Here is a 55,926-nt window from a genome sequence, read left to right on the forward strand (position 1 = left end):
TGTGTCGGACCGCACCGTCGCCCGGCGGTATGCCCGGCTGCGGTCGGCCGGGGCGGTACGGGTGCTGGGCGGGGTCGACTCCACCGTGCTGGGGGCCGTCATGTGGTTCCTGCGGGTGCGATGTGCGCCGACCGCGTCGCTGCCGGTCGCCGAGGCGCTGGCCAGACGCCCCGACACGTCCTGGGTGAGCCTCCACTCGGGCGGCACCGAGATCACCTGCGTGGTCCGTACGGAGAGCGAGGCGGACAGCGAGGCGCTGCTGCTGGCCAAACTCCCGCGCACCCCGCGGGTGGAGGGCGTGACCGCGCACTCCGTGCTGCACGCCTTTTTCGGCGGCCCGGACAACCTGGCCGGAAAATTCGGGGCGCTGGACGCGGAGGAGGCCGAGCGGCTGCGCCCGCCTCCACTGCCGCACCGACCCGGACCGGTGCGGCTCGACGACGGCGACCGCAAGCTCCTCGCCCTGCTCGCCACCGACGGCCGGGCCGGGTTCGAGCAGCTGGCCGCGGCGACCGGCTGGTCGGCGACGACGGTCCGGCGCCGGATGACGGAGCTGCGCGCACACGGCCTGCTCTACCTGGACGTCGACGTCGACCTGCGCATGTTCGGCGTGCACGCCCGAACCCTGCTCTGGCTGTCGGTCGCCCCCGCACACCTGGAGGAGACCGGCCGGGCGCTGGCCGGCCACCCCGAGATCGCGTTCGCCGCCGCCACGACCGGCCCGACCAACCTGTACGCGAGCGTGGTCTGCGCGAACCAGCGGGCGCTGTACCGCTACCTGACCACCCGCATCGCCGCCCTCCCGGCCATCACCCACCTGGAAACGGCCCCAGTGATCAGGACCGTCAAGCAGGCGGGGAACGGGGCGTAGCGACCGGCACCCGCCACTCGGGGGCGAGACGGGCGGCGAACTCGGCGTACGACAGGCCGTCGGACATGTGCCCCTTACGCATCGCCCCCTGGTCGCTCGACCCGCCGACTTCCGCACGGGTCCGCCGGCCGAAGCGCTCGGCCGCGCCGTGGCACAGCACACTTTTGCAAGCGTCCGCTTGCAATAGTTAGCAGGGCTGGTGCACCATCGGGGTATGGCATCGCTCAACGTCGGCAATCTCGGGGAGTACCTGCGCGAGCAGCGGCGCAATGCGCAGCTCTCGTTGCGGCAGCTCGCCGATGCCGCCGGGGTGTCCAATCCGTATCTGAGTCAGATCGAGCGCGGGCTGCGCAAGCCGAGCGCGGACATTCTGCAGCAGCTCGCGAAGGCGCTGCGGATCTCCGCCGAGACGCTGTACGTGCAGGCCGGGATTCTCGACGAGCGGTCTCCAGAGGCCGCTGGGACGCGCAGCGTCATTCTCGCCGACCCCTCGCTCAGCGAGCGTCAGAAGCAGGTTCTGCTCCAGATCTACGAGTCCTTCCGCAAGGAGAACGGGCTCGACGCCGACCCGGACACCGACAGCGCCGCCGACCATCCTCACACCCCTCAAGACCCTCAAGCGAGCAACTGAGCACTGATCCGGGAGGACAGTCATGGCCATCACCGATGACCTGCGCAAGACCCTCACCGACCCCACCCCCCTCTACTTCCTCGCCGGCACGGCGGACATCGCAGGGCAGCAGGCCAAGAAGGTCCCGGCGCTGATCGAGAAGATCCAGGCCGAGGCGCCCGAGCGCATCGAGGCCGTGCGCCGCACCGACCCGAAGGCCGTGCAGGAGAAGGCCGCCACCCGGGTCAAGGAGGTCCAGGCCGCCGTCACCACCCGCGCCAACGAGTTCCTCGGCGCCCTCGACGGCGACCTCAAGAAGCTGGGCGAGAACGCCCAGGATCTCGCCCTGCGCGGCGTCGGTGTCCTCGCCGAGTACGCCGTCAAGGCGCGCGAGGGCTACGACTCGGTCGCCGAGCACGGCCAGGAGGTCGTCAAGCAGTGGCGCGGCGAGGCCGCCGACGAGATCGTCGAGATCGCCACCGCCGTCGAGCCCAAGGACGAGGCCCCGGCTCAGGGGGAGGCCCCGGCTCAGGACGAGGCCGCCTCGGCCGACTCCGACTCCGGCTCCGCCGACAAGCCCGTCGCCAAGAAGGCCGCCCCGCGCAAGGCCGCGGCCAAGAAGACCGCCGCCAAGTCCGCCGAGTAGTCGGCCCACGCGGTTCGCGGGGCGGGCACCTTCGGGGAGCCCGCCCCGTTGTCCTAGTACCTTGGCCGCGAGGCGCTCTCCACCCTCATCGGGGCGCAGCGCGTATCAGGACGCAGTACTCATCAGGACTCATTAGGCGGTGCACCGCATGTTGCTCACGGGATTCAGCCTTCTCACATCGCTGCTCTATCTCGCGATGCTCGTCATCGCCGTGGTGGCGCTGGTCTTCGCCGTCGTGGCCCGCGAGGACGCGTACCGCGCGGCGGACAAGCAGACCAAGCCGTTCTGGCTGATCATCCTCGGCATCACGGTCGTGGTGAACCTGGTCGTGCCGGTGCTGTTCCTGCAGCTCGCCGGGCTCGTCGCCTCGATCGTGTTCATGGTGGACGTACGGCCCGCGATCCGGCAGGTCTCCGGCGGTGGCCGGGGCGGCCGACGCGGCGGCGGCTCCAGCAGCGACGGTCCGTACGGGCCCTACAACGGCGGCCGGTAGCCCCGGAGGGCCCCCGCCGTCAGTCCTCCGTGCGCTTGCGTTCCAGGAGGACCACCGCCACGTCGTCCGTCAGCTCGCCGCCGTTGAGCTCGCGGGCCCGGGTCACCGCCGCTTCGAGCAGTGACTCGCCGCGCAGCCCGGACGCCAGCTGGCTGTTGATCATTTCCAGCATGCCGTCCTGGCCGAGCCGCTGGCTGCCCTCGCCCGTGCGGCCTTCGATCAGGCCGTCGGTGTACATCAACAGGCCCCATTCCCGGCCGAGTTGGACCTGCCGGCGCGGCCAGCGGGCGCGCGGCAGCAGGCCGAGCGCCGGGCCGCCGTTCTCGTACGGGAGCAGCTGGGCCCGGCCGCGGAGTGCGATCAGCGGTGAGGGGTGGCCGGCCAGGCAGAGGCCCGCGCTGCGGCCGTCCGGCGCGATGTCGACGGTGCACAGCGTCGCGAAGATCTCCTCGCTGTCGCGCTCGTGCTCCAGGACCTCCTGAAGCGTGGAGAGCAGCTCGTCCCCGCACAGGCCCGCCAGCGTCAACGCCCGCCAGGCGATGCGGAGTTCGACCCCGAGGGCCGCCGCGTCGGGGCCGTGGCCGCAGACGTCGCCGATCATCGCGTGGACGGTTCCGTCCGGCGTACGCACCGTGTCGTAGAAGTCGCCGCCCAGCAGCGCCCGGGAGCGGCCGGGGCGGTAGCGGGCCGCGAAGCGCAGGTCGGAGCCGTCGAGCAGCGGGGTCGGGAGCAGCCCGCGCTCCAGGCGGGCGTTCTCCTGGGCGTGCAGCCGCGACTTGGCCAGCTTGTACTGCGCCGTGTCCGCGCGCTTGCGCTCCACCGCGTACCGGATGGCGCGGCTGAGCAGCCTGCCGTCCAGCTCGTCCCGGAACAGGTAGTCCTGTGCGCCGACCCGGACCGCCTCCGCCGCCCGCTCCGCGTGGGTGGACGGGGTGAGGGCCAGTACGGCGTGGCGCGGGGCCAGGCGGAGCAGATGCCGCAGGGCCGCGAGCTCGTCGTCCGGGTCGCGGCCCGGCAGCGCCAGGTCCAGGAGTATGCAGTGGATGTCGTCGGTGAGCAGCCGCTCGGCCTCGGTGAGATTGCGGGCGGTGCGGATCCGGACCCGGGTGCCCGCCGCGTCGAGGAGTTCGTGCACGGTGAAGGTGCCCGCCGGGTCGTCCTCGATGACCAGCAGGTTGAGCGGGCCGTCGACGGCGCTGCCCGTCTGGGGCTCCGGGGCGGCTCGCTGGTGCGGTACGGGTACGTGCTGGGATGCGGGCATCGTCGGTTCCGGAATCCTTCCCTCCCCCCGAGGGCGCGGGGGTGCGCCGGTCGGCGCCCCACCAGCCGGGACCCTAGCGTCATCCACGGGCGTGGCGGAATGGCGTTCGGCGGTTGATCGCCCCGGGCCGGTTGGCATATGCCGCATGCCTTATTTGTCCGGGCCTCAGGAAGTTGCGGACTGCCCGTACCGCCGGTAAGCGATTGCCCGCCGGGTCCCCCCGGAACTGCCCGGCCGGACGGGCCGGGGGTGTCCGGGGGGTGCCCTGCCGGAAGAGCCGGAAGAGAAGGGCGGGCCGTACGGTGCCCCTACTTGTCGGGGCGCACGACGCCCAGGATCGGCATGGAGCCGGCCCCCGTGATCGTCACGGTCCGGCCGGGCCGGGGGGCGTGCACGATCGCGCCGTCGCCGATGTACATCCCGACATGGGTGGCGTCGGCGAAGTAGATGATGAGGTCGCCGGGGCGCATGTCCTTGATGGCGACGTGCGGCAGCTGGGCCCACTGCTCCTGCGAGGTGCGCGGTATCCCGCGCCCGGCCGCGATCCAGGCCTGTGAGGTGAGACCCGAGCAGTCGAAGGTGTCGGGGCCGGCGGCGCCCCAGACGTACCGCTTGCCGATCTGGTCGGTCGCGAACTTCACGGCCTTCTTGCCCTGCTCGCTCGCGCTGCTGTTGATCTCCTTCAGTATGCCGGTGCTCAGCCAGGCCGTCTGGGAGTCGAACTCCTTCTTCCGCTCCAGCTCGGCCAGGCGCTGCTTCTCCTGCTCCTTGAGCTGGTCCTGGAGCTTCTCGGCCGCCGCGATCTTCTCGGTGATGTCCTTCTTCGCGGCTTCCTTCTTGACCCGGTTGGCCTCCAGGTTCTTCCACTGGGCGGTGGCGTCCTTGCTGTACGCCGCCAAGTCGGCCTGCGTACGGTTCAGTTCGCCGAGCACGCCCTGGGCGGCCTGCTGGCCCTGGCGCAGCGCGTCGGCGCCGTTCAGGAACGTCTCCGGGTCACCGCTGAGCATCATCTGTGCGCCGGGCGGCAGGCCGCCGTTGCGGTACTGCATCCGCGCGGTGGCGCCCGCCTGGTCCTTCAGGCGCTTGATCTTCTCCTGGCCCTTCACGATCTCCTGGGCCAGCTGCACGATCTGCGCGGACTGCTGCTTGGTCTGCTCCTCGGCGAGGTTGTACGCGTCGGTGGCCGCGGCCGCCTGCCGGTACAGGTCGTCGATCTGCTTGCCCACTTCTTCGAGCGTCCTGGGCGGGGCGGGCGCGGTGGCCGACGGCGGCGGCACCGGGTCGGCGAACGCCGTGCCCGGCACCGCCAACGCGGTCAAGGCGCACACCAAGGCGATCGCGGCCGCCAGACGGCGTTGCTTCGGCACTATGAACTCCCCCTCCAGCCGGCCCCGGCCCCACACCGGAACACCGGACACTCCATATGTGATTTACCGTCAGTAACATCACACTGCCGCGATGCTGCCACGGCCTCCGCCAAAACGACAGAGGCGCAAGGGCACCGAACGAGGCACATCCCCCTGCGCGTTCTTCCGCGCGTTCCGCCGCGCAGTGCTCTGTGCAGTGCCCTGCGCGGTCCTCTCCGCATTCCGTCCCGTCTGACGAACAGCGGGCTCCACGCGTTCCGCCGGCCCCAGGGTTCACCCGTACGACGACGCGAACAACGCCCCGAATTGGCCCGGGCGTCACCTCGGCCGGATCGGCCGGACCGGAACGGCCGGGCTCAACTGGGCGCGAGCGCCGCCCAGTCGACCGTCACCTCGCCCTGCCGCCAGCGCCGTACGCCGTCCACGACCGGCCAGTCGGCCGACAGATCCCGTACGGACTTGATCCACCGCTGCCGCGCGCCGAGCGAGGCGTACGGGGCGGCCGCCGCCCACGCCCGGTCGAAGTCGCGCAGGAAGGCGTGCACCGGCTCACCCGGCACATTGCGGTGGATCAGCGCCTTCGGCAGCCGTTCGGCCAGGTCGGAGGGGCGCTCCAGGGAGCCGAGCCGGGTCGCGAAGGTCACCGTGCGGGGGCCCGAGCGGTCGAGCGCGACCCAGACATGGCGGCGGCCGATCTCGTCGCAGGTGCCCTCGACGAGCAGTCCCTCCGGCGCGAGCCGCGCGCACAGCCGGGCCCAGACGGCGGCCACCTCGCCCTCGTCGTACTGGCGCAGCACGTTCGCCGCGCGGATCAGCAGCGGAGGCTCGGCCAGCGGCACCTCGAAGCCGCCGTGGCGGAAGGTGAGGCCCTTGCGCTCGTACGGCTTGGCCGCGGCGACCCGGGCCGGCTCGATCTCGATGCCGACCACCGAGACGGCGGGAGCCGCGGTGCGCAGGCGCTGGAGCAGTTCCACCGCGGTCCAGGGGGCGGCCCCGTACCCGAGGTCGACGGCGACCGGAGCGGTCGCGCGGCGCAGCGCGGCACCGTGCGCGTCGGCGATCCAGCGGTCCATGCGGCGCAGCCGGTTCGGGTTGGTGGTGCCGCGCGTGACGGTGCCGACGGGGCGCTTCGCGGACGGGGGTGGAGCCATAGGACGAGGGTAGGCGGCGGTTCGGCCCGGCTGGTCCGACGGTTCGGCGCGGGCGGCACGACGGTTCCGCCCGGCTGGACCCACGGTTCCGTCCGGACGTTTCCGCAGGCCCGTGCCGATGCCGAAGGCTCCCCTCGCCGGGGCCGCCCGGCGTATCCGGCAACATTTTGGCAAAGTGGAAATGAAAGGGCGGATTCCGGTGTTCGGGGCTTTGGAGGGGCGTGTCCGCATGCCCGCTCCGCGTCCGAAGGCAGTGCCCCGAGCCGAGGAGGGCCTCGACGTGAGCCAGTACGTGTCCCGGTTCGCCGGCACCCTGGCGGGCCCGCCCAGGCTCCGGCTGCCGGGCGGCCACCGCAAGCCGCGCCGGGTCGCCATGCTCAGCGTCCACACCTCCCCGCTGCACCAGCCGGGGACGGGCGACGCGGGCGGCATGAACGTGTACATCGTCGAGCTCGCCAAGCGCCTGGCCGCGATCAACATCGAGGTCGAGATCTTCACCCGGGCCACCACGGGCGGCCTCGCGCCGACCGTCGAGATGTCGCCCGGGGTGCTGGTGCGGCACATCGACGCGGGGCCGTACGAGGGCCTCGCCAAGGAGGAGCTGCCGGCCCAGCTCTGTGCCTTCACGCACGGGGTCATGCAGGCCTGGGCGCACCACCGGCCCGGCTACTACGACCTCGTCCACTCCCACTACTGGCTCTCCGGGCACGTCGGCTGGCTCGCCGCCGAACGCTGGGGGGTGCCCCTCGTCCATGCCATGCACACCATGGCCAAGGTCAAGAACGCGGCGCTCGCCGAGGGCGACACCCCCGAGCCGGCCGCGCGCGTCATCGGCGAGACCCAGATCGTGAACGCGGCGGACCGGCTGATCGCCAACACCGCCGAGGAGGCCGACGAGCTCGTCCGCTTCTACGACGCCGACCCCGGCAAGGTCGCCGTCGTCCACCCCGGCGTGAACCTCGACCGCTTCCGCCCGGCGGACGGCAGGACCGCGGCGCGGGACCGGCTCGGGCTGCCCCGGGACGCGTTCATCCCGGTGTTCGCGGGCCGCATCCAGCCGCTGAAGGCGCCGGACATCCTGCTGCGGGCGACGGCGGAGCTCCTGGAGCGCGACCCCTCCCTGCGCTCGCGGATGATCGTGCCGATCGTGGGCGGTCCTTCGGGCAGCGGCCTGGCCAAGCCGGAAGGCCTGCAGAAGCTGGCGGCCAAGCTCGGCATCGGTGACGTCGTACGGTTCAGACCACCGGTCGGCCAGGACCGGCTCGCGGACTGGTTCCGGGCGGCGTCCGTCCTTGTCATGCCCTCGTACAGCGAATCGTTCGGACTGGTCGCCATAGAGGCGCAGGCGGCCGGCACGCCGGTGGTCGCGGCGTCCGTCGGCGGGCTTCCGGTGGCGGTACGGGACGGGGTGACGGGGTTCCTGGTCCAGGGCCACGACCCCAAGGACTACGCGACCGCCCTGCGCCGCTTCGTCCAGGACCCCGCCCTTGTGCAGCGCATGGGCAGCGCGGCCGCCCGGCACGCGCAGTCCTTCGGCTGGGGGACGGCGGCGTCGGCGACGGCGGACGTCTACACGGCGGCGATGGCCGAACACCGGCGGCGGATCCGGTCCCATCACGGGTGACGCGTCCACCCCGGGTCGGGCGTGGGGGCCGGTGGCGTACGTTCGCGTCGGCGCCGGGTTCGTGAGCGACCCGGGTCGCGTCCGGGGCTTCGCGTAGGCTCGCGGCATGGCTGACGTGCGGCAGGTCATCGAAACGGCCCTCAAGGACGCGGAGCTCTCGTGGGAGTCCCCGGAGCCCGGCACGTATGTCGTGACCCTGCCGGGCACGCGCAAGCTCTCCACGACCTGCTCGCTGCGGGTCGGCGCGCACGCCCTCTCCGTGAACGCGTTCGTCGTGCGGCACCCCGACGAGAACGAGCCGGCCGTCCATCGCTGGCTCCTGGAGCGCAACCTCCGCCTGTACGGGGTGAGTTACGCGGTCGACCGGCTGGGCGACGTCTACCTGGCGGGCAAGCTCCCGCTCTCCTCGGTCACCCCGGACGAGCTCGACCGGCTGCTCGGGGTCGTCCTGGAGGAAGCGGACGGCGCTTTCAACACGCTCCTTGAGCTGGGCTTCGCGTCGGCCATCCGGCGGGAGTACGCGTGGAGGGTGTCGCGGGGCGAGTCCACGCGCAACCTCGACGCGTTCACGCATCTGACGGGTGGGGCGAGTTGACCTCGCCGGTGCGGCGAGGCCGAACCGGGGGGTTTGCCCACCCACTCGCCCGCCCGTGACGGGGGTGGGATGGTCCAGCTCGGCTGACCTTTCGGGATCACACCGCGGAGTCCGCCTGAAGCTCAGTTCGGGGCGCATCCCCGGCCCCCGCCGACGGAGCCCCAGCAGACGCCCCCGGCACCTCGTCCGCCGCCAGCCCCCGCATCAGCACCCAGTACCCCGGCGCCGCGACGCTTCCCAGCACCGCGCACGCCGCCCACAGCCACGTCGCGCCGAAGTGGTCGATCACGTAGCCCGACATCAGCGGGGCCACCAGCGCCGCCACCGACCAGGACATCGTGTAGATGCCCTGGTAGCGACCCCGGCCGTGGACGGGGGAGAGGCGGACCACCAGGCCCGTCTGCGTCGGCGCGTTCACGATCTCGGCCAGGGTCCAGACGCAGATCGTCAGGGCGTACACCGCCACCGAACCCGCGAACGCCGTCAGGCCGAAGCCGTAACCCGCGAGCAGCGCCGAGATGATCAGGAGGCGGCGCGGGTCGCGGTGCTGGATGTAGCGGGTGACGGGGATCTGGACCGCCACGATGAGGATGCCGTTCACCGCGATCGCCAGGCCGAAGTCGGCGCTGGAGAAGCCGTCCGTGCCCATCGCCACCGGCAGGCCCACGTAACCCTGTTGGAAGATCAGGGAGATGAGGAAGGAGAGGCCCACCACTCCCATGAAGCGGCCGTCCTTCAGGACCGTGCCCATGCCTACCTGGGGTTCGGATTCCTTTTCCACCGCCGTCTGCTCCGGGCGGGACTCCGGCAGCTTGAGGAAGACCACCACCGCGCACACCAGCGTCAGGCTCGCCTCGCCCAGGAAGCCCGCGAGGTAGCTGTACTGCGCGATGAAGCCCGCCGTCATCGACGAGATCGCGAAACCCAGGTTGATCGCCCAGTAGTTGAGGGAGAACGCGCGGACACGGTCCTCCGGCTTCACGATGTCCGCCATCATCGCCTGCACCGCCGGCCGCGAGGCGTTGCTCGCCATGCCGACGAGGAACGCGACCCCCGCGATCGCCACCGGATCCGTCATGAAGCCGAGCAGCGCGACCGACAGGGCCGTCGACGTCTGGGCGATCATCAGGGTGGGGCGCCGCCCGAGCCGGTCGGTCATGATGCCCGCGCCGATCGACGAGACGACTCCGCCGAGCCCGTGCAGCGAGGCCACAAGTCCCGCGTACGAGGCCGAATAGCCCCGGTCCAGGGTGAGGTAGAGCGCCATGAAGGTGGCGACGAAGGCCCCGAGCCGGTTGATCAGGGTGCTGGTCCACAGCCACCAGAACTCCCGGGGAAGCCCCGATACGGTTTCTCGTGCGGCGCGTCTGAGACTGGCGACGGACATGCGGCTTCCCCCGGAACTGTGGCACTCGTGTAAGTGGTGCGGCTGATGCCCGCAAGTTACAAGTGGCCGGTTCCCGAGGGCCAGTGAATTGACGGCGTCCGTCAATCGAGACGGCCCCGGGGCCCAAGGCACCGGCGGGGCCCGTGCGCGCGCGAGGGCCCCGAAACGTCGATTAGGCTCGGACGCATGGCCGACGCACCGTACAAGCTGATCCTGCTCCGCCACGGCGAGAGCGAGTGGAACGAGAAGAACCTGTTCACCGGGTGGGTGGACGTCAACCTCACGCCGAAGGGCGAGAAGGAGGCGGCGCGCGGCGGTGAGCTGCTCAAGGACGCCGGCCTGCTCCCCGACGTGCTGCACACCTCCCTCCAGAAGCGCGCCATCCGCACCGCCCAGCTCGCCCTTGAGTCCGCGGACCGCCACTGGATCCCGGTGCACCGCAGCTGGCGCCTGAACGAGCGCCACTACGGCGCGCTCCAGGGCAAGGACAAGGCGCAGACGCTCGCCGAGTTCGGCGAGGAGCAGTTCATGCTGTGGCGCCGCTCGTACGACACCCCGCCGCCGCCGCTCGCGGACGGCACCGAGTTCTCCCAGTCGGACGACGCCCGTTACGCGACGATCCCGCCGGAGCTGCGCCCGCAGACCGAGTGCCTCAAGGACGTCGTGACGCGCATGCTGCCGTACTGGTACGACGGCATCGTCCCGGACCTCCTGGACGGCAAGACCGTCCTGATCGCCGCCCACGGCAACTCGCTGCGCGCGCTGGTCAAGCACCTGGACGGCATCTCCGACGCCGACATCGCGGGCCTGAACATCCCGACCGGCATCCCGCTGGTGTACGAGCTCGACGCCGACTTCAAGCCGGTCAAGCCGGGCGGCACCTACCTCGACCCGGACGCGGCCGCCGCCGCGATCGAGGCCGTGAAGAACCAGGGCAAGAAGTAATCCCTGTAGCCGGGCCCAAGAGGTAACCCCAAACCCCCTGCCTGCGGATTTCCGCCGCGCAGGGGGTTTTGCGTTACACCCCGTACCCGGCCGCTCGCGCTCCGGTCGCCGACCCGGCACCCGGTGGATAGCCTCGAAACGCGTATTTCGCCCGAAATGCGAGCCGAGTGCGACGCCTCGGCACGCCTCGTCCCACCTCGGCACGCTCGTACGGCGAACCGCGCATCACCCGGGAGAGTCCGCCAAGACAGGAGTCCAATGTGAAAGCCACCCTGCGCAGCCGCTGCGCCCGGACGTTCGCGGCCGGTGCGCTGTCGGCTGCCCTGCTGACCGCCGGCGCGGTCGGTACCTTCGCGCATGCCGCCGAAAGCGCCAAGCCCAAGCCGAGCCCGTCCACCTCCGCGTCCAAGCAGGCCGCGTCCATCACCGTGAAGGCGTCGTCGGTCTCGGTGAAGGCCGGTGACAAGGTGACGTTCACGGGCCGCACCAAGGGCATGCCCATAGGCAGCAAGCTGGTGCTCCAGCACAAGAAGGGCAGCAAGTGGACGACCCTGCAGGCCAGCACCACGGTCAAGCAGGGCAGCAGCTACTCCCTCGACGCCAAGCTCAACGACAAGGGCAAGCAGGAACTGCGGATCAAGTACGACGAGGTCACCTCGCCGTCGGTCACCGTCACCGTGAAGTGAGCCCACGACGCCGATGAACGAAGGAGGGGCCCCGCCCGACCCGGGCGGGGCCCCTCCTCGTGCTGGGAACTCATGCTGGGAACAACCCCGTCGGCGGGATCAGCCGCCGCACTGGCAGGGCGCGCCCGACTGGCAGCCGCAGCCGCAGCCCGAGCCGCAGCCGCATGCGCCGATCAAGGGGAGCCGGACCACTTCGACAGGGGTGACAGGTGCTTCCTGGCGTGGTTCGGACGTGGGCGAATCGGCCATGGGTCCCTCCCGGGGTAGGCAGACGCAGTGAGCCTTTACCCATTGCATGCCCAATCCGGCGGGCGCATCAACGGCGCACGCGCGCAAGCCTGTTGGGCGTCCTCCGGTGTCAGGCTCCCTCGACCGGCGTCGCCGCCTGGAGTTCGTCGGCGTGCTCGCCGGTGACCAGGTAGACCACGCGCTTGGCGACCGACACGGCGTGGTCCGCGAAGCGCTCGTAGTAGCGGCCGAGCAGGGTCACGTCCACCGCGGTCTCGATGCCGTGCTTCCAGCGGTCGTCCATCAGGTGCTGGAACAGCGTGCGGTGCAGCAGGTCCATCTCGTCGTCGTCCTGCTCCAGCTGGAGGGCCAGGTCGACGTCCTTGGTGATGATGACCTCCGCCGCCTTCGCCATCAGGCGCTGGGCGAGCTGGCCCATCTCCAGGATGGTGGCGTGCAGGTCGTGCGGAACGGCGCGCTCCGGGTAGCGGAGGCGGGTCAGCTTGGCCACGTGCTGGGCGAGGTCGCCCGAGCGCTCCAGGTCGGCGCTCATGCGCAGGGAGGTCACGACGATCCGCAGATCGGTGGCGACCGGCTGCTGGCGGGCCAGCAGGGCTATCGCCCGGGCCTCCAGGTCGTGCTGGAGATCGTCGACCTTCTGGTCGGCCGCGATCACGCTCTCGGCGAGCTTCAGATCGGCGTCGAGCATGGCCGTGGTGGCGCGCCCGATCGCCGACCCGACAAGGCGGGCCATTTCGACCAGGCCCTCGCCGATCGAGTCAAGTTCCTCGTGGTACGCGTCCCGCATGGGTGTCCCTCTCTACAACGTCTCCGGGGGGCCGGGGGTGCCTGTGAACCCCACGCTCCCACGTTCCGTCCGTTACGCGTCCGATTCGGCCATAGGAAGTGAACCGTCCCTATCACCTCGGTGAACTCTGGGCGACGAACGTTCGAGCGGCCACCCATTTGGCTGGGTCGGTGTCGGTGGGGCCGCATAACCTGGATGCATGGACGTGAACGCGGCGGTTGCCGCATTGGCAGCGATCGCCGGGGTGTGCACCGGCGTGATCGCCATGCTGGCGTTCCGCTGGAGCGAGCGCGACCAGGCGCGGCCCACCCGGACGTCCCTGCACACCGACGCCGTACTGCCCCCGGGCGTGGACACGGTCCTTTCCGTACTGCGCTCCTCCGCGGTCGTCCTCGACGAGAGCGACTCGGTGGTCAAGGCCAGCTCCGCGGCGTACGCGCTCGGCCTGGTCAGGGGCGGCAAGCTGGCCGTCGAGCCCATGCTCCACATGGCCCGCGACACCCGCCGCGACGGCGAGATACGCCAGGTCGAGCTCGACCTGCCCCGGCGCGGTACGGGCCGCGGCGAGGCCCTCGCGGTCTCGGCCAGGGTCGCCCCGCTCGGCTCCCGGCTCGTCCTGCTCCTGGTGGAGGACCTCACCGAGGCCCGCCGCATCGAGGCCGTACGGCGCGACTTCGTAGCCAACGTCAGCCATGAGCTCAAGACCCCGACCGGGGCGCTCTCCCTGCTGTCCGAGGCCGTCATGGACGCCTCGGACGACCCCGAGGCGGTCACCCGCTTCGCCGGCCGGATGCAGATCGAGGCGACCCGGCTCACCAATCTGGTCCAGGAGCTCATCGACCTCTCCCGCGTCCAGAACGACGACCCGCTGGAGGACGCCGAGCCGGTCCGCGTCGACGAACTCGTCGCCGAGGCCATCGACCGCTCCCGGCACCCCGCGTCCACCAAGCAGATCACCATGGCCGCGGGCGGCACCGCCGACCTGTACGTCTGGGGCAACCGCGGCCAGCTCGCCGCGGCCCTGGGAAACCTGGTCGAGAACGCCGTGAACTACTCGCCGGCCAGGACCCGGGTCGGCATCGCCGGGCGCCGCATCGCCGCGCCCGGCGGGGACCTGATCGAGATCGCCGTGACCGACCAGGGCATCGGCATCTCCGAGAAGGACCGCGAGCGCGTCTTCGAGCGCTTCTACCGGGTGGACCCGGCCCGCTCCCGCGCCACTGGCGGCACGGGCCTGGGCCTGGCCATCGTCAAGCACGTGGCCGCCTCGCACGGCGGGGAGGTCACGGTGTGGAGCTCCGAGGGACAGGGCTCCACCTTCACCCTGCGGCTGCCGGAAGCCGGCGCCGTCCGGGACCGCGCCTCCGCCGGGCGCGGGCCTGTCACGGTCGACGAGGACGAGGACGTCCCGTACGAGACCTTCAGTTCCGCTGTGCCTGAATCACAAGCCATAGTTCCTGCCCCGGAGGTCCTTCCGTGACCCGAGTGCTCGTCGTCGAGGATGAGGAATCCTTCAGCGACGCCCTGTCCTACATGCTCCGCAAGGAGGGCTTCGAGGTCGCGGTGGCGGCCACCGGGCCCGACGGCCTGGACGAGTTCGAGCGCAACGGCGCCGACCTGGTCCTGCTCGACCTGATGCTGCCCGGTCTGCCGGGCACCGAGGTCTGCCGTCAGCTCCGCGGCCGCTCCAACGTCCCGGTCATCATGGTGACCGCCAAGGACAGCGAGATCGACAAGGTCGTGGGCCTGGAAATAGGAGCCGACGACTACGTCACCAAGCCGTTCTCCTCGCGCGAGCTGGTGGCCCGCATCCGGGCCGTCCTGCGCCGCCGCGGCGAGCCGGAGGAGGTCACCCCGGCCGCCCTGGAGGCGGGCCCGGTCCGCATGGACGTCGACCGCCACGTGGTCACCGTCTCCGGCGGCAAGGTCGACCTCCCGCTGAAGGAGTTCGACCTCCTGGAGATGCTCCTGCGCAACGCGGGCCGTGTCCTGACCCGGATGCAGCTCATCGACCGGGTCTGGGGCGCGGACTACGTCGGCGACACCAAGACCCTGGACGTCCACGTCAAGCGCCTGCGCGCCAAGATCGAGCCGGACCCGGGCGCGCCGCGCTACCTGGTGACGGTCCGCGGCCTGGGCTACAAGTTCGAGCCGTAGGCCGATACCCGGCGCATGGCCGGTGCAGGAAAGGAGGGCGGGCCCGGATCGGATCCGGGCCCGCCCTCCTTTCATTCGTCTACCGGGGTTGCGTCAGTGACCCGCCGCGCTGTGCGACGCCGAGCCGGCGCCCGCGGGCTTGCCGCTGCCGCCCGGCGTGTTCGGCGTGGCCGAGCCGGAGGGGGCGCCCGAGGCGGGGGCCGACGGCTCGCCCGAGGCCGCGGGGGACTCCTTCGGCTTCGGGAGCTCGCTGGGGCCGACACCCTCGAAGTAGCTGGTGGCCGGGACCACGAAGGCGTCCAGGCTCACGTTGCCGGTCCTGCTGAACTGGAAGGTGACCTTCTGCGCGTCGCCGTTCTTGGCGGCCTCGCGGCCGTTGGCGACGACCGCGGAGGCATTGCCCTTGCCGCCGAGCACGATGGAGCCGTGCGCCGGGACGGTGATCGGGCCGGTGCCCTTGGCCGGGGAGAGCTTGACGGCGGCGCTGCCGACCTGGATCGAGTCCAGCGTCTGCGGGTCGGTGCCGTTGTTGAACAGCGTCGCGGCGACGACGGCCGGGCCCTCGGCGTCGACCTTCGGCTGGGTGACGACCGTCGCGTTCTGGACCTTGATGTCGCCGACGGTGATGTAGGCGTTGTCCGCCTTGACCCCGAGCGTCTGGGCCCCGTTGCCCGCGGCGCAGGCGGAGAGGGAGGCGAGCGAGAACGCGATGGCAGAAGCGGCGAGGGCGCCGCGTCGAAGGCTGCGGCTCACGGCGGCGGCAACTCCTTGGACGTACGAGACGGACTGCTTCGGACGGGCTACCGATGAGCCGGCCGCGTACCTAAGGGCCGGCTAAGGGTGTGTCAGCGGGCCTAGATTACCGAGCCGTCCGACGCGCCCCGCACCCGACCCGCCCCTTGGGCCGACGGGCCCGCCGAACTCGGGTGGATCACGCGCCGATCTTGGTCTTTCGTACGCCGTTCACATATGCCGGGTGATCAATTTCCCGGGCCGCCACACATTCCTTACCGAAAATCCCCGGGAGTGGTCCGACTGGGCCGTTCGTTGATCAATTCCGGAAAGAATCCCGCACGGCCGAACGGGTGAACGAGCGCCGAACGGAGTAGATGAAGTTCACCGTCTGGAATCCGGCAAACCGGGACGTTCGGCCTCCATGGGTGGCGATCGGGGGCGTGCGGCGTACACGTTTCGCAGCCCCTTCGCAGCTGCTCCGACCTGCGAATACCGCCTTCCGGAAGCCCTCCGCAGCACGTTCGTGTTGCTGTTGTCAAGCCCCGAGATATGCCCTGACCTGCGAAAACGCCATTCAGAAGAAGCCGTATCCGTGTTACCCTGGATAGCCACGGAAGGGGTACCTGTCACATGACGTTCAAGGTTGGCGACACCGTGGTCTATCCCCATCACGGGGCCGCGCTGATCGAGGCCATCGAAACTCGCCAGATCAAAGGCGTGGACAAGACCTACTTGGTGCTCAAGGTCGCCCAGGGCGACCTGACTGTGCGCGTGCCCGCGGACAATGCGGAGTTCGTCGGCGTTCGCGATGTAGTTGGTCAGGACGGGCTGGACCGGGTCTTCGAGGTGCTGCGCGCGCCGTACGCGGAGGAGCCCACGAACTGGTCCCGTCGCTACAAGGCAAATCTCGAGAAGCTCGCCTCCGGCGATGTCATCAAGGTCGCCGAAGTGGTGCGTGACCTGTGGCGTCGTGAGCGCGAGCGCGGACTGTCCGCAGGTGAGAAGCGCATGCTCGCCAAGGCGCGCCAGATCCTGGTGAGCGAGCTGGCCCTCGCGGAGAACACCAACGAAGACAAGGCCGAGGCTCTTCTCGACGAGGTCCTCGCGTCCTGACGCCGTCAATTCCGGGGCCCGGTCGGTTACGGGAACCCCCGGAATGCCCGGCATTGCCGCGGTGCCCGCTGACCAGCAGTGAAAATTGCTGTGTCGCCGGGCGCTGCGGCATGTTCGTATCCCCTCGCCGCCAGCGCCCGCACTCTGTGTGCCGGGCCCGGGCGGCCTGCCTGACCGGTCGTCACGGAAGGGCCGGTCAGGGCGTCGCGCCCGGCACTCCCCATGCTCCAGGAGCAGGGGGTACTCCCAGGCCATACCCATGTCGTTTGAGGACACAAACCTTGTCAGACGAATCGCGCCCTTTCCGCACCGCCGCGGTGATTCCAGCGGCCGGACGCGGCGTGCGGCTCGGCCCGGGCGCCCCCAAGGCGCTCCGCGCGCTGAACGGCACCCCCATGCTCATCCACGCCGTCCGGGCGATGGCCGCCTCCCGCGCCGTCTCGCTCGTCGTCGTGGTGGCCCCGCCCGACGGCGCCACCGAGGTGAAGCACCTCCTCGCCGAGCACGCTCTGCCCGACCGCACCGACTTCCTCGTGGTGCCCGGCGGCGAGAGCCGCCAGGAGTCCGTGAAGCTCGGCCTCGACGCGCTGCCGCCTGGCTTCGACGTCGTACTGGTCCATGACGCGGCCCGCCCGCTCGTTCCCGTCGACACCGTCGACGCGGTCGTCGAGGCGGTACGCGAGGGAGCGCCCGCCGTCGTGCCCGCGCTCCCGCTCGCCGACACCGTCAAGCAGGTCGAGCCGCGCGCCGACGGCTCGCCCGAGCCCGTCGTCGCCACCCCCGAGCGGGCCCGGCTCCGCGCGGTGCAGACGCCGCAGGGCTTCGACCACGACACGCTCGTACGCGCCCACGAGAGCGTCACCGGGAACGTCACGGACGACGCCGGCATGATCGAGCAGCTCGGCCTGCCCGTCGTCGTGGTGCCCGGCCACGAAGAGGCGTTCAAGGTGACCCGGCCGCTCGACCTCGTACTCGCCGAGGCCGTACTCGCTCGACGGAGGGCCAACGATGGCTTCTGAGGCTCCTGCCATTCCCCTGGTCGGGATCGGCACCGACGTCCACGCCTTCGAGCGCGGGCGCGAACTGTGGTGCGCCGGGCTGCTCTGGGAAGGCCGGGACAGCGACGGGTACGGCCTCGCCGGGCACTCCGACGGTGATGTCGCCGCCCACGCCGCGTGCGACGCGCTCTTCTCGGCGGCCGGCGTCGGCGACCTCGGCGCGCACTTCGGCACCGACCGCCCCGAGTGGTCCGGCGCCGCGGGCGTGACCCTGCTCGCCGAGGCCGCCCGGATCGTGCGCGCCGAGGGGTACGAGATCGGGAACATCGCGGTGCAGGTCATCGGCGTACGGCCGAAGATCGGCAAGCGGCGTGACGAGGCCCAGAAGGCGCTCGCGGCCGCCGCCGGGGCGCCCGTCTCGGTGTCCGGCACCACCACGGACGGGCTCGGCCTGACCGGCCGGGCCGAGGGGCTCGCGGCGATCGCCACGGCACTGGTGTACCGGCGGCCGTAGAAGCAGAAATCGAACTCGATCAGCCCGTCGATCGGCTCGCGGAAGATCGTCGGGCGGGTCCGACACCCAACAGTCGCCAAATTGTGTGCCCCGAGGCCCGGAAGGGTCGCGGGGCACTGGTATTGGGCCACTACCCTTGTGGGGTGACCATTCGCCTGTACGACACCAGCGCCCGGCAGATTCGTGATTTCGTCCCGCTCTCGCAGGGCTGTGTCTCGATCTACCTGTGTGGTGCCACGGTTCAGGCGGCCCCGCACATCGGGCACATCCGGTCGGGGCTGAACTTCGACATCATGCGCCGCTGGTTCGAGTACCGCGGCTACGACGTCACGTTCATCCGCAACGTCACCGACATCGACGACAAGATCATCAGGAAGTCGGGCGAGCAGGGCCGCCCGTGGTGGTCGATCGGGTACGAGAACGAGCGCGCGTTCAACGACGGCTACACCGCGCTCGGCTGCCTGCCGCCCACCTACGAGCCGCGCGCCACCGGCCATGTCACCGAGATGGTCGAGATGATGCGCGGCCTGATCGAGCGCGGCCACGCGTACGAGGCGGACGGCAGCGTCTACTTCGACGTGCGCTCCTTCCCGGATTACCTCCAGCTGTCCAACCAGGACATCGACGACCTGCGCCAGCCCGACGAGGGTGTGTCGGGCAAGCGGGACCCGCGGGACTTCGCGATGTGGAAGGCGACCAAGCCGGGCGAGCCCGACTGGGAGACGCCGTGGGGACGCGGCCGTCCCGGCTGGCACCTGGAGTGCTCGGCGATGGCCCACAAGTACCTGGGCAGCGCGTTCGACATCCACGGCGGCGGCCTCGACCTGATCTTCCCGCACCACGAGAACGAGATCGCCCAGGCCAAGGCCTTCGGCGACGACTTCGCCTCCTACTGGGTGCACAACGCCTGGGTGACGATGTCCGGCGAGAAGATGTCGAAGTCGCTCGGCAACTCCGTGCTGGTCTCGGAGATGGTCAAGCAGTGGCGGCCGATCGTGCTGCGCTACTACCTGGGTACCCCGCACTACCGGTCGATGATCGAGTACAGCGAGGAGGCCCTGCGCGAGGCCGAGTCGGCGTTCGCCCGGATCGAGGGCTTCATCCAGCGCGTGGTGGAGAAGGCCGGGGGCGTCGTCGAGCCCGCCGCCCAGGTGCCGCCGGCGTTCGCCGAGGCCATGGACGACGATCTGGGCGTGCCGCAGGCCCTCGCGATCGTCCACACCACGGTGCGGCAGGGCAACAGCGCGCTGGCCGCCGACGACAAGGAAGCCGCCACCGCCCGCCTGGCCGAGGTCCGTGCCATGCTCGGCGTGCTCGGCCTGGACCCGCTGGACGCGCACTGGGCCGGCGAGAGCGACCGGGGTGAGGACCTGCACGGGGCCGTCGACACCCTGGTCCGGCTGGTCCTGGAACAGCGCGAGGCCGCCCGCTCCCGCAAGGACTGGGCGACCGCGGACGCGATCCGCGACCAGCTCACCCAGTCCGGCCTCGTCATCGAGGACAGCCCCAGCGGCCCCCGCTGGACGCTCGGCCCACGCTGAGCCCACACGCGATGTGCCGCCCGGGCGATCGGGCGGCACACTTCATATACGTACGTACACGATCTGCATCCGCATGTGGATCGCCGATTCACTGAGGAAACAGGTAGGTCATGGCCGGGAACAGCCAGCGCAGGAACCGCCGCACGTCCAACAAGAAGGGCGCTACGGTCGGCAGCGGTGGCCAGCGGCGCAGGGGCCTGGAAGGCCGGGGCCCCACGCCGCCCGCCGAGATGCGCAAGAAGCACAAGAAGAACCGCATCGCGACCGCCAAGGCCAAGCAGGCCGCGACCCGCCGCCCGGCGCCCCGGCGCGGCGGCGCCAAGGGCACGTCCGAGATGGTCGTGGGCCGCAACCCCGTCTTCGAGGCGCTGCGCGACGGTGTCCCGGCGACCACGCTCTACGTCCAGCAGTACATCGACAACGACGAGCGCGTCCGCGAGGCCCTCCAGCTCGCCGGCGAGCGCGGCAACATCAACCTGATGGAGGCCCCGCGCGCCGAGCTCGACCGGATGACGAACGGCCTCAACCACCAGGGCCTCGTCCTCCAGGTCCCGCCGTACGAGTACGCCGACCCGCAGGACCTCACGGCGCTGGCGTACGACAACGGCGAGGACCCGCTGATCGTCGCCCTCGACGGCGTGACCGACCCGCGCAACCTCGGCGCCATCGTCCGCTCCACCTCGGCCTTCGGCGGCCACGGCGTGGTCGTGCCCGAGCGGCGCGCGGCCGGCATGACGGCGGGCGCCTGGAAGTCGTCGGCCGGCACCGCGGCCCGTACGCCGGTCTCCCGCGTCACCAACCTGACGCGCGCCCTTGAGGCGTACAAGAAGGAAGGCCTCACGATCGTCGGCCTGGCCGCCGACGGCGAGCACACGGTCGAGGACCTGGAGCAGATCGGCGGCCCCGTCGTCATCGTGATCGGCAGCGAGGGCAAGGGACTTGGCCGGCTCGTCGGCGAGACCTGCGACTACCGCGTGCGGATCTCGATGCCGGGCGGCGCCGAGTCCCTCAACGCCGGTGTGGCGGCGGGCATCGTGCTCTACGAGGCGGCCCGCCGACGCGCCTGAGCTGGGTGATCTTGACGGGTCTCGGACAGATTCGGGCCCGTCAAGCAGTGTCCTAAACCCCCATCACTCGGTTAGATGAGTGTGGACACCAGAACGCCCCGGCCCGGGCTCGACGACCAGCCTGCCCTGAGCATGGTCAAGGTGGACTGCGACCCCGCGCAGGTCATCGTCAACCACGCGAGCTTCCGGGTGCAGCTTGCGCCCAAGTCGCTGCCGAAGCCCCTCATTTCGAGCACCGCGGTGCGCCGCAGGGCGCCCGTGGTGTGGAGCGGGAAGTCGGCGCCGGGGGCGAGCGGACTGCTGCAGGCGGTCCGCGCCACCTCCGTCGCCGTCGCCGGCGGCGCGGGCGAGCGCTACGACTCCGGCTCGACGCAGGTCATCCCGCGCATCACCGTCGACGACACGATGCCGAAGCCGCTGATCCCCAGACCCGGCGCCGGCCCCGAGACCGCACTGCTCCCGCAGATGCGCACTCCCTACCGTCAGCAGCAGCCGTACGCGCAGGGCGAGTTCGAGGACTTCGACGAGCTCGACGGCGCCGGGGACGACGGCGCGGCCGGCAAGCGGCGCGGTGCCGAACCGGTCCGGCACGCCTATTACCCGGGCCGCCGGATGAACCTCGGCGTCGTACTGCTCCCGCTGCGCGTCTTCCTCGGTTTCATCTCCGTGTACGCAGGCATGGGCAAGCTGTGCGACCCCGTGTACTTCGACGGCGGCGAACGCGGCTCGATGGTCAAGTGGCTGAATTCGCTGCACCCTTGGGCGCTCGCCGAGCCCCTGCGCGACTTCGCACTCCAGCACCCCGTGGGCGCGGGCCTGACCGTCGCCTTCCTCCAAGTCGTCGTCGGCGTACTGACGATGCTCGGCCTGTGGCAGCGGGTGGCGGCCGTGTTCGGCGCGATGCTGTCGGCGGCCCTCCTGGTGACGGTGAGCTGGCAGACCGTACGCGCCTACGACGCGCCCGACATCATCTACCTCGCCGCCTGGTCCCCGCTGATCATCGCGGGCGCCCCGGTGTACTCCCTCGACGCCCGGCTCGCGGGCGAGGCCTGGCGCAAGCTCGGCCCGCGCTCCGAACTGTGGGAACTGCGGCGGCGGGTGCTGCGGCGCGGCCTGGTCATGACGACCGTCGTGGTCGGCCTCACGCTGATGACCGGCGCGCTGCTCGGCGGCGCGGTCCGCTCCACCACCGTGGTGACGGTGCCGGGCCCCGACGACGACCCGACCAACTACCTGCCCGGCACGCCGTTGCCGAGCGAGACCGGTCCCGCGCTCGCGCCCCGTACGCCCTCCAGGAGCGCCAAGCCGTCGGCCAAGGCGAAGACGTCGGCGAGCCCGTCGGCGAAGCCGTCCAAGAAGCCGAAGGCCCACCAGACCGTCACGGCGGGCACCACCGGCACGCCGAGCCACTCCGCCGGCACCGGCGGCCAGCCCTCGTCCCGCCACCGCACCACCCCGCAGGCCCCCCCGTCCACGAGCGCGGGCCCGACGTCGTCGGGCAGCACGGGCACCACGGGCTCAAGGGGCGGCAACCACAACCCCATTGGGGGGCTGCTGGGCTAGCGGCGGAACAGCCACACGAAGGGGGCCGGAGAAATCCGGCCCCCTTCGGCATGCGCGCGCCGAACCCTCAACCCCGCTGAGCGGCAAGCTCCTTGGCCGCCTCCGTGAGGTCCTTCGCCGTGTCGATGGCCCGCCAGTACGCCCCGTGGGGCAGCGGGAACCCGGCCAGGCGGCGCTCCCGGGCGAGCCGGGGGAACGTGGTGCGCTCGTGGTCGCCGATGTCCGGCAGCATCGCGGTGAAGGCCGCGGAGAAGACGTACACGCCCGCGTTGATGAGGTACGGCGAGGGCGGCGACTCGATGAAGTCGGTGATGTGGCCGAAGGCGTCGGTCTCGACGGCGCCCCACGGGATGCGGGGGCGGGCCAGGGCCAGCGTGGCGGTCGCGTCGCGCTCGCCGTGGAAGGAGGCCATCTCGCGGAGCGAGAAGCGCGTCCAGATGTCGCCGTTGGTGGCGTACCAGGGCCGGTCGGGGTGCGGCAGCGAGGCCGCCGCGTACTTGAGGCCGCCGCCCCGGCCCAGCGGCTCGTCCTCAACGACCGTGGTGACCCGCAGCGGAAGATCGGCCTTCGCCAGCCAGTCCTTCAGGACGTCGGCGAGGTGGCCGCAGGAGACGACGGCGTCAGTGACGCCCTCGGCGGCCAGCCAGGCGAGCTGATGGCCGATGATCGGGATCCCGGTGCCCGGGATCTCGACCATCGGCTTGGGGCGGTCGTCGGTGTACGGACGAAGTCGTGAGCCCTGGCCGCCCGCCAGGACCACGGCCTGCGTCGGAAACGTCGCAGTTGTGCTCGCAGTCATGCGGTGAACGATAGGCGTCCCCGCAGCGGGGCGTCACCGCTCCTGGGCCACGCCGGAGGCGAAGGAGGTGTCGCAGACGGGGCGGGAGTACGACTGGGCCTTCACGGGGCCGTAGTGCTCGACGGCGGCCCTGCCGAGCGCGCGGGCGATCGACATGCAGTGCTGGGCGAGCGAGGGGCGGTGCTCCACCTCGCGCTGGAGGTGGGTCAGCGCGGTGCCGGGGTCCTTCTCCTGGAGCTCGGTCAGGAGCGCGTCGCGCAGGACGTCCTGCGGGGCACGGGACTTGGCGCGTACGGAGACGTTCTCGGAAGAGGCGGTCAGGATCTGCGATTCGTTGCCGGCCCAGTTCACCCGGGTGACCGCGAGCGTCCCGGAGAGCACGAGGACGACGGGCAGGACGAGGGCGAGAGTTCGGCCGATTCGGCGGGCTGTGTGCGTCACGGAGGCGAGCGTAGCGGGGAGTGATGATTTGGCGACATTTAGTCACCCTGTCGGGGGATGGTTCGAGGCCGCTTTTCGAATCGTGTGTTGACGAACGGGATTCGAAATGGCCGGTGTGCCGGGGTATTTGTCGACAACGGCCCGCGGCCCCGCACTCGCATGCGGGGCCGCCGAAATCGTAGACCCCCTGGTGGGGCCTTCGTAGCGTACTCAGTCGGTGAGGCGCTCGCCCGTAGAAGTGGAGAAGACGTGGGTCTCACCCGGACGCGGGACCACGTGCAGCTGCGTGCCCTTGTCCGGGACGGCGCGGCCGTTCACGCGGACCACGAGGTCCTTCACTTCGCCGCCGACCTCGGCGGAACCGTACACATAGCCGTCGGCGCCGAGTTCCTCGACGACGTTGACGGTGACGGCGAGACCGGCCGGGGCGTCCGCGGACTCCTTGGTGAGGGTCTTCGCGGCGCCGCCGTTCTGCTCGACGATGTCGAAGTGCTCGGGGCGGACGCCGACGGTGACCGTGCGGTCGCCCTTGTCGGCGGCGGCGGACAGCGCCTCGCGGCTGACCGGCACCACGCTGTTGCCGAACTTCACGCCGCCGTCGGTGATCGGCACCTCGACCAGGTTCATGGCGGGCGAGCCGATGAAGCCGGCGACGAAGAGGTTGGCCGGGCGGTCGTACATGTTGCGCGGCGAGTCGATCTGCTGGAGCAGACCGTCCTTGAGGACGGCGACGCGGTCGCCCATCGTCATGGCCTCGACCTGGTCGTGCGTGACGTACACGGTGGTGATGCCGAGACGGCGCTGGAGCGAGGCGATCTGCGTACGGGTGGAGACGCGGAGCTTGGCGTCGAGGTTGGAGAGCGGCTCGTCCATGAGGAAGACCTGCGGCTCGCGGACGATGGCGCGGCCCATGGCGACGCGCTGGCGCTGACCGCCGGAGAGCGCCTTCGGCTTGCGGTCGAGGTACTCGGTCAGATCGAGGATCTTCGCAGCCTCCTCGACCTTCTTCCGGATCTCCGCCTTGTTCACGCCGGCGATCTTGAGGGCGAAGCCCATGTTGTCGGCGACGGTCATGTGCGGGTACAGCGCGTAGTTCTGGAACACCATCGCGATGTCCCGGTCCTTGGGCGGCAGGTGCGTGACGTCACGCTCGCCGATGCGGATCGCTCCGCCGTTGACGTCCTCCAGGCCCGCGAGCATGCGCAGCGAGGTGGACTTTCCGCAGCCGGAGGGGCCGACGAGCACGAGGAACTCGCCGTCCTCGATCTCGATCTCCAGACCGTCGACCGCGGGCTTGGTGGAGCCCGGGTAGATCCGGGTCGCCTTGTCGAACGTGACAGTGGCCATGACTGATGTGTCCCTTCACCGGCAGGAACGTGCCGGACGATCCGAGTAGAGGGAGAAGTGGTTTAGTCCACCTAGGTGGACTGGGTCAGGACGCTACCCGGCGATCCGCCCCCTGTCAGCAGCTGAGCCCCCACAAAATTTCCGGCCGCACCGGGGCGAGCGTTGGTTACACTTCACGGGTTGCCTCCTTAGCTCAGCTGGCCAGAGCACCGCTCTTGTAAAGCGGGGGTCGTCGGTTCGAACCCGACAGGGGGCTCGTAGGGCGAAGGCCCCCGGTCGATGTGGCCGGGGGCCTTCGGCGTCTGTGTCGTACGGCCGTCTCCGGTCGAGGGCCGGACACGAACCGGCCGGCGAAGGCGGCGCCGGACCATGCCCCGGCTGCCCGAGCCAGGTTGTGCCGCGACGCCCGGACGCGGTTGCGGCCCCACGTCGACATCGACCACGGTGCCGATGCCCGGCGCGTCCTGTGCGACCGGAGCGGTGGGGCGCACGGTCTTGTGGGTGCGGCGTGCGGGGGTTCGGGCAGGTCCGGGACACTTGGGGGGTCGGGGTGTGGGGAGAGAGGCAGTCAGCGGATGAGCCGGCGTTCCAGTGGGCTGGTTGGGGTCTGGGCGGAGGCGCAGCGGCAGCAGCAGCGCCAGCGGGAGGCGCAGCAGCGGGCGGTGGTCCAGCAGCAGCGGCAGCAGCGTGCGTACGAGCGTGATCTCGCGCGGATGCAGCGGGAGCAGCAGACGGCGTACCGGCAGGGGCGGGACGCGGATGCCCGGCAGCGTACGCAGGAGCTGGAGGAGCAAGTCGCCGCTCTGGCGCGGCTGTTGGCGGATGGGTGCGGTGCGGCTCCCTTTCGGGTTGCGGCGCTGACTCGGGCGGAGGAGGTCGCGCCGTTCGAGCCGGGGCAGCTCGCTCGGCCCGTGGTCATGCCCGATCCGGCGCAGTATCAGGCGCAGGGCGGCTGGACGGCCGGGCGGCGGGCGCAGGCGCAGCAGGAGGCGCAGGCCAGGTACCAGCACGACTGGCAGGCCGCGCAGGCCGCCGAGGCGCACCGTGTGCAGCAGCTCGCCGCGTACCGGGCGCAGTACGACGCGTGGGCCGCCGGGCAGCTCGCCGAGGTGCGCACGCACAACGCGGGGCTCGCCCAGCTCGTGGACGCGCTGCGGGCCGGGGAGCCGGGCGCGGCGGTCGACTACTTCTCCGCCGCGCTGTACGCGTCGGGTGCCTGGCCGGAGGGGTTCCCGCGGCAGGTGTCGGCCGCCTTCGACCGGGGTGCCCGGCAGCTCGTCCTCGACTGGGAGCTGCCCGGGGTCGAGGTCGTTCCCGAGGTCAAGTCCGTTCGCTATGTGGCCAGTTCGGATACGGAGAAGGAGTCGGCGCGGCCCGTCACCCAGCGGCGGGCGCTGTACCGGGACGCGCTCGCGCAGTGCATGCTGCTCGTGCTGCGCGAGGTGTTCGCGGCCGATGAGTACGGGTGCCTCGAGTCGGTCGTCCTCAACGGCTTCGTCGATGACGTGGACCCCGCCACCGGGCGCCGGGCCGAGATTTTTCTGGCGACGGTGAGCGTGCCGCGTGCCGCGTTCGGGCAGCTGAACCTCGGGCAGGTCAGCGCGGTCGACTGCCTGGTGGAGGCGCTGCGCGGGCAGTTGTCCGCGCGCCCGGACCAGCGCACCGCCGTACGGCCGGCTCGGCGGCCCGCCGATGTCGGTACGGGGGTGGTGTCGCACGGGGGCGGCGAGGAGCCCGACCTGTTCACGATGGACCCCATCGAGTTCGAGGGACTGGTCGCCGAGCTGTTCCGGGCGCGGGGCATGCAGGCGCTCACCACCCAGCGCTCCAACGACGGCGGCGTCGACGTCGAGGCGCTCGATCCTGACCCCATCAGCGGCGGCCGGATCATCGTCCAGGTCAAGCGCTACCGCAACACCGTCCCGCCGACGGCGGTGCGCGATCTGTACGGGACGGTGCAGGGGGCCGGCGCCAACAAGGGCGTACTGGTGACCACTTCGGGCTTCGGTCCCGGGTCGTACGGCTTCGCGGAGGGGAAGCCGTTGACGCTGGTGTCGGGGGCGGAGCTGGTGGATCTGCTGCATCAGCACGGGTTGAGGGGGCGGCTGGGGGCGGGCTCCGGGGGTTCCGCGAGTTCCGCGGGCGCTGCGGGTTCTTCGGGTTCTGCGGAGGGGAGTGTGCCTGCCCGGCGCCCGGCGGCCGAGCCGTCTTCCGAGGACTTCAACCTCCTCGGCATGACGTGGACCGGGGCGGTCTCGCTCGACGTGTGCGCGCTGGTGTGCCGGGGGGCTCGGGTGCTCGCCGAGGACCACTTCGTGTTCTTCAACAACCCCGAGAACCCCGGGAGTTCGGTACGGATGGTGCCGGGCGTGGGGGGTGACCGGGCGGCGGTGCGGGTGGTCTTCGACGCGCTGCCGGCGGCGGCGGACCGGCTGGTGCTCGTGGCCGCGGTGGATCCGGAGGCCAACCCCGCCGGAGACCTGGGCGGGTTCACCTCGGCGGCGATCTGCCTGCGGGATGCGGCGGGGCTTGAGCTGGACCGGCTGCCCGTCTCGGACGGCCGTCCGGGCGAGACGGCCCTGGTGCTCGGGTCGTTCCGCCGCCGGGCGGGGGGTGACTGGGACTTCGTCCCGGGCGGGAAGGGGTATCGGGGTGGGTTGGGGGAGTTGGTGGGGGAGTACGGGGTGGTGGTGGCCTGAGGGGTTGCCCCCCCACCCAGGGGCGGGGTGGGGTGGGGCCCAGGGAGGCCGGGTCAGTGGCGGCCCGCTATTCGGTCGGCCAGGACCGCGATCCGGTCCGTAGCCGCACCATGCCCCAGCCGCTCCCTCCGGTCCGCCGCCCGGTACGCCGCGTACATCCCCTGCACCCCGAGCCAGCGCAGCGGCTCCGGCTCCCAGCGCCGCACCTCGTGGTTCACCCACGGCAGAGCCGTCAGCGACGTACCCCCCGCCTGCCCCGAGTCCTGTCGCACCAGATCCCGCAGCGTCCGCGCCGCCAGGTTCGCCGTGGCCACGCCCGAGCCGACATAGCCACCCGCCCAGCCGAGGCCCGTCGTACGGTCCAGGGTGACCGAGGCGCACCAGTCGCGCGGCACGCCGAGGACCCCCGACCAGGCGTGGCTCACGCGCACCCCGGCCAGCTGCGGGAAGAAGCGCACGAGCAGCTCCCGCAGCGCCTCCACCGTCGACGCCTGGGTGCGGCCGTCGTTGTCCGTCCGCGAACCGAACCGGTACGGCACGCCCCGGCCGCCCAGCGCGATCCGGTCGTCCGCCGTGCGCTGCGCGTACATGTACGCGTGCGCCATGTCGCCCAGCGTCTCGCGCCCCGCCCAGCCGATCGCCTCCCACATCTCAGGACCCAGCGGCTCCGTCGCGATCATGGAGGAGTTCATGGGCAGCCAGGACCGCCGCTGCCCCTTCAGCGAGGCCGTGAACCCCTCGGTGCAGCGCAGAATGTAGGGCGCGCGGACCGTTCCGTACGGGGTGACGGCGTGCCGGGGCCGGATCTCGGTGACCGGCGTCGACTCGTACACCGTGACCCCCAGCGCCTCGACCGCCGCCGCGAGCCCCTTGAGCAGTTTCACCGGGTGGATGCGCGCCCCGTGCGGAGTCCAGGTGGACCCGACCGCCCCGCTGACCCGGATGCGGTCGGCCGTCTCGCGCGCCCCGAGCAGTATGCGGTCCTTCTCGCCGAAGGCGGTCTCGGCGGCGTGGAAGGCCTTCAGCCGTCCCAACTGGGATGGTGTGCAAGCGACTTCGAGTACACCGCCCTGGTGGATGTCCGCGTCGATCGACTCCTCGGCCGCGACCCGCACCACCTCGTCCACCGTGTCGTTCATCGCCTGTTGCAGGCGCACCGCGCTCTCCTGGCCGTGCAGCTTCGCGTACCGGTCGCGGCCCGCGATGCCGTTGTACAGCCAGCCGCCGTTGCGGCCGGAGGCGCCGTAGCCGCAGAAGCGGGACTCCAGGACGGTGATGTTGAGGAAGGGCGCCGCCTTCTTCAGGTAGTACGCCGTCCACAGGCCGGTGTATCCACCGCCGACGATCACCACGTCGGCGGTCGCGTCGCCGGGCAGCGGCTCGCGGGGCGTGGGGATGCCGTCGGTTGCGTACCAGAAGGAGATTCCGCCGTTGATCGTGCTCATGGGCATGTTCGTACACCGGGCCCCTCGGGCTGTCCACCCTCGGACAGCCTTCGGGCACTCTCTCGGAACCTTCGGAATCCGCAGGTGGCAGGCCCGTTGCGGAATCCGTGGGACCAATGGCGGCGTGGGGCGGGACCTTTGGCGGCCGGGGCGGTGCGGTGGGGTGTTTAGTGTCGAAGGTTAGGATTTTTGCTCTGTTTTGTGCCGAAAGGTTGAATCTTCATGGGTGTTCGCAGTTTCCGTCGTGCCGCCGTCGCGGTGGTGGCGGCCACGGCGCTTGGCCTGTCGGCGGCGGCCTGCTCCTCCGACTCGGGCTCGGGCTCCGGCTCGGGCACGTCCTCGCAGGCGGAGCTGACCGTGAAGACCTCCCCGGACGCCGCCACGCTCGCGAAGCTGCCCGCGAAGGTGGACGGTGCGGAAATCGTCGTGGGCGACCCGAACGCGCCCCACACCGTGACGGTGTACGAGGACCCGCGCTGCCCGTTCTGCATGCACTATGAGGGCGGGGGAGCTGCGGCGGTCGCCAAGCTCGCCGCCGAGAAGAAGGTCAAGATCCGCTACACGATCGCCTCGTTCCTCGACGCCAACTTCGGCGGGGACAGCTCGAAGCGGGCCGTGAACGCGATGCGGGCCTCGGTCGAGCAGGGCAAGTTCCCCGAGTTCCACGCGGCCGTCTTCGCGAGCCAGCCGGCGAAGGAGACGGACGACGCCTTCACCGCCGACAACCTCCTGAAGATCGCCGACAAGGTGCCCGGCCTGCGAAGCCCCGCCTTCGACAAGGCCGTACGGGAGAACACGTACAAGGACTTCGTGAAGGCGGCGGAGGGTGCGTTCGAGAGCTCGGGCGTCAACAGCAGCCCCGTGATCCTCATCGACGGGAAGAAGCCGGCGGGCGACGGCCGGGCGATCTTCAACGAGGAGGCGTTCAAGAAGGTGCTGGCGGACGCCGGCATTTCCTAGCACGGCCGTCTCCTGGCGCGGTCATTTGACAGCGCGCATCTTCTAGGGAGTGCGGTCCTTGGCCCGCGCACCCGAGATTCCCGTCTTCCGGCCGACCGCCCGCAGTGTGTCGGCCGGATTCCAGGGGGCGTCGCCCCGCCCGCGCGTGAGCGGATAGCAGGCGAGGCCGATCAGCACGGACGCGAAGTGCCCGAGGTCGGTGAAGGTGCGCCCGCCGAGAAGAGGCGCGCCGTAGATGACGAGAATCGCGACGAGGTACAGGTGGCGATACGGCCGCGCGATCCGGTACGTGAGTACGGCGACGACACCGGCGAGGGCGTAACTCACGCCCACATCAAGGGTGTTGACGGCGGAGTGGGGTGCGTAGTCGTGCCGGATCGCCCACAGCAGGGCGCCCTCGCTGATGAAGGTGGCGGCCACGTGCGTCCCGAAGGCGACGATCAGCCAGCGCGGGGTGCCGAGCCGGCGTTCGGCCTGGGCGTGGAAGACGGAGTAGAGCACGGCGTACAGGAGCCAGCCTCCGCCGTCGATCCAGAAGGCGCTCGCGATCAGGACCCGGCGGGGGTTGGTCGACAGCTCGTGGATGTTGGTGGACCGCTGCCGCAGGAATTCCGTCTCGAACTCGGGTGACATGTGGTGCATGGCGATGGTGGTGACGAAGAGCGCAGCCAGCCAGAGGTAGGTGCCGGGGGCGCTGCGGATGTAGCCCCGGATGGCGCGTACGCCGGTCGGAAATCGCCTCATGCCCCGATTCACGCACGCGGACGGGGCGGGCGGGAGGACCGACATCCGGGTCGTGCGGGTCTTGGCCTGAAGCGCGGTGGCCCGGAGAGGGCGGCGAGCCGGCACAAGAGGGGGTCAACTTGCTGAAACAGCCCTAGAGTTGAGGGCATTGGGCTGTCTCGGGGGGTGGGCCATGGCCATTGAGCTGGCGGTCGCATTGGGGGTCCTGGCCGCGCGTACGGCCGTGGCGCAGCTGATCCAGGGGCAGGCCATGGACAACGCGGCGTGGGCCGGGGTCGCGACCCAGGTGGTGGACGTGCTGGTGAGCACGTCGACCCGGCAGGAGTCGGGGTTCCAGCAACTCGGCCAGGAGGTCGCCGAGTTGGGGCGCAGGGTCGACCAGGTGGGCAAGGCGGTCGGCGAGATTCCGGCGCGCGAGTTCGAGGAGTACATGGCCGCCGGGCGCAGGTACGTACGCGACCTGCCCGACGTGTGGCGGAGCGAGAGGGACCGCCGCGAACTGATCCGGGACGCCCGCCGCGAGTTCGTGCACGCCTTCGGCATCGCGGACCACATGAAGTCCCCGGAACGCCAGGCGGTGGCGGACGTGGCCATCGCGGGCTGCTGGCTGTGGGTGCCCTCGCTGCCCGACGTGAAGAAGACGATCGGCGCGGCCCGGCAGATCCTGGAGCGGGAAATGCTGTACGGGACGACCATGCCGACCAAGTCGTACGCCGATGTGCTGTACCTCTGCAAGAGGTACGGCGAGCAGCTCGCCATCGCCGGGAAACCGATCCTGCCTGCGACGCAGGGCAGACCGCCCACCGGCGGGGCACGCCTCGCCGTCCGGGTGAAGTACGGCGACCCGGTCGTGTGCGCGGGGGTGGAGATGCGGGTGGAGGAGCTCCCGCCCCTCGCCGAGGACCCCCCGAGGCCGGCCCGGCCCAACCCGCTGCCTCCGGCACGGTTCCCGCGGAGCCCGCAGACATCGCCGCTGTTCCCGCGGAATCCGCAGACACCGCCGCTGTTCCCGCGGAATCGGCAGCCGCCTGGGCGGTTCCAGCGGAACCCGCAGCGATTCACGGGCTTCCCACTGAACCCTCAGCCCTCCGCATGGGACCTGGGCACGCCCGGGGCACCGCCCGCGCCGCCGCCACCGCGGAAAAGGGTCAGAGTCCGCGTACGGAACAACCGGGCCGAGTGGATCGCGGTCTCCATGACCGCCGACGCCGTCATCGTCCAGCTCCCCGGCGCGGGGAACACCCTGCCGACCGAGAACCGGGTGAAGCCGCGGACGGCGAAGACCTTCGACCTGACGCGCCCGCGCACCGCGCTCGGCTCCCCGGCTGTGGCGGCGTCCCGCTTCCTGGTCCTCCCGAGCCTCCCGAGCCTCCCGACGATCGGCTTCGTCCTGCCGTAGGCCTGCGCCATCGGTTCGGGGTCCGCAGAGCGAAATGACCGAGCGGGCAGCGGGGAGGCGACCTACCCTGCGCCCATGACAACACCCATGATCCGCAAGGCCACGCTTTCCGACATTCCGGTGATCCACGAGATGGTGCGGGAGCTGGCCGAGTACGAGAAGTGCCTGGACGAGGCGCGTGCCACCGAGGAGCAGCTCCGCGAGGCCCTGTTCGGCGAGCAGCCGGCCGCGTTCGCGCACATCGCGCAGGACGAGTCGGGCGAGCCGGTGGGCTTCTCGCTCTGGTTCCTGAACTTCTCGACGTGGCGCGGGGTGCACGGCATCTACCTGGAGGACCTGTATGTACGCCCCGAGGCCAGGGGCGGCGGCCACGGCAAGGCCCTCCTCACGGAACTGGCCCGCATCTGCGTGGCGCGGGGGTACGAGCGCCTGGAGTGGTCGGTCCTGAACTGGAACACCCCGTCGATCGCGTTCTACGAGTCGCTGGGGGCGCGGCCGCAGGACGAGTGGATGGTGTACCGGCTCACGGACGAGGCACTGGGGCGGCTGGGGGCGTAGCCGAGGGGCCGGTTCGGAGTGCCGGGGCCCGTGGTGCTTCCCCACTCGTCCTCGGCCTCCAGCTCCTCTGCCGCCGGCCGCCCTCGACCAGCTCGTATCGATGGCCAACTGCCGTAATGGTCAGGCGTGTTGGTTGTCCAGCCGGGCCGGCCTCAGATCCTTCAGCGCCAGCGACGCCGCCTCCATTGCGCTGTTGAAGGCCACCTCCGAGAGGATTCCCGGGGCCGCCACCTGGTCGCCCGCCAGGTACACGCCCTGGCCCCGGGCGATCGCGGGGCGGTCGCGCCAGGTTGTGCCGGGTGGGTCGACCGCGCCCGTGCGGCCTGTCGCGACGGCCTCGCGGCGCCAGGTCGTGCGGGCGCGCCAGCCCGGGAATCCCGCGTCCAGCAGGCGTTCCGCGTGCTCGATTCCGGTTGCCTTCGATGCGTCCGGGGCGATGGGGAAGTGGCCCTGGTACAGGTGCTCGCCGGGAGGGGCGAGGCCCGGGTCGTTGCCGGTGAAGCGTTCCAGCCAGCCGGGGGTGTCCAGATCGGAGACCACGAACGGGTCGCCCCGGCGCGCGGCGAGCGCCAGGTCGAGCAGGACGGAGCGGCCGCCGGGCCAGGTGAGGCCGGAGTCGCCGAGGAGGCGGCGGGCCGCGTCCAGGGAGGTCGCCACCACGACGGGTCCCTCGGCGGAGCCGGGGAGTTCGGCGACCCGGGCGTCCGTTTCGATACGTACGCCCAGGTCGCAGGCGCGCGACGCCATCCGCTCGATGAGCGCGCCCCAACCGCCGACCGGGTAGTGCGCCTCGGGCGGCAGGGCCGCCGCACGGTGCAGGCGCTCCTGTACGAAGCGGGCGGACAGCGAACCCGGGTCGTGGTGGAAGAGGGCGACGGCTATGTAGTGCGCGGTCGCACGGGCGCCCCGGGAGCCGATCTGCCGGGTGGCCCAGGTCATGAAGTCGGCTTCCACCGGGGCCCGTTCGGGGCGCTTGCGGGCCAGGCGGAGCAGGGCGAGCGGCGGGGTGCGGTGCAGGGTTCCGTGCCGGTGGAAGCGGAACCGTACCGCCTCCGCAGGGCGTACGGACGCGACCGGCCCGAGCAGTCCGCGCTGCTTGAGCCAGGCCCAGTGCGGGCCGCCGCTGTAGAGGGCGTGCGGACCCTCGTTCGTCCGGTACGGGGCCGCGGCCGTACGGGCCCGGCCTCCCAGGGCTCCGTGCGCCTCGTACAACGTGACCGCCGCGCCGGACTCCGCGGAGGTGATCGCGGCGGTCAGTCCGGCGAGCCCGCCGCCAATGACGGTGATCCGGCCGGTGGAGCCGCGGTTCGCCCCTGCCGCCCTTGCCGACAGTGCTGACATTGCTGTCTCCCTTCGCCGATGCGCACGGCGTACGGAGACAGGACGGAGCGGGGGGCCGGAATGTGACATGTCCGGGCTGGGAATTTACGGAGCTGGGGGTTCCCCCCTGCGCGAGCAGGGGTGATTGTCAGTGCCATGGTCCAGCATGGGGACATGGCAGCGGCACGGAGTGCGAAGAAGACGGCGGCTACGGCGGGTGCCCGCAGGGCGGAGGTGCGACTGCCACCACTGGCGCCGTTCGGCGCGGGTGAGCTGGAGCCGGAGGGTGACTATGACGGGCTGGAGTTCAGGGACCTCGACCTGGCACGGCAGCAGGCGCACAGCGCGCGCTTCCTCGACTGCGGGATCTACGGATGCGGCCTGGACGATACGCGCCTGACGGGGGCCCGCTTCATCGACTCGGTGCTCTCGGGAATCCGCGGTGTCGGTACGGATCTGGCGCGGGCGAGCCTGCGTGACGTGGAGGTGCACGACGTCCGGATGGGCGGGGTGCAGCTGCACGGCGCGGTGCTCGAACGCGTGCTGATCAAGGGCGGAAAGATCGACTACCTGAACCTGCGCGAGGCCGAGCTGCGCGACGTCGTCTTCGACGGCTGCGTCCTGTCCGAGCCGGACTTCGGCGGGGCCACGCTGGTGCGCGTCGAGTTCCGCGGCTGCGAACTGCGCCGGGCCGACTTCACGGGCGCCCGGATGAAGGACGTCGACCTGCGCGGCGCGACCCTGCTCGACATCGCACGCGGGGTGGAACGACTCGCGGGTGCGGTCATCAGCCCGACCCAACTCCTCGACCTGGCACCGGCGTTCGCGGCGCAGGTGGGGGTGAGGGTGGAGGCGTGAGGGTGCGTTGAGGGCGGGGCTCCGGCGGAGAGGGGCCCTCCGGGGCTTCGCCGCTCGGCCCGGGTCGCCGCCGGCCGTGCCGGGCGCCGTCGGGCCTTTCCCGCGCCAGGCCGTTCCCCTGTCAGGCCATTCTGGGGAAGCGGGCCTGGAGGTCCCAGATGATCGGGTTGTTGCCGAGGCTCTCGTGCATGTCGGTCAGATCCGCGATCAGGTCGTGCAGGAAGTCCCTTGTCTCGCGGCGGAGTTCGGTGTGCGAGAAGGTGAGGGGCTCCTCGTCGGCGGGCATCCAGTCGGCCTCGACGTCGACCCAGCCGAAGCGGCGCTCGAAGAGCATCCGGTCCGTCGACTCGGTGAAGTCGATCTCGGCGTACTGGGGCTTCGCGGCGCGCGAGCCGAGCGGGTCGCGGTCCAGGCGCTCCACGGTGTCGCACAGCGCCCACGCGAAGTCCAGCACCGGCACCCATCCCCAGGCTGTGGACACCTCGCGGTCCGCCTTGGTGTCGGCGAGGTAGACGTCTCCGCAGAACAGGTCGTGGCGCAGGGTGTGGACGTCCGCGCGGCTGTAGTCGATGTGGGTGGGGTCGGGGAAGCGGCGGGATAGGGAGTAGCCGATGTCGAGCACGGCTCGATGGTGTCATGCCCGGGGCGGCCCCCCCTTCCGCAGCCCCCTCACGGGGCTCCGCCCCGAACCCCGGGGGTGCCCGCGCCGGGCCGTGCCTTTGCACCCGGGGGTGCCCGTGCTGGGCCGTGCCTTTGCACCCGGGGGGTGCCCGTGCTGGGCCGTGCCTTTGCATCCGGGGGGTGCCCGTGCTGGGCCGTGCCTTTGCACCCGGGGGTGCCCGTGCTGGGCTGCGCCCCGACCGCCGGGGGCTTTGCGCGGTGGGGCGTGCTCTTGAGCCCGGGGCTCTGCGGTGGGGTGGGCCTTTGCACCCGGGGTGTCTGGCCTGGGCTGTGCCCAGCCCCGCGCCGGGGTTTCACCGCCGCACCTTCTCGGGGGCTCTGCCCCCGGCCCCCGCTCCTCAGGCGCCGGAGGAGCTTGATTGCGTGATCCGTCGGCCTCGGGCCGTAGGTGGCTGGTCGCGCAGTTCCCCGCGCCCCTGGCAGGGTTGGTGTCGCCTCCCTCGGTCTGTGCCCGGGACTCACGATGTCCGTCGGCCTGCGGGCCGTGGGTGGTTGCTCGCGCGGTTCCCCGCGCCCCGGTAGGGCACCCAGCACTGTCGGTCGCGTCCATCGCGCGGCGGGGGCGCGCAGTTTCCCGCGCCCCTAAACCCGCTTTCGGCCTCGGGCCGTGGGTAGCTGCTCGCGCAGTTCCCCGCGCCCCTGGCAGTGCCGTCCTTGGCCTGGTGCTCAGGCGGGCATCCTCGGCTGGTGGACGGTCATGGACGTCGGACCACTCCTAGCCTGTCCGGCGTTTGAGGACGAGCGCCCTTGAGGCGCGAACGGGGTCTGGGGCGGAGCCCCAGGGAACCCGGCTTCACCTCTTCACAACCCCCGGAGGGTTTCGGGGAGGGGCGGGGTGGGGCAGCCCCCGGGGTCTGGGGCGGAGCCCCGGGAAACGCGGCTTCACCTTCTTCCAACCCCCGGCGGGTTCAGGGAAGGGGCGGGGTGGGGCGCCTCCGGGGTCTGGGGCGGAGCCCCAGGTGACCCCGGCTTCCCCGCCCCCAGCGCCGCGCAACGCAGCCGCACGCCCCCGCTCAGGGAGCCACCCCGGGCCCCGGCGGGGCCACCCGCACTCCGCCCGGCCTTACGGCAGGAGTCGCCGCTCCTTGGCCACAGACACCGCCCCCGCCCGCGTGTCAACGCCCAGCTTGTCGTAGATCCGCCCCAGATGCGTCTTCACCGTCGCCTCGCTGATGAACAGCGCACGGGCGATCTCCCGGTTGCCCAGACCGTTCGCCAACTGCGCCAGGATGTCGAGCTCGCGAGGGGTCAGCGTGGGGCCGGAGGCGCCGCGGAGCTGGTTCATGACGCGGCTGGCCACCGGCGGGGACAGCGTGGTGCGCCCCTCGGCGGCCGCCCGGATCGCGGCGAAGAGCTCCTCGGGGCGTTCGGCCTTGAGGAGGTAGCCCGTCGCCCCCGCCGCGATGGCCCGCGTGATGTCCGCGTCCGTGTCGTACGTGGTGAGCACCAGGACGTGCACCCCGGTCGCCGCGATGCGCCGGGTCGCCTCCACGCCGTCGATGCCGGGGCCCAGCTGGAGGTCCATCAGCACCACGTCCGGCTTCAGCTTGGCCGCCGCGGCCACCGCCTCCTCGCCGCTGCCGGCCTCCCCGGCCACCTCGATGTCCGGCTCGCTGCCGATGAGCGCGAGCAGCCCCGCGCGTACGACCGTGTGGTCGTCGCAGAGCAGAATCCGTACGGGGTCGGTCATGGCCGGGGCTCCAGGGGGATCGAGGCGGACAGGACGGTGCCCTCGCCGGGAGCCGACTCCACGGTCAGGCTTCCGCCGAGCTGCCGCACCCGTGCGTACATGGCGGGCAGGCCGTGGCCCCGTACGCCGGGGAGCCGCGGAGAAGGAGCGCTGCGGTCCGCCGAGGCACCCGGGGCGGGCCCGGCCCCGGGTGCCTGCGGGTCCGGGGCGGCCGGCACGCCGGCCCCTCGCCCGGCCCCGGCCCTCGGGTCCGCGCCCGCGCCGGAGGCGAGCCCGGTCTCCGGGCTGGGCCCCACCCGTACGGCAGGGCCCTGGGCAGACCCGCCCCCCGAGTCCCCGCGCACGTCAAGAGCCCCCGGGCTGAAACCCCGCCCGTCGTCCGCGATGTCGAGGACCACCTGGTCGCCCAGATAGGTGAGAGTCAGCGCCGCCGTGGTCGCTCCCGCGTGCTCGCGTACGTTCGCCAGGGCGCCCTGGGCGATGCGCAGCAGGGCGGAGCCGACGCGGTCGGGCAGCGGGGCGTTCGGCGCGCCGTCGATGTGGCAGCGCACCTCGACCGGCCCCGCCCCCGATCCCGACTCCGCCGACTCCCGCGCCGCCAGCGTGCGCAGCGCCTCGTCCAGACCGCCGCCCTCCGCCAGGTCCGCCGGAGCCAGGTCGTGGACGAAGCGGCGTGCCTCCGCGAGGTTGCGCTCCGCGATGGACTCCGCCGTACGGACATGGCGGCGTGCCGCGTCGGGGTCGGCGGCCCACACCCGGTCCGCCGCCTGCAGCAGCATCTGCTGGCTGGACAGGCCCTGCGCGAGGGTGTCGTGGATCTCCATGGAGAGCCGCTGCCGCTCGGCGAGCGTGCCCTCGCGGCGTTCGGTGGCGGCGAGTTCGCGGCGGGTGCGCAGGAGGTCGTCGATCAACTCCCGTTGCTGGGCGGTCAGTTGGTCCTGCCGGTCGGCCTGGCGCTGCATCTGGACGAACACGGCCGTCGCGATCGCAGCGACGGCGGGCGGTGCGAGGACGAGGTTCGGGTCGAAGCCGTCGGAGGACAGTTCGACCTGGGCCGTGACGACGAACGCCGTCAGCACCCCGACGAGCACCAGCGCCGCGCGCGGCCGCAGCGTGCGCAGGCCCGTGTAGAACAGCGGCACCGCGCACCACGCGAAGCTCGGCGCGAGCACGACCAGGACCATCCAGGTGGCCACCACCCCGCCCAGCCACGCGAGCCGCCGCGGGGTCGGCCGCGAACCCAGCGCCGGCCCGAGCACGTACAGCACGGCCAGCGCGGCCGACAGCGCGATGATCCAGGGCGTACGGGGCTCCCCGGGATGCCGGATCAGGAACCGCGCGAGCGAGGCCCCGAGCAGCAGAAAGAACGCGGCATGCATGACAACGGGCAGCCACCGCTCGGTGCCGACAGGCTCGACGCCCTCCGGAGTCCCGAGGGCACCGCTTCCCGCCCGCGTCCGAGCGCCTGCCGCCCGGGCGCCGGTACCGGCCGGCTCGCCAGGCTCCCGCGCCCCGTCGCCGCTGCTGTCGGCCGGGGCGTCGATGTGCTCCGCCCCGCCCCCGGTGCCGAGCAGCCCCGCCCCGCCCCCGGGGTCAGCCGGATCGACGCTCATCCGCCCTCCTCACCTGCGCATACGTACTCATCCGCACTCATCGTGACCCGATCCGGCCACCCCCGCATCAACCGATCGGCCGACGGGAAGGTCAGCCGGTTCGGGTCCTGCGAGCAGCCGGTATGTCGACCGTGCGCGGACCCCGCCGCACCCAGGATCGAAGCATGAACCTCAACAGCACGCAGAACACCAGGACCAAGCGGCTCGCCCTCGGGGCCACCGCCCTCGCCATCGCCGCCGCCGGAACCTTCGGCGCCGTCTCCGCCAGTGCCGCAGGCCCGGCCGCGTCCACCCCGGGCGTCGGCGCCCACGACCTCACCACCTCCACCCACCTCACCGTCGCCGCCGCCACCAAGGCCGCCCAGGCCGCGCTCGACGCCGCCGGCAAGGAGAACCAGAAGGTGTCCGTCGCCGTCGTCGACCGCAACGGCAACACCCTCGTCACCCTGCGCGGCGACGGCGCCGGGCCGCAGTCGCCCGAGTCGGCCGAGCGCAAGGCGTACACCGCCGTCTCCTGGAACGCGCCCACCTCCGAGCTGGCCAAGCGCCTCGCCCAGGCCCCGAACCTCAAGGACATCCCCGGCACCCTGTTCCTCGCGGGCGGCGCCCCCGTCCAGGCGAAGGGCGCGCCCGTCGCGGGTATCGGCGTGGCCGGTGCCCCGAGCGGCGACCTCGACGAGAAGTTCGCCCGGGCGGGAGTTGCCGCCCTCGACAAGTGAGCCGCGGCCGCCGCCCTTAGGATCACAGGCGTGGACACACGACCGGAGAGGCGGACTGCATCGCACCCGCGCGGGGCGAGCCGCACCCGCCTCGCCGTCGTCCCGCTGCTCACCGTCCTCGTCATCACCTCCTGCACCGGCGGCGTGACCGGTACCCCCGGCTCCTCCGGCACGCGCGACGGGCTCTTCCCCAAGCTCGGCAGCGACGGCTACGACGTCCAGCACTACAGCCTCGACCTCGACTACGACCCGGCGAGCGGGCACCTCAAGGGCGGGGCCACCATCGTTGCGCGGGCCACCAAGAACCTCAGCGCCTTCACCCTCGACTTCGCCGGGATGGACGTCGAGGGCGCCACCGTCGACGACGAGCCCGCCGCCGTCAACCGGGCCGGCGACGAGCTGACGCTGCGCCCCCACACCGACCTCGCCCGGGGCGAGACGTTCACCGCGTACGTGCGCTACTCGGGCAGCCCGAAGACCATCACGGACCTCGACGGCTCCGAGGAGGGCTGGCTGAAGTCGCCGAACGGGAGCGTGCTCGCGCTCGGCGAACCGGCCGGTTCGATGGCTTGGTTCCCGTCCAACAACCACCCGAGCGACAAGGCCACGTACGACATCAAGGTGACGGTGCCGGACGGCCAACAGGCCGTTTCCAACGGTGAGTTGGTGTCGAAGCTCAGCAAGGGGGGCCGCAGCACCTTCAGCTGGCGGGTCAAGGAGCCGATGGCCACCTACCTCGCCACTGTCGCCATCGGGCCGTACGAGATCGACGACAAGGGGACGACCAAGTCCGGCATTCCCATCTACAACGCCGTCGACCCGGGTGTGAAGAAGCAGACCGCGGGCGTCGTCGCGCGGATCCCGGACATCATCGCCTGGGAGGAACTCAACTTCGGGCCCTATCCGTTCTCGTCCACGGGCGTGATCGTGGCGCCGGAGAAGGCCTCGGGCTACGCGCTTGAGACGCAGAACCGGCCGGTGATACCGCTGGACCACTTCGATCTGAGCACCCTCGTGCACGAGCTCGCCCACCAGTGGTTCGGCGACTCGGTCACCCCGGCGGTGTGGCGCGACATGTGGCTGAACGAGGGCTTCGCGCAGTATTCGGAGTGGCTGTGGGCCGAGGACCACGGCGGGCCGAGCGCGCAGCAGCAGTTCGAGGAGGAGTACGCCAAGGGCGACGGCGACGAGATCTGGGCCTTCCCGCCGGCCGAGCCGCCGACCGCCGCCGAGGTGTCCGGGCGGCCGGTGTACGTACGCGGCGCCATGGTCGTCCACAAGATCCGGGAGGCCGTCGGCGACGAGAAGTTCTACACGCTCGTCCAGGACTGGGTGCGCACCCACCGGCACGCCAACGCCTCGACCGAGGATTTCACCCGCTTCGTGGACGCGGAGGCGGGGCACAAGCTCTCGGCGGTGTGGGACACCTGGCTCTACGGGGACGGGAAGCCCGACTCCCCGTAGAACCAGGTGGGTTGATCCGCTACTTCACACCGGTCACTTCACGTTGACGGCGGTCCAGGCGGCCGCCACCGTCTTGTACTCGGTGCTGGTCGTGCCGTACAGGTCGCCCGCCGCCTTGAGGGTCGCGGCGCGCGCGGCCTTGTAGTTGGTGGTCGACGTCATGTACGTGGAGAGTGCCTTGTACCAGATCTTGTACGCCTTGACCCGGCCGATCCCGGTGACCTTGGAGCCGTCGGAGGTCGGCGAGTTGTAGTTCACGCCGTTGATCGTCTTCGCGCCGCTGCCCTCGGACAGCAGGTAGAAGAAGTGGTTGGCGACGCCGGACGAGTAGTGCACGTCCTTGTTGCCGACCCCGCTCGACCAGTAGTCGGCCGACGCGCCGTCCTTGCTGGGCTTGTCCATGTAGCGCAGCGGCGTGCCGTTGCCGTTGATGTCGATCTTCTCGCCGATGAGGTAGTCGCCCTTGTCGGAGGCGTTGTTGGCGTAGAACTCGACCGAGGTGCCGAAGATGTCGCTGGTTCCCTCGTTGAGCCCGCCGGACTCCCCGCTGTAGTTCAGCTTGGCGGTGGCGGCGGTCAGGCCGTGGCTCATCTCGTGCCCGGCCACGTCCAGCGCGGTGAGCGGCTTCTTGTTGCCCGCGCCGTCGCCGTACGTCATGCAGAAGCAGCTGTCGTCCCAGAACGCGTTGACGTACGCGTTGCCGTAGTGGACCCGCGAGTAGGCGGCCTTGCCGTTGCCCGCGATGCCGTTGCGGCCGAGCTCGGTCTTGTAGAAGTCCCACGTCTCGGCCGCGCCGTAGTGGGCGTCCACGGCGGCGGTCTCGCGGTTGGACGGCGAGCCGTTGCCCCACGTGTCGGTGGACTTCGTGAAGAGCGTGCCGGTGCCGGAGCTGCCGCCCTTCAGGTCGTACGTCTTGTGACCGCCGCGCGAGGCGTCGTTGAGGCTGTAGGTCGAGCCGCTCTTGGTGGTGCCGAGCGTGACCGTGCCGGAGTACTCGCTGGTGCCGGTGCCGGTCTCGATCTCCTCGTGGGAGTAGAGCTGGGCGCCGGTGGTGGCGTCCGTGACGATGTCGCGGCGGCTCGGCGTGCCGTCCGGCTGGGTGCCGGTGACGGTGCGCTCGTAGGCGAGGACGGGCTTGCCGTCCGCGGCCCAGACGACCTTGCGCGAGCCGGTGGGGGCGGCCTTGAGCGTGGTGGTGGTGGCGACGGCTATCTTCGCGTCGGTCGCCTTGTCGACGCCCTTGAGGGCGCCGTTCTTCGCGGTGTGCACGACGAGGTCGCCGCCGAGGACGGGCAGCCCGTCCAGGGTGCGCTCGTAGCGGGTGTGGACCGTACCGTCGGCGTCCTTGATCACATCGCGGACGACGAGCTTTTCCTTGGCGCCGAGCCCGAGTTCCTGGGCGGTGGCGGGGGCTGCGTCCTGGGCCGTGCGCAGGGCGTCGGCACGCTGAGCGGTGCTGAGGTCCAGGGCGGTGGCACCGGCGGCGCGGTCGGTGGCGCCGGCGGTCGAGCCGGCCTGTACGCCGACGACGACCATGGCGGCGGATGCAGCAAGAGCGGCGGCACGCAGAGTGGTTCGCACTCGGTGGTCTCCTTCACTCGTTCCGTGGGGGCGAGTTGGAGACTGCCAGCTGATGACTACTTCTTGACAGAGACCCGACAAATATTTGGCTTGATCGTGTCCGAAACTGGGTCGTTGCTGTCCGCTGACCGACTAATTCAAGCCGCAGGAGGGGGAGTTGAGACGCCGGATGTACCTGAGGTGCCTCCGGGGTGAACGAGAAGGTGCCCCCGGCGCGAACGCCGGGGGCACCTCATCCGCGTCAGCGGGGGCGTCAGACGTTCACGCCGAAGTCCTGCGCGATGCCGACCAGGCCCGAGGCGTAACCCTGGCCCACGGCGCGGAACTTCCACTCGGCGCCGTTGCGGTACAGCTCGCCGAAGACCATCGCGGTCTCGGTCGCGGCGTCCTCGCTCAGGTCGTAGCGGGCGATCTCGGCGCCGCCGGCCTGGTTGACGATGCGGATGTAGGCGTTCCGCACCTGGCCGAAGTTCTGCGAGCGGGTCTCGGCGTCGTAGATGGAGACCGGGAAGACGATCTTGTCGACGTCGGCGGGCAGGCCCGCCAGGTTGACGTTGATCGCCTCGTCGTCGCCCTCGCCCTGGCCGGTGGTGTTGTCACCGGTGTGCACGATGGTCTGGTCCGGCGTCGACTTGTTGTTGAAGAAGACGAAGTGACCGTCCGAGTACACCTTGCCCGTCGCGTTCACCGCGATGGCCGAGGCGTCGAGGTCGAAGTCGGTGCCGGTGGTGGTACGGACGTCCCAGCCGAGGCCGACCGTGACGGCGGTCAGGCCCGGGGCCTCCTTGGTGAGCGAGACGTTGCCGCCCTTGGACAGGCTTACAGCCATGGGATGTCCCCTTCTACGTGATGTGCGGGCTTCGAGCCGTCCCGAAGCTACCGTCATTCCCCATAACGTCGGCAGGGGACCGTGAGGTTCCATCCCGCTTTGCTTTCTTTGCCAAGAGGCCGACAAGGGGCGGCGAGGGCGAAGGCGAGGGGGGAGGGGAAGGTGCGGGGGAAAAGCGGGTGACGCCGTGCCGCGCACCCGTCACCATGGATGACATGTCCGGGCCCTATGTCATCCGCGGCTCCGTCTCCCTCCCGGAGGCCGAGCTGATCTGGCGTTTCTCCAGGTCGTCAGGGCCCGGCGGCCAGCACGTCAACACCAGCGACTCCCAGGTGGAGCTCCGCTTCGACCTGGCGCGGACCGAGGCGCTGCCGGAGGTCTGGAAGTCCCGCGCCCTCGACCGGCTCGCGAGCCGTCTGGTGGGCGGCGTCATCTCCGTACGCGCCTCCGAGCACCGCTCGCAGTGGCGCAACCGCGAAACCGCCGCGGTGCGCCTGGCCTCCCTCCTCGCCGAGGCCACCGCCCCGCCGCCCAAGCCGCGCCGCGCGACGAAGATCCCGCGCGGCATCAACGAGCGCCGCCTGCGCGAGAAGAAGCAGCGGGCCCAGACGAAGAAGGGGCGGTCGGGACGGGACTGGTAGGCCCAGTCCGCCCGATCCGCCCCGCCTCACGACGTCTGCCCCGCCTCACGGCGGCCGCACTGTTGCGGCCGCCGTGCCGCTATGGCTGTGCCGCTCTAGAACAGCTCGTTGTACGCGTTCCAGCCGCCGCCCAGGAAGCCGGCCGGCTTGAACTTGCCGCCGTAGGTGCCCTGTCCGTCGTACCGGTAGCCCTGCCCGGACGCGTCGATCGCGATCAGGTCGGTGGTGCCGTTGCCCGTCGCGTCGGCGACGGCCGCGAGCCTGGTGTAGCCGTTCCAGCCGCCACCGAGGTCCTTGCGGCCGGCGAACGGGTACTGGGGGTCACCGGTGCCCGGGTACAACCACAGGTGTCCGTTGGTGTCGCGGGCCAGCAGGTCGGCGCGCCCGTCGCCGTTGACGTCGCCGGAGCCGACGAGCTTGTTGTACTCGTTCCAGCCGGCGCCGAGCCGCTCCGGCGGGTAGAACCTGGTGCCGGAGCCGTCGCCGAGGTACTCCCACAGCACGCCCGACTTGTCGCGGGCGAGCAGGTCGCCGTGGCCGTCGCCGTTCAGGTCGCCCGGCCCGATGAGCGAGGTGTACGCGTCCCAGCCCTTGCCGAGGCTGACGGCGTCCTTGCCGTAGCTGTCGATCCAGAGCCGGCCGTCGGCGACCTGGAGGCGGGCGGGCTCGCCCGAGTCGTTGAGCGAATTGGCGAGGCCCACCGTGAACTGGCCGCCGTTGACGCCGGCCTGCCACGGCACGGAGATGCCGAACTGCCCGTCGTTCTTCGTACGGCGGAACTCGTTCGCGAAGTCGCCGCTCATCGAGAGGAACTTGTTCTTCCCGACGGCCTGCCTGCCTCCGGCGTTGCCGAGGACGTCCGCGGACTGCCAGCCGCGGCCGGCCAGGACCGGGGCGGCGAAGGCGCCGTTGCCGAGGGCCTTGTACAGGTACAGGTCGCCGCTCTCGGTGCGGGCCAGCAGGTCGGAGAGGCCGTCCCCGTCCTGGTCGTCGGCGCTCAGGAGCTGGTTGTAGGAGTGCCAGCCGGCGCCGAGGGCGACGGGTGCCTTGAACGGCTTGGCGGCGTTGCCGGTGCCGCCGATGAACAGGAGGTCGTCGGTGACCGTGCGGACGTAGACGTCGCCCACGCCGTCGCCGTCCGCGTCGGCGACGCCCACGATCTGGTCGTAGTCGCCCCAGCCCGAGGCGACCTTGACGCCGTTCTCGAACGGCGAGTCGATGCTGCCCTTGCCCGCGAACAGGTACACGTCGCCGGTGCGGTTCCGCGCGATGAGGTCGCTCTTGCCGTCGCCGGTCACGTCGCCGACCGCCACGATCTTGTCGTACACGTTCCAGCCGGTGCTGAGCCTGACCGGCTTGTCCGTCCCGCCCGGGAGGACGAAGAGCTCGCCGACGGGGTTCGTCCACAGCACGTCGGGCTTGCCGTCACCGGTCACGTCGCCCGGGGTCATCAGGCTGTTGATGTCCGCGTGCGACTGGTCGGTGAGCAGCGGCGCGGACACGTACGTGCCGTTGTCGTTGCGGTAGGTGGAAAGGCCCGCCTCGGAGCGGACGACGATGTCGCCCTTGCCGTCACCGTCGACGTCGAACCGGGGCTTCACCTTGGTGGTGGCCGCGGCCTTCGGCGCCCCCGGACCCTTGTCCTCGGCCAGCGCCGGAGTGCTGAGCAGCGTGCCCGCCGCGACGGCGATCGCCGTGCAGGCCGCGATACGGCGAGCGCGGCTGGACATACGGGTGTTGCGCATGGTCCCCCCCAGGACATGGGCGTACGTGGATGGCGTACGCGGAATGTGTCCGGACAGCGAAGTGTGTGTGCCCGGCGTGTAAACGGAGCTTATGCAGGGGGACGGGAGGGAGAAAAGGGGCTTCTGTGACAGCTGTGTCACAGACACAAACGGAATGGTTTGATCCGGATAAACCGGTCGGGAGGGTGTGTTCCGGTCACCCCAACTGCCGGTACCGCCCCCGGAAATACGTCAGCGGCCCGCCCTCCGCGCTCGGCAGGTGCGCCGTCAGGACGCGGCCGATGGCGAGCGTGTGGTCGCCCGCCGTCACGCGCTGTTCGGTCCGGCACTCCAGGGTCGCCAGCGCGCCGCCGACCAGGGGGGCGCCGCTCGCCTCGCCCCTGGTGTACGGGATGTCCTCGAACAGGAGGCGGTCGCTGATCCGCCCCTTCATCGCGAACCGGCCCGCGACGTGCCGCTGGCTCTCGGAGAGCAGGGACACCGCCCACAGGGGCTGTTCCGCGAGGAGGTCGTCCATCCGCGAGCCGTTGCGCAGCGAGACCAGAACGAGGGGCGGGTCGAGGGAGACCGACATGAAGGCCGTCGCGGTCATGCCGACGTCCTCGCCGCGCGGGCCGTCGTCGCTGTCGTGCGCGGTCACCAGGACCACGCCCGCGGCCAGCCGGGACATCGCGGCGCGGAACTCGTCATTGCTCACCCCCACAGGATGAGGGGTCCCCGGGGCAAGTGCGGAAAGGGAGGCGGTGAGGGGTGTCTGGAGCACAACCGGAACGCTAGTCTCCTGCCACCGCGGACCGCATCGGGCCCGGGGACCAGGTGGGGCCTAGGTCTCGCGGCCGAGGCGCGCCCTCTTGTCAACGGGCTCGGCGAAGTTCCCGGCCTGTTCTCAGTTTGCGTTCAGGAAAGGTAGGGGGCAAAGACGGAAAGAACGGCCAACCCCCCATCATCTGCTGTGACTTGAGTCACAGAAGGCACTATTTGTTGACCCTGTGTACCGGCTAGACAGCTCGCTGTGATTCAGTGGCGGGACAGTGCAAAAGGAATGTCGATCTGAAGCCAGGAGTTGCTGTCGAGGTCTCGGGGAGAGCGAGCAATGGAGACCGAGTCGGAGCCCTACGTCCGTCTTGCGACCCTGCGGCAGCTGCACCAGGTGGTCGGGGAGCTCAATACGGCCCGCAGCCTCGCGGACACGCTGCAGACCGTCGCGGACGGCGTCATCGCGGGACTCGGCTACGAGCTGGCCTGCGTCAATCTCGTACGCCCCGACGGTGACCTGGTCGTCGCCGCCTTCGCCGGCAACGCCGCCGCGGAAGCCCTGATCACCGGCCGGGTCGGATCCCGCAGCTCGTGGGAGCGCCGCCTTTCGATGGGCGAGGACTGGGACGGCCTGCGCTTCATCCCGCACACCGAGGGCTGGGTGCTCCTGGAGGACGACGTACCCCAGTGGTACACGGAGGGCCCCGACCCGCGGTTCGAGGACGAGTGGCATCCGCAGGACCGGCTCTACGCCCCGATGTACTCCGCGGGCGGCACGCAGGAACTCCTGGGCGTCATCTCCGTCGACAAACCCCGCAACGGCCGCAAGCCCGGCGCCTGGGGGCGGGAAGCGCTCCAGATGTATGCATCGCAGTCCGCGATTGCGATCAGCAACGCCCGGCTCCGCGCAAACATGCAGCGCGCGCTGGTCCGCCTGGAGCGCGAGCAGCAGGCGCTGCGCGCCAGCGAGGAAAGCTTCCGCCAGGCCTTCGAGTACGCGCCCTCCGGCATGGCCATCGCCGAGATGGGCGGCGACCAGCACGGGCGGCTGCTCCGTACGAACGACGCGCTGTGCCGGCTGCTCGGACGGCCCGCCTCCGTCATGCGGCGCTACTCCTTCGCCGACCTGGTGCACCCCGAGGACATAGGGACACTCCTGCGCACCTCCGCCGAGGGCGGCCGGGCCGAGCTGCGGCTCGGGCGGCGCGACGGCACGTATGTGTGGGTGTCGCTGCGCAACTCCGTGGTCGCCGACACCGCCGACGGGCCGCGCTTCCTGCTCACCCACGTCGAGGACATCGAGGACCGCAAGCGGCACGAGCTCCAGCTCGCCCACCGCGCCTCCCACGACGCCCTCACCGGCCTGCCCAACAGCGCCGAGCTGCGCGCGAGGCTGTCGGCGCGGCTCTGTCCCCGGCCGCACTCGGTCGGCCCGGCGAGTGCGGCCGAGAGCCTGGACGCGGCCTACGGGCAGCTCCCGGCGGCCTCGGGCGAGTCCGAGGCGCACGGGCACGCGTTCCGCGCCGACGGCTTCGACTTCGACGCGCTGCCCGGCGGTGGACCGTACGACCACCACGTCCACACCGTGGCCCCCGACAGCGAGATCGACGACGGCACGAAGGGGCTCGCGGTGCTCTTCTGCGACCTCGACGGCTTCAAGTCGATCAACGACAGATTCGGCCACCACACCGGTGACGCCGTCCTCATCGAGGTCGCCCGCCGGCTCACCACGGGGGTGCGCGACGGCGACACCGTGGCCCGGCTCGGGGGTGACGAATTCGTCGTCCTCGCGGACGGGCTCGGCGCCGCGGACGCCGCCGACCTGGCCGTACGGCTCCGCAACGCGATCATCCCGCCCATCCGGGTGGACGGCCGCGCGGTCCGCGTCGGGGCCAGTTTCGGCATCGGTTGGGCCAGCTGCGGCATGTCCGTCGAAGAGGTCCTGCGCTCCGCCGACCAGCGGATGTACATCGAGAAGCGCTCTCGCTCCAAGGTCCACCGCCGCGCCGGGTGACCAAATCCGGACAACGATCACGTGTGGTCGGCGCCAGACCGGGCAGTGGTCCGTTCGGGGTAGGCTCGGCCGGTCGGCGACGGCTGGCGGACAGTGAGGAGTGACCCCGGATGACGACGCCCGGCAACAACGGCGCGAACACCCCCGAGGACGACGATCCGTTCGGCTACCTCTATGAGGACGGGCAGGCCACAGGCGCCAACCCGCCCCGCGCGGGTGGCGGCTACGGCTACCCGGGTCCGACGGTGGGGCAGCAGCAGCCCGGAGTCCCCAGGACGTCGTACAACCAGGTGCGCACGGTCGGTCAGCGCCAGTACGGCCAGATCCCGCAGCAGCAGTACCAGGGGCCTCCGCAGCAGCAGGGCCCCTCGCCGCAGCAGCAGTACGGGCAGCCGACCGCCCAGTACGCGGCGCCCGAGACCTATCCCGGCGGCGCCCCGCCCCGGCAGGGACCGCCCCCGCAGCAGACCGGTGGCGGCGGCCGCGGACCCAACACCAAGGGCCTTCTGATCGGCGCGGTCGCCGTGGTCGCGGCCGTCGTCATAGGCATCGCCGTGGCGCTGGCCAGCAACAGCGGCGACAAGGACAAGAAGGACGACACCGCCAACCCCGGCAAGTCCTCTTCCGGCCAGCCTTCGCAGCAGCCGAGCACCGACCCGTCGGCCTCGGCCTCCGCCCCGGCCGCGCTCCCCAAGGACGACGCGGCGACGCTGACCCTCGGCGGCTCCGCGCAGGTCGGCACCAACGTGCCGGGCGCCAAGGGCACGGGTGGCGCGTTCGTCGGCAACTTCAACAACGTGGGCGCCTCCGTCACCTGGAAGCCCAACGTCCCGAAGGCGGGCCAGTACAGGCTGAACCTGCAGTACGGCATCCCCGGCGTGGACGCGAACGCGACGATAACGATCAACGGCAAGGCCGAGGGCCGCCCGATGAACATGAGGAACTTCGCGCACTCGCCGGCCGGGGACTGGGCCAAGGGCTGGCAGAACACGTACGCCCTGGTGCAGCTCAACAAGGGCGTCAACGAGATCAAGCTGTCCTGCGAGCAGGGCAACCAGTGCAACGCCAACCTCGACCAGTTCTGGCTGAGCGCCCCGTAAAACGTCCGGCCTCGTAAACCTGTGGAACCTCTGGCCCCGTAAGCGTCCGCGGACGTTGTGCTCGGCTCAGTGCGCGTGCTCGGTCACGCGCACCGAGCCGAGCATTTTCTCGTACGCCGCAAAGTCGAACTCGCCCGCCGCGGGCGCCAGTACGGTCGCCGCGGACAGGGCCACCGCGCGCGTCAGGCGGCCCGGCCAGTCCAGGCCCTCGACCAGGCCCGAAAGCAGACCGGCCACCGCCGAGTCGCCCGCGCCCGTCGGATTGCCGCGCACCGCGGCCGGCGGGGCCGCCTGCCACAGGCCCTCGGGGGAGGCGGCGAGCATGCCCTCCGCGCCGAGCGAGGCGACCACCGTGTGGGCCCCGCGGCGGCGCGCGTCCCGGGCCGCCCGCAGCGGCTCGCGCGAACCGGTGAGCTGGGCCAGCTCGTCGGCGTTGGGCTTGACCAGGTCGGGCCGGGCCGCGATGCCGCGCCGCAGCGCCTCGCCGCTGGTGTCCAGGAGCACGGGCACCTTCGCGGTGCGGGCCTGGCGCACCAGCTGCGCGTACGCACCGACCGGCAGCCCCGGCGGCAGGCTCCCGCACAGCGCGACCGCTTCGGCGCCGTCGAGCAGGCGCCCGTACGTGGCCACAAACGCGTCCCACTCGGCGGGCGAGACGAGCGGGCCCGGCTCGTTGAGCTGGGTGGTGTCGCCGGACACCGCGTCCACCACGGCGATCGTGCGGCGGGTGGCGCCCGCGATGGGGACGAGTTCGTCGACGGGCGCGAGCTCGGCGAGCCGCGCGCGCAGCACCTCGCCGCTCGGGCCGCCCGCGAATCCCGTCACCACCGCCTCGTGCCCGAGCGCGGCGAGCACCCGGGCGACGTTGAGGCCCTTGCCGCCGGGGCGCTCCGCGACCTCCTCCACGCGATGGCTCGCGTGCGGTACGAGGGCGGGGACACGGTAGGTGATGTCGAGTGCGGTGTTCAGCGTGACGGTCAGAATCACGGGGTGATCATGTCAAAAGGACGGCGGCAGGCCCAGACCCCGGACCGGCCGCCGTACCGGATATCACCGCCGGCGGCACTCAGCCGAGCTGCGGCTCGACCACCCAACCGCCCTTGCGCAGAACGCCCTTGACGGCGAAGCCGGCGTCCAGGACCACCAGGTCGGCGTCCTTGCCGGGCTCAAGGGAGCCCACCTTGTCGTCGAGGCCGAGCAGCCGCGCCGGGTTGGCCGAAAGCGCCCGTACGGTGTCCTCCACCGAGATGCCGTCGACCGTCACCGAGCGCTTGAACGCGCGGTCCAGGGTGAGCGTGGAGCCCGCGATCGAACCGCCCTCGACGAGCCGCGCCACGCCCTCCTTGACCTCGACCTCCAGCGGGCCCAGGTGGTAGAGGCCGTCGCCGAACCCGGCCGCGTCCATGGCGTCGGTGATGAAGGCGACCCGGCCCGCGCCCTTGTGGCGGAAGGCGAGTTCGAGGGCCGCGGGGTGCAGATGCGTACCGTCGTTGATGAGCTCGACGGTGATCCGCTCGTCCTCCAGCAGGGCAGCGATCGGGCCCGGCTCGCGGTGGCCGAGCGGGGGCATCGCGTTGAAGAGGTGGGTCGCGACGGTGGCGCCCGCGTCGATCGCCTCGACGGTCTGCTCGTACGAGGCGTCGGTGTGGCCGATCGCCGCGATCACGCCGTGCTCGGCGAGCAGCCGCACCGAGTCGAGGCCGCCGGGCAGCTCGGTGGCCAGGGTGAACATCTTCGCGGTGCCGCGCGCGGCGTCCATCAGCTTGCGGACCTCGGCCGGGTCCGGGTGGCGAAGGAGGCCCTCGCTGTGCGCGCCCTTGCGGCACGGCGAGATGAACGGGCCCTCGAAGTGGATGCCGGCCAGGTCGCCCTGCTCGACCAGCTCGGAGAGGAGCCCCGCGCGCTGGGCGAGGACGTCCATCTCGCCGGTCACCGTGGAGGCGACGACGGTGGTGCTGCCGTGCAGCCGGTGGGTGTGGACGCCCTTGAGGACGTCCTCGACCGTGCCGTTGGTGAAGGAGGCGCCGCCGCCGCCGTGGTTGTGCATGTCGACGAAGCCGGGCACGACCCAGTGGCCCGTGAGGTCGAGCGAAGGCGCGTCGGCGGGGGCGGCCCCGGCGATCGTGGTGCCGTCGACGATCACGCGTCCGTTCTCGACGACCCCGGTCGGGAGGACGACGCGGGCGCCGGAGAGAACAAGCGATGCGGCCATCAGGCGGTTACCTCACTGGAGTCGGAGTCGGGAGCGGTGGTGGGGGCGGCGGCCCCGGCGACGAGGTCCCAGGCGAGCAGACCGGCGCCCAGGCAGCCGGCGGTGTCCCCGAGGGCCGCGGGGACGATCTCGGGCAGCTTCTGGAACGTCACGCGCTCCTCGACGGCGGCCCTCAGCGGTACGAACAAGGTTTCCCCGGCTTCGGCGAGTCCGCCACCGATGATCAGCACGCGGGGGTCGAGCAGGGTGAGCGCCGTGACCAGACCGTCCGCGAGCGCGTCGACCGCGTTCTGCCAGACGGCGAGTGCGCGGGGGTCGCCGGACTCGACGGCCTTGGCGCAGTCCGCGGCGTCCGCCTCCGGATCGCCGCTCGCCCCGGCCCAGGCCAGCGTCACCGCGGAGGCCGAGGCCAGGCGCTCCAGGCAGCCGCGCTGGCCGCACGGGCAGGCGGTGCCGCCGGGCCGTACGACGATGTGGCCGATCTCCCCGGCGAAGCCGTGCGCGCCCGGCTCGACCCGGCCGTCGATGCCGATCGCGCCCGCGATGCCGGTGCCGAGCGGGATGAACAGGAAGCGGTCGGCGCCCTTGCCCGCGCCGATCCGGCCCTCGGCGAGGCCGCCGGTGCGCACGTCGTGGCCGAGCGCGACCGGCACCCCGCGCAGGCGCTCGCTGAGCAGCCGCCGCATGGGTACGTCGCGCCAGCCCAGGTTGGCGGCGTACGCGGCGATCCCGTTCTCGGCGTCCACGATGCCGGGCACGGCGACGCCGGCCGCGACCGCGCTCTCGCCGAAGTGCTCCTCGCCGTACGCCCGCAGATCCGCGGCGAACGCGAGGATCGACTCGACCACGGCGTCGGGCCCGCGCTCTCTGCCGGTGGGCCTGCGCGCCTCGTGGAGGAGGGTGCCGTGCGCCCCTACGAGGGCGGCCTTCATCCCGGTGCCGCCCACATCCAGGGCGATGACGTGTCTCACGGGGACAGTCTCGCGCCAACACCCATGAAAGGTCTAGTCCACTCGCCGAATGAAGGAGAAAGCGCTTTCTGCTCTCAAAATTTCCCAATGTACTCTTGCACCGGGCGTTGCGGAAGCGATATGCGACTGGTGTAGACCTCATTCCCCCGTATGAGGGAAAATCGCAGCTCACATACAGGACGTCACGGGGGACCGACTGGATCCGCCAGGATCACGACGAGGGTGGGATAGCGCGTGCGCAGGCGCCTCTTGGGCTTGACCGCGGCGGTGGCCGCATTCGGCATGACGGCAGTGCTCTCGGGATGCGGCGGGCAGAGCGGTTCCGGCGACGTCACCCTCAAGCTGGTGGCGGCCGACTACGACATATCCGGCGGCGGCAGTACGAAGACGTACTGGCACAACGTTGTCGACGCGTTCGAGAAGAAGAACCCCGGCATCAAGGTCGACGTCCAGATCTTCTCCTGGGACGTCGTCGACGCCAAGGTCGCCGAGATGGTCAAGGCGGGCAACGCCCCCGACATCGCGCAGATCGGCGCGTACTCCGACTACGCGGCGAGCGGCAAGCTCTACAGCGTCGACCAGTTGCTCTCCATCCCCACCGAGGCCAACTTCCTGGCGCCGCTGGCGGACGCGGGCAACGTCAAGCGCGTCCAGTACGGCATGCCGTTCGTGGCCTCCACGCGACTGCTCTTCTACAACCAGACGCTGTTCGACCAGGCCCACATCCGGCCGCCGAACACCTGGGCCGAGCTCGCCACCGACGCCAAGGTGCTCAAGTCCAAGGGTGTGAAGACCCCCTTCGCGCTGCCGCTCGGCAGCGAGGAGGCGCAGGCCGAGACCATGATGTGGATGCTCAGCGGCAACGGCGGCTACACCAACACCGTCGACGGCTACGACATCGACTCGCCCGAGAACATCCAGACCTTCGACTGGCTGAAGACCAACCTGGTCGAGCCCGAGCTGACCGGCCCGGTCGCACCCGCCAAGCTCAACCGGCAGGACGCGTTCGACGCGTTCGCGAAGGGCGAGGTCGGCATGCTCAACGGCCATCCCTCGCTGATGGAGCAGGCGAAGAAGAAGGGCATCAAGTTCGGCATGGTGCCGCTGCCCGGGCCGAGCGGCAAGGCCAAGGCGGCGATGGGCGTCGCCGACTGGATTATGGGCTTCAAGCAGGGCGGGCACCGGGCGCAGATCGGCAAGTTCCTGGACTTCACGTTCTCCGACCAGAACGTGCTGCAGTTCGCCGACCAGTACGACCTGCTGCCGTCCACGGTGTCGGCGTCCACGGCCATGGCGGCGGACGCCAAGCACAAGGACCTCAAGCCCTTCCTGGACGCCCTGCCGACGTCCGAGCTGCCCCCGGTCGGCAAGACGTCGTGGCCGAAGGTGAGCGAGACGGTGAAGAAGAAGATCGGTACGGCCGTGGCGCCGGGGGGTTCGCCGAAGGCGGTCCTCCAGGACATCGCGAAGGTGGCGATGGACGCGGAGAACGCGGAATAGTTCCGGGTTCCTTGGGGGTGCGCCCCAAACCCCGGGGGTTGGCCCGTGCCTCGGCATCGGCGGGCCCGGGGCTCCCGGGGCGGAGCCCCGGCGCACCCCGCCGAACCTGCACCCCGCCAGGCATCCGGCGCCCCGCCCCCGCGCCCCGCCCGCCCCGCCAGGGCTACCGTGGAGCGCATGGCAGATGACCTGGACGACCGCGCAAGGGCCGTGCTCCGGATGGAGGGCCGGGCCTGGCCCACCCCGGGGGCCAAGGAACGGGCCATCCGGGAGGAGCTCGGGGTTTCACCCACGCGCTACTACCAGCTCCTCAACGCCCTCCTGGACGACACCCGCGCCCTCGCCCACGCCCCCGTAACCGTCAACCGCCTGCGCCGAGCCAGGGACGAACAGCGCGACCGCCGCTGACCGCACGCGCCGTTGCGCCATACGTGCACCCACCCCCACCCGCCCGGACCCCGATAGGGTCGGCCGCATGGGAAGCCAACCGCCGCAACCCCTGCCGACCCCCGCCACCCAGCTCGGCCGCGACGGCCTCGCCGCGATCCTGACGCGCCCGGAGCACGCCGTCGTCGCGATCGACTTCGACGGCACGCTCGCCGAGATCGTCGCCGACCCCGAGCAGGCCCGGGCCCACCCCGACGCCGTACCCGCACTGGCCGCGCTGGCCCCGCACGTCGCATCCGTCGCAGTCGTCACCGGCCGGCCGGCCGGGGTCGCGGTCCGGTACGGGGGCTTCGCGGGCGTAGCGGGCCTGGAGCACCTCGTGGTCCTGGGCCACTACGGTGCCGAGCGCTGGGACGCGGTCACCGGCACCGTCCATACCCCCGCCCCCCACCCCGGCGTGGCCGCCGCCCGCGCGGAACTCCCCGGGGTCCTCGACGCGCACGGCGCCTGGCGCGGCACCTGGATCGAGGAGAAGGGCCAGGCCGTCGCGGTCCACACCCGCCGGGCCCAGGACCCCCAGGCCGCCTTCGACGCCCTCCGCACCCCCCTCGCCGACCTGGCCGCCCACCACGGCCTGGTCCTCGAACCCGGCCGCCTGGTACTGGAGTTGAGGCCCCCCGGCATGGACAAGGGGGTGGCGCTCTCCGCGTACATACGCGAGGTGGGCGCCGAGTCGGTCCTGTACGTGGGCGACGACCTGGGCGACCTCCCCGCGATCGCCGCCGTGGAGAAGCTCCGCTCGGACGGCATGCCGGGGTTGCTGGTGGCGGCGGACACGGTGATCGCGGAACTGGCGGAGAGAGCAGACCTGCTGCTGACCGGCCCCGCGTCGGTGACGACGTTCCTGCGAACCCTGGCCGCCCACATGTAGCCCCGGCCGGGGGTGGGCGACTCGGGCCGCCCGCCCCCGGGCGACGAGCAGGCGGGGAATCGCCCCCCCCTAGCCCCCCAACCCCTCCAACTGCCCCAGAAACCACCGCCGAGGCGGCACCGCGGTCCCCGCCGCGGCCAACCGCTTGGTCCGCTCGGCCCG

General features: G+C 71.4%; 52 protein-coding genes and 1 tRNA gene (2 of these 53 cut by a window edge). 30 read left to right on the top strand and 23 right to left on the bottom strand.

Translation table 11 applies throughout. The features are described 5' to 3' along the window. The 4 genes from ABD346_RS05715 to ABD346_RS05730 all read left to right on the top strand — a co-directional run. Positions 1–871: the 3' portion of an Lrp/AsnC family transcriptional regulator gene (locus ABD346_RS05715; RefSeq protein ID WP_344372331.1), read on the top strand. 113 nt of this gene lie to the left of the window's left edge; the window shows 871 of its 984 coding nt (coding positions 114–984); its start codon lies beyond the left edge, outside the window; its stop codon occupies positions 869–871. Between the two features lie 214 nt (positions 872–1,085). Further along, positions 1,086–1,502: a helix-turn-helix domain-containing protein gene (locus ABD346_RS05720; RefSeq protein ID WP_344372334.1), complete on the top strand. Its 417-nt coding sequence runs from the start codon at positions 1,086–1,088 to the stop codon at positions 1,500–1,502. A gap of 22 nt (positions 1,503–1,524) precedes the next feature. Beyond that, positions 1,525–2,127 carry a hypothetical protein gene (locus tag ABD346_RS05725; protein WP_344372337.1) on the top strand — a complete coding sequence of 201 codons (603 nt, stop codon included), beginning with the start codon at positions 1,525–1,527 and terminating at the stop codon, positions 2,125–2,127. Between the two features lie 148 nt (positions 2,128–2,275). Beyond that, positions 2,276–2,620 carry a DUF2516 family protein gene (locus tag ABD346_RS05730; protein ID WP_344372340.1) on the top strand — a complete coding sequence of 115 codons (345 nt, stop codon included), beginning with the start codon at positions 2,276–2,278 and terminating at the stop codon, positions 2,618–2,620. A gap of 19 nt (positions 2,621–2,639) precedes the next feature. On the opposite strand, the gene ABD346_RS05735 is transcribed toward ABD346_RS05730, so the two are convergent. The 3 genes from ABD346_RS05735 to ABD346_RS05745 all read right to left on the bottom strand — a co-directional run bounded on the left by ABD346_RS05735 (position 2,640) and on the right by ABD346_RS05745 (position 6,399). Beyond that, a complete protein-coding gene (locus tag ABD346_RS05735; protein ID WP_344372343.1) occupies positions 2,640–3,881 on the bottom strand; it encodes a PP2C family protein-serine/threonine phosphatase in 1,242 nt (413 codons plus the stop codon). A 308-nt stretch (positions 3,882–4,189) separates the two neighbouring features. After that, positions 4,190–5,248: a C40 family peptidase gene (locus ABD346_RS05740; protein WP_344372345.1), complete on the bottom strand. Its 1,059-nt coding sequence runs from the start codon at positions 5,246–5,248 to the stop codon at positions 4,190–4,192. Between the two features lie 356 nt (positions 5,249–5,604). Next, on the bottom strand, positions 5,605–6,399 hold the full coding sequence (locus ABD346_RS05745; protein ID WP_344372348.1) for a class I SAM-dependent methyltransferase: 795 nt from the start codon (positions 6,397–6,399) through the stop codon (positions 5,605–5,607). A 280-nt stretch (positions 6,400–6,679) separates the two neighbouring features. On the opposite strand from ABD346_RS05745, the gene mshA reads away from it, so the two are divergent. Together mshA and ABD346_RS05755 are read left to right on the top strand one after the other, a co-directional pair. Beyond that, entirely contained in the window at positions 6,680–8,023 is a 1,344-nt protein-coding gene (mshA, locus tag ABD346_RS05750) for a D-inositol-3-phosphate glycosyltransferase (RefSeq protein WP_344372852.1), read from the top strand. A 106-nt stretch (positions 8,024–8,129) separates the two neighbouring features. Further along, the gene (locus ABD346_RS05755) at positions 8,130–8,618 is read left to right on the top strand and encodes a type III secretion system chaperone family protein (protein WP_344372351.1); all 489 of its coding nucleotides are present in this window, start codon (positions 8,130–8,132) and stop codon (positions 8,616–8,618) included. A 97-nt stretch (positions 8,619–8,715) separates the two neighbouring features. On the opposite strand, the gene ABD346_RS05760 is transcribed toward ABD346_RS05755, so the two are convergent. Then, the gene (locus ABD346_RS05760) at positions 8,716–10,005 is read right to left on the bottom strand and encodes an MDR family MFS transporter (RefSeq protein WP_344372354.1); all 1,290 of its coding nucleotides are present in this window, start codon (positions 10,003–10,005) and stop codon (positions 8,716–8,718) included. 186 nt (positions 10,006–10,191) lie between these two features. On the opposite strand from ABD346_RS05760, the gene ABD346_RS05765 reads away from it, so the two are divergent. Both ABD346_RS05765 and ABD346_RS05770 read left to right on the top strand, forming a co-directional pair. Next, a complete protein-coding gene (locus ABD346_RS05765; RefSeq protein ID WP_189965063.1) occupies positions 10,192–10,950 on the top strand; it encodes a phosphoglyceromutase in 759 nt (252 codons plus the stop codon). A 260-nt stretch (positions 10,951–11,210) separates the two neighbouring features. Beyond that, the gene (locus ABD346_RS05770; RefSeq protein WP_344372358.1) at positions 11,211–11,636 is read left to right on the top strand and encodes a hypothetical protein; all 426 of its coding nucleotides are present in this window, start codon (positions 11,211–11,213) and stop codon (positions 11,634–11,636) included. 358 nt (positions 11,637–11,994) lie between these two features. Here ABD346_RS05770 and phoU read toward each other — a convergent pair whose 3' ends face one another. Further along, entirely contained in the window at positions 11,995–12,672 is a 678-nt protein-coding gene (gene phoU / locus ABD346_RS05775) for a phosphate signaling complex protein PhoU (protein ID WP_344372361.1), read from the bottom strand. A gap of 199 nt (positions 12,673–12,871) precedes the next feature. Between phoU and phoR the strand changes: the two genes are divergently transcribed. Beyond that, positions 12,872–14,152, top strand: coding sequence for a two-component system sensor histidine kinase PhoR (phoR, locus tag ABD346_RS05780; protein WP_053728183.1), 1,281 nt, complete (start codon positions 12,872–12,874; stop codon positions 14,150–14,152). Between the two features lie 5 nt (positions 14,153–14,157). Then, entirely contained in the window at positions 14,158–14,829 is a 672-nt protein-coding gene (phoP, locus tag ABD346_RS05785; protein ID WP_465270246.1) for a two-component system response regulator PhoP, read from the top strand. A 93-nt stretch (positions 14,830–14,922) separates the two neighbouring features. Here phoP and ABD346_RS05790 read toward each other — a convergent pair whose 3' ends face one another. Further along, positions 14,923–15,582 carry a copper chaperone PCu(A)C domain-containing protein gene (locus ABD346_RS05790; protein ID WP_344372364.1) on the bottom strand — a complete coding sequence of 220 codons (660 nt, stop codon included), beginning with the start codon at positions 15,580–15,582 and terminating at the stop codon, positions 14,923–14,925. Between the two features lie 612 nt (positions 15,583–16,194). On the opposite strand from ABD346_RS05790, the gene ABD346_RS05795 reads away from it, so the two are divergent. The 6 genes from ABD346_RS05795 to ABD346_RS05820 all read left to right on the top strand — a co-directional run bounded on the left by ABD346_RS05795 (position 16,195) and on the right by ABD346_RS05820 (position 22,360). Beyond that, complete coding sequence (locus ABD346_RS05795; protein ID WP_003953493.1) at positions 16,195–16,677, top strand: CarD family transcriptional regulator; 483 nt, start codon at positions 16,195–16,197, stop codon at positions 16,675–16,677. A gap of 281 nt (positions 16,678–16,958) precedes the next feature. Continuing rightward, entirely contained in the window at positions 16,959–17,696 is a 738-nt protein-coding gene (gene ispD / locus ABD346_RS05800; protein ID WP_344372367.1) for a 2-C-methyl-D-erythritol 4-phosphate cytidylyltransferase, read from the top strand. Beyond that, positions 17,686–18,189, top strand: coding sequence for a 2-C-methyl-D-erythritol 2,4-cyclodiphosphate synthase (ispF, locus tag ABD346_RS05805; RefSeq protein ID WP_344372371.1), 504 nt, complete (start codon positions 17,686–17,688; stop codon positions 18,187–18,189). Before ispD ends, ispF begins: the two co-directional genes overlap by 11 nt. A 143-nt stretch (positions 18,190–18,332) precedes the next feature. Next, entirely contained in the window at positions 18,333–19,730 is a 1,398-nt protein-coding gene (gene cysS / locus ABD346_RS05810) for a cysteine--tRNA ligase (protein WP_344372375.1), read from the top strand. A 110-nt stretch (positions 19,731–19,840) separates the two neighbouring features. Then, positions 19,841–20,797 (top strand): 23S rRNA (guanosine(2251)-2'-O)-methyltransferase RlmB, encoded by a 957-nt coding sequence (rlmB, locus tag ABD346_RS05815; protein WP_344372378.1) that lies wholly within the window; start codon positions 19,841–19,843, stop codon positions 20,795–20,797. Between the two features lie 75 nt (positions 20,798–20,872). Beyond that, entirely contained in the window at positions 20,873–22,360 is a 1,488-nt protein-coding gene (locus tag ABD346_RS05820) for a DoxX family protein (RefSeq protein ID WP_344372380.1), read from the top strand. A gap of 67 nt (positions 22,361–22,427) precedes the next feature. Here ABD346_RS05820 and ABD346_RS05825 read toward each other — a convergent pair whose 3' ends face one another. The 3 genes from ABD346_RS05825 to ABD346_RS05835 all read right to left on the bottom strand — a co-directional run bounded on the left by ABD346_RS05825 (position 22,428) and on the right by ABD346_RS05835 (position 24,947). After that, positions 22,428–23,159, bottom strand: a complete 732-nt coding sequence (locus ABD346_RS05825) for a nucleotidyltransferase family protein (RefSeq protein ID WP_344372383.1) — start codon at positions 23,157–23,159, stop codon at positions 22,428–22,430. Positions 23,160–23,192: 33 nt separating this feature from the next. Beyond that, the gene (locus ABD346_RS05830) at positions 23,193–23,600 is read right to left on the bottom strand and encodes a hypothetical protein (RefSeq protein WP_053728175.1); all 408 of its coding nucleotides are present in this window, start codon (positions 23,598–23,600) and stop codon (positions 23,193–23,195) included. A 210-nt stretch (positions 23,601–23,810) separates the two neighbouring features. Then, the gene (locus ABD346_RS05835) at positions 23,811–24,947 is read right to left on the bottom strand and encodes an ABC transporter ATP-binding protein (protein WP_189965084.1); all 1,137 of its coding nucleotides are present in this window, start codon (positions 24,945–24,947) and stop codon (positions 23,811–23,813) included. A 182-nt stretch (positions 24,948–25,129) separates the two neighbouring features. On the opposite strand from ABD346_RS05835, the gene ABD346_RS05840 reads away from it, so the two are divergent. Both ABD346_RS05840 and ABD346_RS05845 read left to right on the top strand, forming a co-directional pair. Further along, positions 25,130–25,203, top strand: a tRNA-Thr gene (locus ABD346_RS05840). A gap of 319 nt (positions 25,204–25,522) precedes the next feature. Then, positions 25,523–27,646, top strand: a complete 2,124-nt coding sequence (locus ABD346_RS05845; RefSeq protein WP_344372388.1) for a restriction endonuclease — start codon at positions 25,523–25,525, stop codon at positions 27,644–27,646. Between the two features lie 53 nt (positions 27,647–27,699). Here the strand turns inward: ABD346_RS05845 and ABD346_RS05850 are convergent, their stop codons facing one another. Further along, positions 27,700–29,091: an NAD(P)/FAD-dependent oxidoreductase gene (locus tag ABD346_RS05850; RefSeq protein WP_344372390.1), complete on the bottom strand. Its 1,392-nt coding sequence runs from the start codon at positions 29,089–29,091 to the stop codon at positions 27,700–27,702. Between the two features lie 222 nt (positions 29,092–29,313). Here ABD346_RS05850 and ABD346_RS05855 point away from each other — a divergent pair, with 222 nt between their 5' ends. Further along, a complete protein-coding gene (locus ABD346_RS05855) occupies positions 29,314–30,051 on the top strand; it encodes a DsbA family protein (protein ID WP_344372393.1) in 738 nt (245 codons plus the stop codon). A gap of 42 nt (positions 30,052–30,093) precedes the next feature. On the opposite strand, the gene ABD346_RS05860 is transcribed toward ABD346_RS05855, so the two are convergent. Continuing rightward, positions 30,094–30,795 (bottom strand): rhomboid-like protein, encoded by a 702-nt coding sequence (locus tag ABD346_RS05860; protein WP_344372396.1) that lies wholly within the window; start codon positions 30,793–30,795, stop codon positions 30,094–30,096. 172 nt (positions 30,796–30,967) lie between these two features. On the opposite strand from ABD346_RS05860, the gene ABD346_RS05865 reads away from it, so the two are divergent. Both ABD346_RS05865 and ABD346_RS05870 read left to right on the top strand, forming a co-directional pair. After that, positions 30,968–32,194, top strand: a complete 1,227-nt coding sequence (locus ABD346_RS05865; protein ID WP_344372399.1) for a hypothetical protein — start codon at positions 30,968–30,970, stop codon at positions 32,192–32,194. Positions 32,195–32,281: 87 nt separating this feature from the next. Then, positions 32,282–32,752 (top strand): GNAT family N-acetyltransferase, encoded by a 471-nt coding sequence (locus ABD346_RS05870; protein WP_344372855.1) that lies wholly within the window; start codon positions 32,282–32,284, stop codon positions 32,750–32,752. 120 nt (positions 32,753–32,872) lie between these two features. Here ABD346_RS05870 and ABD346_RS05875 read toward each other — a convergent pair whose 3' ends face one another. Then, on the bottom strand, positions 32,873–34,093 hold the full coding sequence (locus tag ABD346_RS05875) for a phytoene desaturase family protein (RefSeq protein WP_344372402.1): 1,221 nt from the start codon (positions 34,091–34,093) through the stop codon (positions 32,873–32,875). Positions 34,094–34,246: 153 nt separating this feature from the next. Here ABD346_RS05875 and ABD346_RS05880 point away from each other — a divergent pair, with 153 nt between their 5' ends. Next, on the top strand, positions 34,247–34,930 hold the full coding sequence (locus ABD346_RS05880; protein WP_344372405.1) for a pentapeptide repeat-containing protein: 684 nt from the start codon (positions 34,247–34,249) through the stop codon (positions 34,928–34,930). Positions 34,931–35,051: 121 nt separating this feature from the next. Here the strand turns inward: ABD346_RS05880 and ABD346_RS05885 are convergent, their stop codons facing one another. The 3 genes from ABD346_RS05885 to ABD346_RS05895 form a co-directional block, all read right to left on the bottom strand. Then, entirely contained in the window at positions 35,052–35,552 is a 501-nt protein-coding gene (locus ABD346_RS05885) for a hypothetical protein (protein WP_344372408.1), read from the bottom strand. Between the two features lie 1,122 nt (positions 35,553–36,674). Then, entirely contained in the window at positions 36,675–37,301 is a 627-nt protein-coding gene (locus ABD346_RS05890) for a response regulator (protein ID WP_344372411.1), read from the bottom strand. After that, positions 37,298–38,914, bottom strand: a complete 1,617-nt coding sequence (locus ABD346_RS05895) for a sensor histidine kinase (protein WP_344372414.1) — start codon at positions 38,912–38,914, stop codon at positions 37,298–37,300. The genes ABD346_RS05890 and ABD346_RS05895 overlap by 4 nt, the downstream gene beginning before the upstream one ends. A gap of 164 nt (positions 38,915–39,078) precedes the next feature. On the opposite strand from ABD346_RS05895, the gene ABD346_RS05900 reads away from it, so the two are divergent. Next, positions 39,079–39,633: a GlcG/HbpS family heme-binding protein gene (locus ABD346_RS05900; RefSeq protein ID WP_344372417.1), complete on the top strand. Its 555-nt coding sequence runs from the start codon at positions 39,079–39,081 to the stop codon at positions 39,631–39,633. A 30-nt stretch (positions 39,634–39,663) separates the two neighbouring features. Beyond that, positions 39,664–41,097 carry a M1 family metallopeptidase gene (locus ABD346_RS05905; RefSeq protein WP_381224910.1) on the top strand — a complete coding sequence of 478 codons (1,434 nt, stop codon included), beginning with the start codon at positions 39,664–39,666 and terminating at the stop codon, positions 41,095–41,097. A gap of 33 nt (positions 41,098–41,130) precedes the next feature. On the opposite strand, the gene ABD346_RS05910 is transcribed toward ABD346_RS05905, so the two are convergent. After that, positions 41,131–42,633 carry a M4 family metallopeptidase gene (locus ABD346_RS05910; RefSeq protein WP_344372862.1) on the bottom strand — a complete coding sequence of 501 codons (1,503 nt, stop codon included), beginning with the start codon at positions 42,631–42,633 and terminating at the stop codon, positions 41,131–41,133. A 298-nt stretch (positions 42,634–42,931) separates the two neighbouring features. Continuing rightward, positions 42,932–43,507, bottom strand: a complete 576-nt coding sequence (locus ABD346_RS05915) for a TerD family protein (protein ID WP_100577770.1) — start codon at positions 43,505–43,507, stop codon at positions 42,932–42,934. Between the two features lie 206 nt (positions 43,508–43,713). On the opposite strand from ABD346_RS05915, the gene arfB reads away from it, so the two are divergent. Beyond that, the gene (arfB, locus tag ABD346_RS05920) at positions 43,714–44,148 is read left to right on the top strand and encodes an alternative ribosome rescue aminoacyl-tRNA hydrolase ArfB (protein WP_344372420.1); all 435 of its coding nucleotides are present in this window, start codon (positions 43,714–43,716) and stop codon (positions 44,146–44,148) included. 95 nt (positions 44,149–44,243) lie between these two features. On the opposite strand, the gene ABD346_RS05925 is transcribed toward arfB, so the two are convergent. Both ABD346_RS05925 and ABD346_RS05930 read right to left on the bottom strand, forming a co-directional pair. Continuing rightward, on the bottom strand, positions 44,244–45,878 hold the full coding sequence (locus ABD346_RS05925; protein ID WP_344372423.1) for an FG-GAP repeat domain-containing protein: 1,635 nt from the start codon (positions 45,876–45,878) through the stop codon (positions 44,244–44,246). 211 nt (positions 45,879–46,089) lie between these two features. Then, positions 46,090–46,563 (bottom strand): flavin reductase family protein, encoded by a 474-nt coding sequence (locus ABD346_RS05930; protein WP_381224995.1) that lies wholly within the window; start codon positions 46,561–46,563, stop codon positions 46,090–46,092. Between the two features lie 423 nt (positions 46,564–46,986). On the opposite strand from ABD346_RS05930, the gene cdgB reads away from it, so the two are divergent. Both cdgB and ABD346_RS05940 read left to right on the top strand, forming a co-directional pair. Continuing rightward, positions 46,987–48,663 (top strand): diguanylate cyclase CdgB, encoded by a 1,677-nt coding sequence (gene cdgB, locus ABD346_RS05935; RefSeq protein ID WP_344372428.1) that lies wholly within the window; start codon positions 46,987–46,989, stop codon positions 48,661–48,663. Between the two features lie 110 nt (positions 48,664–48,773). Continuing rightward, positions 48,774–49,763 carry a CBM35 domain-containing protein gene (locus tag ABD346_RS05940; protein WP_344372431.1) on the top strand — a complete coding sequence of 330 codons (990 nt, stop codon included), beginning with the start codon at positions 48,774–48,776 and terminating at the stop codon, positions 49,761–49,763. 66 nt (positions 49,764–49,829) lie between these two features. Here the strand turns inward: ABD346_RS05940 and ABD346_RS05945 are convergent, their stop codons facing one another. The 3 genes from ABD346_RS05945 to ABD346_RS05955 all read right to left on the bottom strand — a co-directional run bounded on the left by ABD346_RS05945 (position 49,830) and on the right by ABD346_RS05955 (position 52,946). Further along, entirely contained in the window at positions 49,830–50,750 is a 921-nt protein-coding gene (locus ABD346_RS05945) for a 1-phosphofructokinase family hexose kinase (RefSeq protein WP_344372433.1), read from the bottom strand. Between the two features lie 79 nt (positions 50,751–50,829). Next, a complete protein-coding gene (nagA, locus tag ABD346_RS05950; RefSeq protein ID WP_344372436.1) occupies positions 50,830–51,975 on the bottom strand; it encodes an N-acetylglucosamine-6-phosphate deacetylase in 1,146 nt (381 codons plus the stop codon). Next, positions 51,975–52,946 carry an ROK family protein gene (locus tag ABD346_RS05955; RefSeq protein WP_344372439.1) on the bottom strand — a complete coding sequence of 324 codons (972 nt, stop codon included), beginning with the start codon at positions 52,944–52,946 and terminating at the stop codon, positions 51,975–51,977. Before ABD346_RS05955 ends, nagA begins: the two co-directional genes overlap by 1 nt. A gap of 234 nt (positions 52,947–53,180) precedes the next feature. Here ABD346_RS05955 and ABD346_RS05960 point away from each other — a divergent pair, with 234 nt between their 5' ends. The 3 genes from ABD346_RS05960 (at position 53,181) to otsB (ending at position 55,764) form a co-directional block, all read left to right on the top strand. Beyond that, positions 53,181–54,446, top strand: a complete 1,266-nt coding sequence (locus ABD346_RS05960; protein WP_344372442.1) for an extracellular solute-binding protein — start codon at positions 53,181–53,183, stop codon at positions 54,444–54,446. A gap of 177 nt (positions 54,447–54,623) precedes the next feature. Next, positions 54,624–54,854 (top strand): DUF3263 domain-containing protein, encoded by a 231-nt coding sequence (locus ABD346_RS05965; protein WP_344372445.1) that lies wholly within the window; start codon positions 54,624–54,626, stop codon positions 54,852–54,854. Between the two features lie 67 nt (positions 54,855–54,921). Beyond that, a complete protein-coding gene (gene otsB, locus ABD346_RS05970) occupies positions 54,922–55,764 on the top strand; it encodes a trehalose-phosphatase (RefSeq protein ID WP_344372447.1) in 843 nt (280 codons plus the stop codon). Between the two features lie 69 nt (positions 55,765–55,833). On the opposite strand, the gene ABD346_RS05975 is transcribed toward otsB, so the two are convergent. Continuing rightward, on the bottom strand, positions 55,834–55,926 hold the 3' portion of the coding sequence (locus tag ABD346_RS05975) for an alpha,alpha-trehalose-phosphate synthase (UDP-forming) (protein ID WP_344372450.1). 1,380 nt of this gene lie beyond the right edge of the window; only the last 93 of its 1,473 coding nucleotides appear in the window; its start codon lies beyond the right edge, outside the window; it ends in the stop codon at positions 55,834–55,836.

This window comes from Streptomyces mauvecolor, from assembly GCF_039532965.1.
Lineage (GTDB): Bacteria > Actinomycetota > Actinomycetes > Streptomycetales > Streptomycetaceae > Streptomyces > Streptomyces violascens.

Bases quoted from the DNA above. Each gene is read 5' to 3' on its own strand.
- ABD346_RS05875 (WP_344372402.1), bottom strand. From the start codon at position 34,093: ATGTCAGCACTGTCGGCAAGGGCGGCAGGGGCGAACCGCGGCTCCACC.
- arfB (WP_344372420.1), top strand. From the start codon at position 43,714: ATGGATGACATGTCCGGGCCCTATGTCATCCGCGGCTCCGTCTCCCTC.
- ABD346_RS05855 (WP_344372393.1), top strand. From the start codon at position 29,314: ATGGGTGTTCGCAGTTTCCGTCGTGCCGCCGTCGCGGTGGTGGCGGCC.
- ABD346_RS05720 (WP_344372334.1), top strand. From the start codon at position 1,086: ATGGCATCGCTCAACGTCGGCAATCTCGGGGAGTACCTGCGCGAGCAG.
- ABD346_RS05880 (WP_344372405.1), top strand. From the start codon at position 34,247: ATGGCAGCGGCACGGAGTGCGAAGAAGACGGCGGCTACGGCGGGTGCC.
- ABD346_RS05745 (WP_344372348.1), bottom strand. From the start codon at position 6,399: ATGGCTCCACCCCCGTCCGCGAAGCGCCCCGTCGGCACCGTCACGCGC.
- ABD346_RS05725 (WP_344372337.1), top strand. From the start codon at position 1,525: ATGGCCATCACCGATGACCTGCGCAAGACCCTCACCGACCCCACCCCC.
- ABD346_RS05835 (WP_189965084.1), bottom strand. From the start codon at position 24,947: ATGGCCACTGTCACGTTCGACAAGGCGACCCGGATCTACCCGGGCTCC.
- phoU (WP_344372361.1), bottom strand. From the start codon at position 12,672: ATGCGGGACGCGTACCACGAGGAACTTGACTCGATCGGCGAGGGCCTG.
- ABD346_RS05895 (WP_344372414.1), bottom strand. From the start codon at position 38,914: ATGAGCGTCGATCCGGCTGACCCCGGGGGCGGGGCGGGGCTGCTCGGC.
- ABD346_RS05730 (WP_344372340.1), top strand. From the start codon at position 2,276: ATGTTGCTCACGGGATTCAGCCTTCTCACATCGCTGCTCTATCTCGCG.
- ABD346_RS05925 (WP_344372423.1), bottom strand. From the start codon at position 45,878: ATGTCCAGCCGCGCTCGCCGTATCGCGGCCTGCACGGCGATCGCCGTC.
- ABD346_RS05865 (WP_344372399.1), top strand. From the start codon at position 30,968: ATGGCCATTGAGCTGGCGGTCGCATTGGGGGTCCTGGCCGCGCGTACG.
- ABD346_RS05915 (WP_100577770.1), bottom strand. From the start codon at position 43,507: ATGGCTGTAAGCCTGTCCAAGGGCGGCAACGTCTCGCTCACCAAGGAG.
- ABD346_RS05820 (WP_344372380.1), top strand. From the start codon at position 20,873: ATGAGTGTGGACACCAGAACGCCCCGGCCCGGGCTCGACGACCAGCCT.
- ABD346_RS05860 (WP_344372396.1), bottom strand. From the start codon at position 30,795: ATGAGGCGATTTCCGACCGGCGTACGCGCCATCCGGGGCTACATCCGC.
- ABD346_RS05870 (WP_344372855.1), top strand. From the start codon at position 32,282: ATGATCCGCAAGGCCACGCTTTCCGACATTCCGGTGATCCACGAGATG.
- ABD346_RS05900 (WP_344372417.1), top strand. From the start codon at position 39,079: ATGAACCTCAACAGCACGCAGAACACCAGGACCAAGCGGCTCGCCCTC.
- cdgB (WP_344372428.1), top strand. From the start codon at position 46,987: ATGGAGACCGAGTCGGAGCCCTACGTCCGTCTTGCGACCCTGCGGCAG.
- ABD346_RS05735 (WP_344372343.1), bottom strand. From the start codon at position 3,881: ATGCCCGCATCCCAGCACGTACCCGTACCGCACCAGCGAGCCGCCCCG.
- ABD346_RS05765 (WP_189965063.1), top strand. From the start codon at position 10,192: ATGGCCGACGCACCGTACAAGCTGATCCTGCTCCGCCACGGCGAGAGC.
- rlmB (WP_344372378.1), top strand. From the start codon at position 19,841: ATGGCCGGGAACAGCCAGCGCAGGAACCGCCGCACGTCCAACAAGAAG.
- ABD346_RS05940 (WP_344372431.1), top strand. From the start codon at position 48,774: ATGACGACGCCCGGCAACAACGGCGCGAACACCCCCGAGGACGACGAT.
- ABD346_RS05965 (WP_344372445.1), top strand. From the start codon at position 54,624: ATGGCAGATGACCTGGACGACCGCGCAAGGGCCGTGCTCCGGATGGAG.
- ABD346_RS05890 (WP_344372411.1), bottom strand. From the start codon at position 37,301: ATGACCGACCCCGTACGGATTCTGCTCTGCGACGACCACACGGTCGTA.
- ispF (WP_344372371.1), top strand. From the start codon at position 17,686: ATGGCTTCTGAGGCTCCTGCCATTCCCCTGGTCGGGATCGGCACCGAC.
- ABD346_RS05755 (WP_344372351.1), top strand. From the start codon at position 8,130: ATGGCTGACGTGCGGCAGGTCATCGAAACGGCCCTCAAGGACGCGGAG.
- ABD346_RS05825 (WP_344372383.1), bottom strand. From the start codon at position 23,159: ATGACTGCGAGCACAACTGCGACGTTTCCGACGCAGGCCGTGGTCCTG.
- ABD346_RS05850 (WP_344372390.1), bottom strand. From the start codon at position 29,091: ATGAGCACGATCAACGGCGGAATCTCCTTCTGGTACGCAACCGACGGC.
- nagA (WP_344372436.1), bottom strand. From the start codon at position 51,975: ATGGCCGCATCGCTTGTTCTCTCCGGCGCCCGCGTCGTCCTCCCGACC.
- ABD346_RS05930 (WP_381224995.1), bottom strand. From the start codon at position 46,563: ATGTCCCGGCTGGCCGCGGGCGTGGTCCTGGTGACCGCGCACGACAGC.
- otsB (WP_344372447.1), top strand. From the start codon at position 54,922: ATGGGAAGCCAACCGCCGCAACCCCTGCCGACCCCCGCCACCCAGCTC.
- ABD346_RS05910 (WP_344372862.1), bottom strand. From the start codon at position 42,633: ATGGTCGTCGTCGGCGTACAGGCCGGCTCGACCGCCGGCGCCACCGAC.
- phoR (WP_053728183.1), top strand. From the start codon at position 12,872: ATGGACGTGAACGCGGCGGTTGCCGCATTGGCAGCGATCGCCGGGGTG.
- ABD346_RS05795 (WP_003953493.1), top strand. From the start codon at position 16,195: ATGACGTTCAAGGTTGGCGACACCGTGGTCTATCCCCATCACGGGGCC.
- ABD346_RS05845 (WP_344372388.1), top strand. From the start codon at position 25,523: ATGAGCCGGCGTTCCAGTGGGCTGGTTGGGGTCTGGGCGGAGGCGCAG.
- ABD346_RS05760 (WP_344372354.1), bottom strand. From the start codon at position 10,005: ATGTCCGTCGCCAGTCTCAGACGCGCCGCACGAGAAACCGTATCGGGG.